At 69.5% G+C, this 56,754-nt stretch carries 50 protein-coding genes and 1 other RNA gene (1 of these 51 cut by a window edge); 28 read left to right on the plus strand and 23 right to left on the minus strand.

All coding sequences use genetic code 11. The annotated features are described in order from the left end of the window. The 3 genes in view from FHT36_RS15315 to FHT36_RS15325 are tightly spaced (at most 54 nt apart) and all read left to right on the plus strand, a layout consistent with a single transcriptional unit that may run on beyond the window. Positions 1–45, plus strand: the 3' portion of a protein-coding gene (locus FHT36_RS15315) for a DUF3280 domain-containing protein (RefSeq protein ID WP_169123359.1). Its footprint begins 447 nt before the window's first position; only the last 45 of its 492 coding nucleotides appear in the window; its start codon lies off the left edge, out of view; the stop codon is at positions 43–45. A gap of 54 nt (positions 46–99) precedes the next feature. Beyond that, the gene (locus tag FHT36_RS15320) at positions 100–636 is read left to right on the plus strand and encodes an SRPBCC family protein (protein ID WP_169123360.1); all 537 of its coding nucleotides are present in this window, start codon (positions 100–102) and stop codon (positions 634–636) included. Continuing rightward, positions 636–1,616: a cytochrome D1 domain-containing protein gene (locus tag FHT36_RS15325; RefSeq protein WP_169123361.1), complete on the plus strand. Its 981-nt coding sequence runs from the start codon at positions 636–638 to the stop codon at positions 1,614–1,616. The genes FHT36_RS15320 and FHT36_RS15325 overlap by 1 nt, the downstream gene beginning before the upstream one ends. 206 nt (positions 1,617–1,822) lie before the next feature. Here FHT36_RS15325 and fae read toward each other — a convergent pair whose 3' ends face one another. Then, complete coding sequence (fae, locus tag FHT36_RS15330) at positions 1,823–2,329, minus strand: formaldehyde-activating enzyme (protein WP_169123362.1); 507 nt, start codon at positions 2,327–2,329, stop codon at positions 1,823–1,825. A gap of 533 nt (positions 2,330–2,862) precedes the next feature. On the opposite strand from fae, the gene FHT36_RS15335 reads away from it, so the two are divergent. Together FHT36_RS15335 and htpX are read left to right on the plus strand one after the other, a co-directional pair. After that, complete coding sequence (locus FHT36_RS15335; RefSeq protein WP_024276641.1) at positions 2,863–3,069, plus strand: hypothetical protein; 207 nt, start codon at positions 2,863–2,865, stop codon at positions 3,067–3,069. 119 nt (positions 3,070–3,188) lie between these two features. Next, positions 3,189–4,100: a zinc metalloprotease HtpX gene (htpX, locus tag FHT36_RS15340; protein ID WP_169123363.1), complete on the plus strand. Its 912-nt coding sequence runs from the start codon at positions 3,189–3,191 to the stop codon at positions 4,098–4,100. 24 nt (positions 4,101–4,124) lie between these two features. Here htpX and FHT36_RS15345 read toward each other — a convergent pair whose 3' ends face one another. Further along, a complete protein-coding gene (locus tag FHT36_RS15345; RefSeq protein WP_169123364.1) occupies positions 4,125–5,963 on the minus strand; it encodes a heparinase II/III family protein in 1,839 nt (612 codons plus the stop codon). Between the two features lie 49 nt (positions 5,964–6,012). Beyond that, positions 6,013–7,383 (minus strand): transcription antitermination factor NusB, encoded by a 1,371-nt coding sequence (locus FHT36_RS15350; RefSeq protein WP_169123365.1) that lies wholly within the window; start codon positions 7,381–7,383, stop codon positions 6,013–6,015. 246 nt (positions 7,384–7,629) lie between these two features. Here FHT36_RS15350 and FHT36_RS15355 point away from each other — a divergent pair, with 246 nt between their 5' ends. Continuing rightward, on the plus strand, positions 7,630–8,925 hold the full coding sequence (locus FHT36_RS15355) for an adenylosuccinate synthase (RefSeq protein ID WP_169123366.1): 1,296 nt from the start codon (positions 7,630–7,632) through the stop codon (positions 8,923–8,925). Positions 8,926–8,963: 38 nt separating this feature from the next. Further along, positions 8,964–10,334, plus strand: a complete 1,371-nt coding sequence (locus FHT36_RS15360; RefSeq protein WP_169123367.1) for a hypothetical protein — start codon at positions 8,964–8,966, stop codon at positions 10,332–10,334. Positions 10,335–10,370: 36 nt separating this feature from the next. Here the strand turns inward: FHT36_RS15360 and mutS are convergent, their stop codons facing one another. Continuing rightward, positions 10,371–13,157, minus strand: coding sequence for a DNA mismatch repair protein MutS (gene mutS, locus FHT36_RS15365; RefSeq protein WP_169123368.1), 2,787 nt, complete (start codon positions 13,155–13,157; stop codon positions 10,371–10,373). Positions 13,158–13,353: 196 nt separating this feature from the next. On the opposite strand from mutS, the gene purH reads away from it, so the two are divergent. The 3 genes from purH to FHT36_RS15380 all read left to right on the plus strand — a co-directional run bounded on the left by purH (position 13,354) and on the right by FHT36_RS15380 (position 16,010). Then, positions 13,354–14,943 carry a bifunctional phosphoribosylaminoimidazolecarboxamide formyltransferase/IMP cyclohydrolase gene (purH, locus tag FHT36_RS15370; RefSeq protein ID WP_169123369.1) on the plus strand — a complete coding sequence of 530 codons (1,590 nt, stop codon included), beginning with the start codon at positions 13,354–13,356 and terminating at the stop codon, positions 14,941–14,943. Positions 14,944–15,115: 172 nt separating this feature from the next. Continuing rightward, positions 15,116–15,568, plus strand: coding sequence for a MarR family winged helix-turn-helix transcriptional regulator (locus tag FHT36_RS15375; protein ID WP_169123370.1), 453 nt, complete (start codon positions 15,116–15,118; stop codon positions 15,566–15,568). A gap of 40 nt (positions 15,569–15,608) precedes the next feature. Then, positions 15,609–16,010 (plus strand): DUF1398 family protein, encoded by a 402-nt coding sequence (locus tag FHT36_RS15380; protein ID WP_169123371.1) that lies wholly within the window; start codon positions 15,609–15,611, stop codon positions 16,008–16,010. Between the two features lie 24 nt (positions 16,011–16,034). On the opposite strand, the gene FHT36_RS15385 is transcribed toward FHT36_RS15380, so the two are convergent. From FHT36_RS15385 to tlpA, 5 genes are all read right to left on the minus strand, one after another. Next, the gene (locus tag FHT36_RS15385) at positions 16,035–16,901 is read right to left on the minus strand and encodes a hypothetical protein (RefSeq protein ID WP_169123372.1); all 867 of its coding nucleotides are present in this window, start codon (positions 16,899–16,901) and stop codon (positions 16,035–16,037) included. 88 nt (positions 16,902–16,989) lie between these two features. Next, the gene (locus FHT36_RS15390) at positions 16,990–19,110 is read right to left on the minus strand and encodes a glycosyl transferase family protein (RefSeq protein WP_169123373.1); all 2,121 of its coding nucleotides are present in this window, start codon (positions 19,108–19,110) and stop codon (positions 16,990–16,992) included. 19 nt (positions 19,111–19,129) lie between these two features. Further along, positions 19,130–21,463, minus strand: a complete 2,334-nt coding sequence (locus FHT36_RS24740; RefSeq protein WP_169123374.1) for a cellulose biosynthesis cyclic di-GMP-binding regulatory protein BcsB — start codon at positions 21,461–21,463, stop codon at positions 19,130–19,132. A 1-nt stretch (position 21,464) separates the two neighbouring features. Continuing rightward, positions 21,465–22,667, minus strand: coding sequence for a non-hydrolyzing UDP-N-acetylglucosamine 2-epimerase (gene wecB / locus FHT36_RS15400; protein WP_169123375.1), 1,203 nt, complete (start codon positions 22,665–22,667; stop codon positions 21,465–21,467). Between the two features lie 278 nt (positions 22,668–22,945). After that, positions 22,946–23,746, minus strand: coding sequence for a thiol:disulfide interchange protein TlpA (gene tlpA, locus FHT36_RS15405; protein WP_169123376.1), 801 nt, complete (start codon positions 23,744–23,746; stop codon positions 22,946–22,948). Between the two features lie 16 nt (positions 23,747–23,762). Between tlpA and argH the strand changes: the two genes are divergently transcribed. From argH to lysA, 3 genes are all read left to right on the plus strand, one after another. Further along, positions 23,763–25,160: an argininosuccinate lyase gene (gene argH / locus FHT36_RS15410; RefSeq protein WP_169123377.1), complete on the plus strand. Its 1,398-nt coding sequence runs from the start codon at positions 23,763–23,765 to the stop codon at positions 25,158–25,160. A gap of 98 nt (positions 25,161–25,258) precedes the next feature. Next, positions 25,259–25,573: an LPS translocon maturation chaperone LptM gene (locus FHT36_RS15415; protein ID WP_169123378.1), complete on the plus strand. Its 315-nt coding sequence runs from the start codon at positions 25,259–25,261 to the stop codon at positions 25,571–25,573. Between the two features lie 125 nt (positions 25,574–25,698). Beyond that, positions 25,699–26,967, plus strand: coding sequence for a diaminopimelate decarboxylase (gene lysA, locus FHT36_RS15420; protein WP_169123379.1), 1,269 nt, complete (start codon positions 25,699–25,701; stop codon positions 26,965–26,967). A 42-nt stretch (positions 26,968–27,009) separates the two neighbouring features. Here the strand turns inward: lysA and FHT36_RS15425 are convergent, their stop codons facing one another. From FHT36_RS15425 to FHT36_RS15440, 4 genes are all read right to left on the minus strand, one after another. Next, positions 27,010–28,023 (minus strand): esterase-like activity of phytase family protein, encoded by a 1,014-nt coding sequence (locus FHT36_RS15425; RefSeq protein WP_169123380.1) that lies wholly within the window; start codon positions 28,021–28,023, stop codon positions 27,010–27,012. Continuing rightward, positions 28,020–29,918: a cobaltochelatase subunit CobT gene (gene cobT, locus FHT36_RS15430; protein ID WP_169123381.1), complete on the minus strand. Its 1,899-nt coding sequence runs from the start codon at positions 29,916–29,918 to the stop codon at positions 28,020–28,022. Before cobT ends, FHT36_RS15425 begins: the two co-directional genes overlap by 4 nt. 106 nt (positions 29,919–30,024) lie before the next feature. Next, positions 30,025–31,008: a cobaltochelatase subunit CobS gene (cobS, locus tag FHT36_RS15435; RefSeq protein ID WP_210257788.1), complete on the minus strand. Its 984-nt coding sequence runs from the start codon at positions 31,006–31,008 to the stop codon at positions 30,025–30,027. 103 nt (positions 31,009–31,111) lie between these two features. Further along, on the minus strand, positions 31,112–31,723 hold the full coding sequence (locus FHT36_RS15440) for a J domain-containing protein (protein WP_169123382.1): 612 nt from the start codon (positions 31,721–31,723) through the stop codon (positions 31,112–31,114). Positions 31,724–31,965: 242 nt separating this feature from the next. On the opposite strand from FHT36_RS15440, the gene FHT36_RS15445 reads away from it, so the two are divergent. The 3 genes from FHT36_RS15445 (at position 31,966) to gyrB (ending at position 35,577) form a co-directional block, all read left to right on the plus strand. Next, positions 31,966–32,265, plus strand: coding sequence for a BolA family transcriptional regulator (locus FHT36_RS15445; RefSeq protein ID WP_169123383.1), 300 nt, complete (start codon positions 31,966–31,968; stop codon positions 32,263–32,265). Positions 32,266–32,313: 48 nt separating this feature from the next. Continuing rightward, on the plus strand, positions 32,314–33,030 hold the full coding sequence (gene queC / locus FHT36_RS15450) for a 7-cyano-7-deazaguanine synthase QueC (protein ID WP_169123384.1): 717 nt from the start codon (positions 32,314–32,316) through the stop codon (positions 33,028–33,030). 120 nt (positions 33,031–33,150) lie between these two features. Next, positions 33,151–35,577, plus strand: coding sequence for a DNA topoisomerase (ATP-hydrolyzing) subunit B (gyrB, locus tag FHT36_RS15455; protein ID WP_169123385.1), 2,427 nt, complete (start codon positions 33,151–33,153; stop codon positions 35,575–35,577). Between the two features lie 44 nt (positions 35,578–35,621). Here gyrB and rnpB read toward each other — a convergent pair. Then, an RNA gene (rnpB, locus tag FHT36_RS15460) (RNase P RNA component class A) lies at positions 35,622–35,992 on the minus strand. 47 nt (positions 35,993–36,039) lie between these two features. Next, positions 36,040–38,178 carry an NAD-dependent DNA ligase LigA gene (gene ligA / locus FHT36_RS15465; RefSeq protein ID WP_169123386.1) on the minus strand — a complete coding sequence of 713 codons (2,139 nt, stop codon included), beginning with the start codon at positions 38,176–38,178 and terminating at the stop codon, positions 36,040–36,042. 159 nt (positions 38,179–38,337) lie between these two features. Between ligA and FHT36_RS15470 the strand changes: the two genes are divergently transcribed. After that, the gene (locus tag FHT36_RS15470; protein ID WP_169123387.1) at positions 38,338–40,338 is read left to right on the plus strand and encodes a cytochrome c; all 2,001 of its coding nucleotides are present in this window, start codon (positions 38,338–38,340) and stop codon (positions 40,336–40,338) included. A gap of 184 nt (positions 40,339–40,522) precedes the next feature. On the opposite strand, the gene FHT36_RS15475 is transcribed toward FHT36_RS15470, so the two are convergent. Further along, positions 40,523–40,825, minus strand: coding sequence for a hypothetical protein (locus tag FHT36_RS15475; RefSeq protein ID WP_169123388.1), 303 nt, complete (start codon positions 40,823–40,825; stop codon positions 40,523–40,525). Between the two features lie 162 nt (positions 40,826–40,987). Further along, positions 40,988–41,617: an arylesterase gene (locus FHT36_RS15480; protein WP_348644476.1), complete on the minus strand. Its 630-nt coding sequence runs from the start codon at positions 41,615–41,617 to the stop codon at positions 40,988–40,990. Positions 41,618–41,711: 94 nt separating this feature from the next. Between FHT36_RS15480 and FHT36_RS15485 the strand changes: the two genes are divergently transcribed. The 11 genes from FHT36_RS15485 (at position 41,712) to FHT36_RS15535 (ending at position 51,839) form a co-directional block, all read left to right on the plus strand. Further along, positions 41,712–42,431, plus strand: a complete 720-nt coding sequence (locus FHT36_RS15485; protein WP_169123390.1) for an ABC transporter ATP-binding protein — start codon at positions 41,712–41,714, stop codon at positions 42,429–42,431. Beyond that, positions 42,428–44,974 carry an ABC transporter permease gene (locus FHT36_RS15490; RefSeq protein ID WP_169123391.1) on the plus strand — a complete coding sequence of 849 codons (2,547 nt, stop codon included), beginning with the start codon at positions 42,428–42,430 and terminating at the stop codon, positions 44,972–44,974. The genes FHT36_RS15485 and FHT36_RS15490 overlap by 4 nt, the downstream gene beginning before the upstream one ends. Positions 44,975–45,165: 191 nt before the next feature. Further along, on the plus strand, positions 45,166–45,666 hold the full coding sequence (locus FHT36_RS15495; protein ID WP_169123392.1) for a Spy/CpxP family protein refolding chaperone: 501 nt from the start codon (positions 45,166–45,168) through the stop codon (positions 45,664–45,666). Next, complete coding sequence (locus FHT36_RS24565) at positions 45,666–45,977, plus strand: GCG_CRPN prefix-to-repeats domain-containing protein (protein ID WP_237355007.1); 312 nt, start codon at positions 45,666–45,668, stop codon at positions 45,975–45,977. Before FHT36_RS15495 ends, FHT36_RS24565 begins: the two co-directional genes overlap by 1 nt. A 111-nt stretch (positions 45,978–46,088) precedes the next feature. After that, positions 46,089–46,346, plus strand: a complete 258-nt coding sequence (locus FHT36_RS15505; RefSeq protein ID WP_169123393.1) for a GCG_CRPN prefix-to-repeats domain-containing protein — start codon at positions 46,089–46,091, stop codon at positions 46,344–46,346. A 130-nt stretch (positions 46,347–46,476) separates the two neighbouring features. Next, positions 46,477–47,820: a DUF3422 family protein gene (locus FHT36_RS15510; RefSeq protein ID WP_169123394.1), complete on the plus strand. Its 1,344-nt coding sequence runs from the start codon at positions 46,477–46,479 to the stop codon at positions 47,818–47,820. A gap of 35 nt (positions 47,821–47,855) precedes the next feature. Next, complete coding sequence (locus FHT36_RS15515; RefSeq protein ID WP_169123395.1) at positions 47,856–48,686, plus strand: alpha/beta hydrolase; 831 nt, start codon at positions 47,856–47,858, stop codon at positions 48,684–48,686. Positions 48,687–48,717: 31 nt separating this feature from the next. Next, on the plus strand, positions 48,718–49,356 hold the full coding sequence (locus FHT36_RS15520) for an MBL fold metallo-hydrolase (RefSeq protein ID WP_169123396.1): 639 nt from the start codon (positions 48,718–48,720) through the stop codon (positions 49,354–49,356). A 33-nt stretch (positions 49,357–49,389) separates the two neighbouring features. Further along, positions 49,390–50,097, plus strand: a complete 708-nt coding sequence (locus FHT36_RS15525; RefSeq protein WP_169123397.1) for a DUF1045 domain-containing protein — start codon at positions 49,390–49,392, stop codon at positions 50,095–50,097. After that, entirely contained in the window at positions 50,094–50,708 is a 615-nt protein-coding gene (locus FHT36_RS15530; protein WP_169123398.1) for a chloramphenicol acetyltransferase, read from the plus strand. The genes FHT36_RS15525 and FHT36_RS15530 overlap by 4 nt, the downstream gene beginning before the upstream one ends. 78 nt (positions 50,709–50,786) lie before the next feature. After that, positions 50,787–51,839, plus strand: a complete 1,053-nt coding sequence (locus FHT36_RS15535) for an SIS domain-containing protein (protein ID WP_246702255.1) — start codon at positions 50,787–50,789, stop codon at positions 51,837–51,839. A 62-nt stretch (positions 51,840–51,901) separates the two neighbouring features. Here the strand turns inward: FHT36_RS15535 and FHT36_RS15540 are convergent, their stop codons facing one another. The 6 genes from FHT36_RS15540 to FHT36_RS15565 form a co-directional block, all read right to left on the minus strand. Next, entirely contained in the window at positions 51,902–52,681 is a 780-nt protein-coding gene (locus FHT36_RS15540) for an N-acetylmuramoyl-L-alanine amidase (protein WP_169123399.1), read from the minus strand. After that, complete coding sequence (locus FHT36_RS15545; RefSeq protein ID WP_169123400.1) at positions 52,681–53,385, minus strand: molecular chaperone DjiA; 705 nt, start codon at positions 53,383–53,385, stop codon at positions 52,681–52,683. The genes FHT36_RS15540 and FHT36_RS15545 overlap by 1 nt, the downstream gene beginning before the upstream one ends. Before the next feature lie 101 nt (positions 53,386–53,486). Next, complete coding sequence (locus FHT36_RS15550; protein WP_169123401.1) at positions 53,487–54,335, minus strand: quinoprotein dehydrogenase-associated SoxYZ-like carrier; 849 nt, start codon at positions 54,333–54,335, stop codon at positions 53,487–53,489. A gap of 142 nt (positions 54,336–54,477) precedes the next feature. Next, on the minus strand, positions 54,478–55,092 hold the full coding sequence (locus FHT36_RS15555) for a PQQ-dependent catabolism-associated CXXCW motif protein (protein ID WP_348644478.1): 615 nt from the start codon (positions 55,090–55,092) through the stop codon (positions 54,478–54,480). After that, positions 55,089–55,982 (minus strand): substrate-binding domain-containing protein, encoded by an 894-nt coding sequence (locus FHT36_RS15560; RefSeq protein ID WP_169123402.1) that lies wholly within the window; start codon positions 55,980–55,982, stop codon positions 55,089–55,091. Before FHT36_RS15560 ends, FHT36_RS15555 begins: the two co-directional genes overlap by 4 nt. Continuing rightward, positions 55,954–56,496, minus strand: a complete 543-nt coding sequence (locus FHT36_RS15565; protein WP_169123403.1) for a c-type cytochrome, methanol metabolism-related — start codon at positions 56,494–56,496, stop codon at positions 55,954–55,956. The genes FHT36_RS15560 and FHT36_RS15565 overlap by 29 nt, the downstream gene beginning before the upstream one ends. Positions 56,497–56,754 lie beyond the last annotated feature (258 nt).

The raw sequence follows: 56,754 nt of genomic DNA on the forward strand, positions 1-56,754 counted from the left end.
AAGAACCGCATTTTTGCCCCGGGCCTGCCCGAGCTTTCCCAATGACGCGGCCGTCCGGCCCGTTCACCATTGACCAAACAGTGTTGGAGGAACGTTTCCATGAGGCAGATGATTGCCGCCGCGGCGGCGCTTGCGGTCGCGATGATCCCGCTCGCCGCTGACGCGCACGGCCCCACCCGCAAGAAGGTGACGGAGAGCGTCGAGATCAACGCGCCGGCTGACAAGGTCTGGGCCGTGATCTCCAATTTCCAGGACATGAGCTGGCATCCCGCCGTCGACAAGCAGGAAGGCAAGGGCGGCAACGCAGTCGATGCCACGCGCCTGCTCACCCTCAAGGGCGGCGGCACCATCGAAGAGGTGCTGGTGAAGTACGAGCCGGAGCAGAAGAGCTATGCCTACCGCATCAATGCGGTGGACGTGAAAGTGCTGCCGGTGACCAACTATTCCTCCACCATCGCAGTCATTCCCGTCGACGCGACCCATACCAAGGTGGAGTGGCGCGGCGCCTTCTATCGCGGCTATCCCAACAACGATCCGCCGCCGGAACTGAGCGACGAGGCCGCCGTCGCCGCCGTGACCGCGGTCTATCGCGGCGGGCTCGACGCCCTGAAGGCCAAGGTCGAAAAGGGCTCCTGATGGCCCGGCTGCGGCGCGCGGCGGTCGTGGCGGGCTTCGCCGCGGCGGCTGCGTTCCTCGTCGCGTCCCGGCCGTCGGGCGCGGCGGAGGCCTTCATCACGAACCAGCCCGGCAATGAGGTGGCGGTGGTGGCGCTCAATGGCGCCGCCGCCCCGCCTAAACTCGTCGCGCGCATTCCCGTGCCCGGCGAGCCGGCCGGCATCGCCGTGAGCCGGGACGGAAGCCGCGCCTTCGTCACCAGCCCCGAGGGCAAGGCCCTGTCGGTGATCGATACGGCCACACGGCAGGTCGAGAAACGCATCCCTGTGGGCGGCGGTCCGCTGGGCGTCGCGGTCGCGCCCTCCGGCAAGCCCGTCTATGTGGCGGACTGGTATTCGTCGCGCCTCGTGGTGGTGGATCCCGACCGGCCCGACGATCTGCGTATCGCCCACACCGGCGCCTCCCCCTCCGGCGTGGCGGTGACGCCAGATGGCGCCCTCGTGCTCAGCGCCGATCGGGACGACGATCAGGTCTCCATCATCGATGCGGCGAAGCTGGAGCGGGTCGCCATCGTCAAGGTCGGCACTCGCCCGTTCGGCATCACGCTCTCCGAAGATGGGCGCACGGCCTACACGGCCAATGTGGGCTCGGACGACGTGAGCGTCATCGATGTCGCCGCGCGCAAGGTGGTCGGCACGGTGAAGGTGGGCAACAGGCCCTATGCGGTGGCGCTGGCCGGCCCGCTCGCCTTCGTGACCAACCAGTATGCGGGGACGGTGAGCGTGTTCGACACCACGACCCTCGCGCCCCGCGCCACCATTTCCGTGGGCGAATATCCCGAGGGCATTGCCGCCTCGGAGGATGGGCGCGCAGTCTATGTGGTGAACTGGTTCGACAATTCCATGAGCGTGATCGACACGCAGACCCTGAAGGTGGTCTCGACCCTCGAAGTGGGCGACGGCCCGCGCGCCTTCGGCCTCTTCCTGCGCCGGACGCCCTGACGCGCGCGTTCCCCGGCAAGCGCCCCTGAAACGAAAACGACTGGCGGGGAACCCGCCGCAAGATCCACCGAAACGAAAACGACCGGCGGGGAACCCGCCGGTCGTCGTTCTTTTGGCCTCTATCGCAGAAAGATTGCGGCCAACCGCTGGAGCAGACCCTTCGGCATGGGCGGAGGGTTGCCGCTCTGTCCAGGGTGGTTTCCGCTCTAGGCCGCGAAGGGGTGCTTGGCTTCGTTGCGCTTGTCGGTCGCTTCCTTGGCGGTGGGGGTACCGGCCACGGCGCGCGCGATCGAGAGCTTGGTCGCCTCGTAGTTGTACTGCTGGATCTTGGCGTCGTCGGCCGCTTCCCAGTGGATGAACACACCCACGCAGATGAAGAGGTCGTCGGCTTCCTCGACCGGGATCACGCCTTCCGCGACCGAGTCCTGCACCGCCTTGGCGACGCCGTACTGGGCGGGGCCGAACATCTGCACGGCCTGCCGGGCGTCCTTGATGGTCACCTTGTTGAACATCACGGTGTTGGGCTTGCAGGGCAGGTTCGGCGCGAGCACCGCGAGGAGGGACGTGAAGCCATCCTTGTTGTTCGTCAGGCTGGTGACGAACGCCGTCTCGGCCGCGCTGCCGCGCGGGCCGATGATGAGGTCGATGTGGGCCACCTCGTTGCCGTCACCGACGAGCGCCTCACCAACCAGAACCTTGCTAATCTTAGCCACCTTCTGTCCTCCCTCGTAGATCGACTAGGGATGACCGCCCCCGAAGACAGTTCCGGACGGCGGTCCTATGCCGCCTACCCTTGTTGTCAGCGCTCGGCGCGGAATGCCGAACCGGTTCACCAGATAGCGCGCGGAGCCTAGCCGCGCGGAGGCTCGCCTGCAAGCCGCCGCGGCCGCGAATCCATGCCGCGGCGCAGCGTGAAAAATTGGCCGGCAAAACGCGTGCGGAACGCCCGGCGGGCGGCGCCCGGGAAGGACCGTGACCTGCCCTTGGGGGCGGCATCGGGCGGGCGCGCGCCGGGCGTGATCGGCAAAATGTGGCCGGAAGTATTGCGGTTGTTTAATACCAATCTTCCCGGACAAGCTTGCCAAACATTCCTGTTGGCACCTGACTTGCTTCTTAATTTTTGCACAGATTGCCCGGGAGAAGGCAGCCTGCCAGGTCAGTACTTCGTAAAAGGCGAGCGAAGGTTTGTCGCAGAGGGACGGAAGCAGGGGAGTGGCACGCAGCGCCGATCTCAGGAACCCTGGTCATGTTCATTGTTCTTTATGCCTGCCTCATCAGTGCTCCGGCCACCTGCCGGGAGGAGAAGCTCAGCTTCTCCATGGAAGCGAGCGCGCCCATGACCTGCATGATGTCCTCCCAGCAGGCCATCGCGCAGTGGAGCGAGAGTCACCCGCAGTGGCAGATCGGCCGCTGGAAGTGCGTGGCCGCCGACCGCCTCATGCGCGACATTTGAACGGCGGGGCGCACAGCGCCGATCTGCCGTTGCGGCATGCCCGCCCTTGAACGGGGCGCCATGCCTTCCCATCCTCTAGTCCAAGGTCCGCGTCCTGTGCGCGGCACCGGGAGGGATGGATGAATCACCTGAAGACGGCGATCCTGCTCGCCGGCATGACCGCCCTGTTCATGGCCGTGGGCTTTGCCCTCGGCGGACGCGGCGGAATGATGATCGCATTCGTGGTGGCGGCAGGCATGAACCTGTTCAGCTACTGGAATGCGGACAAGATGGTCCTGCGCATGTACGGCGCGCGGGAGGTGGATGAGCGCACCGCGCCGGAGTTCGTCGGCATGGTGCGGGAGCTGGCGCGGCGGGCGGATCTGCCCATGCCGCGGGTGTTCATCATGGACAACCCCCAGCCCAACGCCTTCGCCACCGGGCGCAATCCGCAGAACGCCGCGGTCGCCGCCACCACCGGCCTGTTGCAGACGCTGACCCCCGAGGAAGTGGCGGGCGTGATGGCGCACGAGCTGGCGCACATCAAGCACTACGATACCCTCACCATGACGATCACGGCGACCATCGCCGGCGCCATCTCCATGCTGGCGAATTTCGGCATGCTGTTCGGCGGCGGCAATCGGGACAATAACAATCCCTTCGGCTTCATCGGCACCATCCTGATGGTGTTCCTGGCGCCGCTCGCCGCCATGCTGGTGCAGATGGCCATCTCCCGCTCCCGCGAATACGAGGCCGATCGGGGCGGTGCGGAGATACTGGGGCGGCCCATGGCGCTCGCCTCGGCGCTGGCAAAGATCTCCGGCGAGGCGCATCAGGTGCCGAACTATGAGGCAGAAGCGAACCCCGCGACTGCACACATGTTCATCATCAATCCCCTCTCCGGGGCGCGGATGGACAATCTCTTCTCCACCCATCCGGCGGTGGAGAACCGCATCGCGGCCCTGCGCGACCTGTCCCAGCGGATGGGCGGCGGCGGCTTCACCGCCCCCGGCCCGGCCCCGGCGCAGCCGCGCCGAGGGCCGTGGGGGTGATGCTGGGAGGGATCGGTCGGGGCCTCAGCCCCGGCCCGGCCGCACCGGCGGCACGCTCTGGGCTTCCCGGGTGCGCACGAAGGTCCAGATGACGCGCGGCGTGCGGGCGACTTCGCCCGTGAGCACCAGCTGGGAGGTGCGGCGCGGCCCGCCGCTGGCGGCGAGGTCCACGCTCTCTTCCACCACCAGGGGCAGATGCGGCGCGGCAAACGCCCAGGCCTCGCCGTTGGGCAGGCTGAGCAAGGCGGTATGGGGATCGTCCAGCCGCTCCACCGTCACAGACGGGTGCAGGTGGAAGCGAATGGCGAAGGTCTCCGCCGGCAGCGCGCCGCTTTCGTCCACCGGCTTGAAGATGTCCTCTCCGTCGAGCCGGTTGCCCTCCAGCGCCAGCCGCCAGGAGCGCTGGTGCAGGAGGTTGAACGCCTCGGCATAGCCGTCATGGCTGGCGCGCAGCAGCAGCGCGTTGTTCCGCGTGCCGCGCTGCACCTCCACATGCTTGGGGCCGGCGACGATGGGCGCGCCGAAGATGCGCGTCATGGAGCCGCCCTGCAGGAAGCGGCAGGAGGAGGTGTCGGCGATCACCGCCGTGGAATGCGCCGCCGTGGAGCGGGCCACCTGCCGCCACATCTCGCGATGCACTTCCGGCACGCCGCAATTGATAACAATGCGCTGGCGGGCCGAGGAGAATTCAAAGGCGAGGCAGCTCGCATGCGCCTCCCAGCTCGCCACGGCGGGGGGCGGCGGGCCGGTGTCGGCGATCAGCATCAGCGAGCGGGCGTCGAGCCGCTGGTAGCCGGAATAGGGGGCGTTCGCCACCGGCGCGCCGCGCGCATCGTCGAAGGCGAGGATGGTGGCGAGCTGGTCCGCCGCCGTGTGGCCCATGCCGTGGAAATGCGCGAAGGCGCCGTCGCCGTGCCGGAAGAAGCGCAGCATGGGCATCATGCGGTCCACCGCATTCATCAGCGCAGCCGGGGCCTGCTGGTTGCGGGCGGTGAAGGCCTGGCGCAGCGGCAGAAGGTCCAGCAGCAGCTCGATGAGCATGCCGGGATTACGGGTCAGCGGGCCGCCATCCGGCAGAATCTGCCGGTCCAGCTCCTCGGCGAGGCGCTTCTGCGCCGCCTTCAGGAGGCGCGGCTGGTCGGACATGCACAGCCCGGCGAACACCAGCGCCACGACCGCGATAAGGCGGGGATAGCCGTCCGGCGCATCGCTCGCCATGCGGCGCAGCTGGCGCACCTGCTTCGCCAGCGAGCGCATGAAGCGGCGGTAGAAATCGTGATCGGCGTCCTGCAGCAGGAAGGTCGCCTGGGTGAGCCAGGAGATGATGCGCCGCGCCGCCACGTCCGGGCGCGCCGCCACCGCCTTGGCCTTGCCGGGATCGCGGATGAAGTCGCCGACGAGGGCACGGGCATTGGCCCGGGCAATGGTGGTGTTGGCGGCTTTTAGGTGCCGCAGCCAGCCGAAGCCGTGCAGCGCCTCCGCCCATTCCACGGAGGGCGGCACCAGCTCGAATACGGTGCGGCCATCGAGCGCCATCACCTTGCCGGCGAAGGCGAAGCGGCCGGAATAGATTTCGCTGGCGACGGTGGCGTCGCCGGTCCTCAGGTCCTGGGGCGCGATGAGAAGGCGTTCGGGGACCGGTACAGGCACATAGCCGAGCGGCACGGCGCGGCCGCCAATGCGCGCGAGCACCGTCTGCGACCAGAGCTCCACCAGGAGGGTCGCCAGTTGCGTGCGCTCTCGCAGCCCGCCTCGGCTCACGGCGCCTCCCGGCGTGTGGGCGTGGCCCTTTCCGGCCAGCGTGCCGACCAGATTTCTGGCCACGGCCTGCAGCGGGCCCGCCGATCCATTCCAGATACCCATGCGCCTGTCTTCACCAGCCTCTAGCCCTTGCGGGAGGCCGGGGCGCGGGTCAGCCTCCGGGGCTTCCCTTGCGCCGCAGCCGGGCGGCGAAGAAGCCGTCGAGTCCCGACCGCTCCGCCTCCCCCCGCATCCAGTGACTTGGAAGAGTGCGCACATCCCCTTGAGGAGTTATGAACAAATCGAGGCCGTCCACCTCTCCGGCGCGAAGCGGCTCCCGTTCCACGTCCTTTCGGGCGGCCAGAAGCCGCTCCACCTGCGCCTCACCCTCCTCCGGCTCCAGCGAACAGGTGGAATAGACGACGAGGCCGCCGGGCTTCACGAGGTCGATGGCGTGATCGAGCAGCCGCGCCTGCAGCGTGGCGAGGGTCGGGATGTCGGACGGCCGCTTGGACACCGCGATGTCCGGATGCCGGCGCAGGGTGCCGGTGGCCGAGCAGGGCGCGTCGAGCAGCACCGCATCGAACGGACCGCCGGCGAAGGTCGCGGCGTCGCCTTCCACCACGGTCGCGGCGAGGCCGAGCCGCGCCAGATTGTCCCGCAGCCGGGTGAGGCGCGCGCCGGAGCGATCCACCGCCGTCACCTGCGCACCGGCGGCGACCAGCTGCGCCGTCTTGCCGCCGGGGGCGGCGCACAGGTCCGCCACCTTCAGCCCGTCCACTTTGCCGAGCAGCCGGGCCGGAAGGGCGGCGGCGGCGTCCTGCACCCACCATTCGCCCTCCGCGAAACCGGGCAGCGCCCGCACCGGCCCGGCCTGGAGGATGCGCACCGTGCCGGTGGGCAGCACCTCGCCCGAGAGCTTGCCCGCCCAGCCTTCGGGGTCGGTCTTCACGGTGATGTCGAGGGGCGGCTCCACCCGGTGCATGGTGGCCATGGCGCGCGCGGTCTCGGCGCCATAGGCCTTGATCCAGCGCTGGCGCAGCCAGTCGGGCGTGTCGGCGAAATCGGGATCGACCCCGACCATCAGCGCCTCGCCCTCCCGCGCCACCCGGCGCAGCACGGCGTTGACGAGGCCGGCAAAGCCCACGGTGGAGCGGTCGGCGCGGGCGAGGTCCACGCTGAGACCCACCGCCGCATGGCTCGGCACGTCCATGAACAGGATCTGCGTCGCACCGGCGAGCAGGACCGATTCCAGCCGCGGCGCCGACTTGGGAAAGCCGCGCTCCATCAGCTTGCCGAGCACGGTGCGGAGCGTCCCGAGCCGCCGCAAGGCGGTGGCGACGATGCGATAGGCGAGCGCCCGGTCGCGCGGCTCGAGCGCCGGGCCGTCCAGCGCCTCTTCCAGCGCGGCGCCCTGCCGCAGCACGGCTTCCAGAGCGTCGACCGCGACGGCACGCGCGGACAATCCGGGGGGGGCGGCAACGGGCTTGGGGCTGCCGCCGGGGCGGCGGGAGGAGGCGGGAGCGCTGCGGGGAGTCTTCATCGGGGAAGGTAGAGCACGAACCGGGGCCGCCCGCCAACGCCGCCAAAGGGCGGCCCCTCCGGCATCTCCCGCCGATACCGTTGACGGAACGTCGCCCGGCGGCCGCCCCCGCCGCGCAAACCTTGCCTCTCAAGCCCCGATCCCGTAAGACGCTTTGGTAACGCCCCGGACCTGAGCCGGGGCTTTCCTTTGTGCGCGCGGTCGAAGGTCCGAACCACCCGCGCCGGGTTCAGGAGGCACCACCGCGTGGCCAATGTGGTCGTGGTCGGCTCTCAGTGGGGCGACGAAGGCAAGGGCAAGATCGTCGATTGGCTCTCCGAGCAGGCGGACGTCGTCGTCCGCTTCCAGGGGGGCCACAATGCCGGCCATACGCTGGTCGTCGGCGGCGTCACCTATAAACTGTCCCTCCTGCCGTCCGGCGTGGTGCGTCCCGGCAAGCTGTCGGTGATCGGCAACGGTGTCGTGCTCGACCCGCAGGCGCTGGTGGACGAACTGGCGCGTCTTGCCGCCCAGGGCATCGAGATCGGTCCCGACCGGCTCCGCATCGCGGAGACCGTGCCGCTGATCCTGCCGCTGCACCGCGAGCTGGACGCCCTGCGCGAAAGCGCCACGGCGGAAGGCGCCCGCATCGGCACCACCAAGCGCGGCATCGGCCCGGCCTATGAGGACAAGGTTGGCCGTCGCGCCATCCGCCTCGTGGACCTGACCGACCCGGCGACCCTGCCGGCCAAGGTGGATCGCCTCCTCACCCACCACAACCTCATCCGCCGCGGCCTCGGCATGGCGGAGGTGGACGGTGCGTCGCTGGTCGCCGAGCTGATGGCGCTGGCCCCCCGGGTCCTGCCCTTCATGGACCGGGTGTGGGAGCTGCTCGACAAGGCGCGCCGCGACGGCAAGAAGATCCTGTTCGAGGGCGCGCAGGGCGCGCTGCTCGACATCGACCACGGCACGTATCCCTACGTAACCTCGTCCAACACGGTGGCAGGATCGGCGGCGAGCGGCACCGGCATCGGCCCGGGCGCGCTTGACTACGTGCTGGGCATCACCAAGGCCTACACCACCCGCGTGGGCGAAGGCCCCTTCCCCACCGAGCTTCTCGACGAAGTGGGCAAGACGCTGGGCACCAAGGGCCACGAATTCGGCGTCGTCACCGGACGCGCCCGCCGCTGCGGCTGGTTCGATGCGGTGCTGGTGCGCCAGACCGTGCGCACCTGCGGCATCCACGGCATCGCCCTCACCAAGCTCGACGTGCTCGACGGCTTTAACGAGTTGAAAGTCTGCGTCGGCTACAAGGTTGACGGTAAGGAAATCGACTATCTGCCGGCGGAAAGCGGGGCGCAGGCCCGGGCCGAGCCCATCTACGAGACCATGGAAGGCTGGCAGGACTCCACTGCCGGCGCCCGCTCGTGGGCCGACCTGCCGGCCGAGGCCGTGAAGTACGTGCGGCGCGTGGAAGAGCTGATCGGTTGTCCGGTGTCGGTGCTGTCGACCAGCCCGGAGCGCGACGACACGATCCTTGTTCACAACCCGTTTCAGGCATAATGCCGATCTGACGGCTCAAGGGGAACATCACCGCTCCGATGGCTGACTACTATCCCCTCCTGGTCCGCGCGATCTCCAGCCTGCCCCAGAAGACCGGGGAGAGCCGGCGCGCCGTCTATGATCGTGCCCGCACCGCCCTGATGCGTCAGCTGCGGGGGGTGGACCCGCCGCTGCCGGAAGGCGAGATCACCCGTGAGCGGATGGGCCTCGAGGAGGCGATCCGCCGCGTGGAGGCGGAGTACGCCCAGCAGGACAACACGCCCGAGCCCCCGCCCGAAGACGAAGACGAGGTGTTCGAGGACGAGGCGGAGGAGGCAGCTCCCCCGCCGCCCCCGGCCCGGTTCGAACCGCCCAAGTCGCAGGCCGCCCCGGCCGCCCCGGCGGAGGAGCCCGAGTCCCCCGCCGAAGACGAAAGCCGCGCGTCCGCCGAGCCCCCGGCACGGCCCGACCGCCGTCTGCCGCCGCGCCAGCGCAGCGAGGACGAGACCGAGGGCGACCGTCGCCCCCCGCTGCGGCGGGGCGAGGTGAGGAGCCGCGGCGCGGCCGCCAATGGCGGTCGGCGCGGCGCGTCGGAAGGCGGCGCCTCCTGGAAGAAGTTCGTGCTGTTCGCGCTTCTCGCGCTGGTGGTGCTGGGCGGCATCGCCTTCGCGGTGGTCAACCGCGACCGCCTGTTCGGCAGCAGCGAGGGTGAGCAGAACACCGCGGCCCCCGCCGCCTCCAGCGCCAACCCGTCCGATCAGGCAAAGTCCGCCGACCGGATGACCAAGACCTCGGGCGATGCCGCGCGCCGCGCACCGGCCCAGCGCACCGGCGCCGCCTCGGGCAGCGCCCGCGCCGTGCTGATCGAGGAATCCCCCGGCAGCGCCCAGCCGCAGACCTTCGAGGGCACCATCACCTGGCGCACGGAAACCGTGAACGCCGGGCCCGGACTGCCGCCCGACATCGGCCTGCGTGGCGACCTCGTCATTCCCGAGCGCAAGATCGCCATGAGCTTCGTGCTCCGGCGCAACACCGACCAGACGCTGCCGGCGTCCCACACCATCGAGATCGGCTTCAAGCTGCCGGAAGACTTCCCCTTCGGCGGCGTGGCCAACGTGGATGCGGTGCGGGCGAAGCCGAACCAGCAGGCCCTCGGCACGCCGCTCGCCGGCCTCGCCGTGCGCGTGAACCCGACCCTGTTCCTGGTGGGCCTTTCGGAAAAGGCCGCCGACCGCCAGCGCAACGTCGCCCTGCTGCAGGCCTATCCGTGGCTCGACGTGCTCCTGACCTACACCAACAACAAGAAGGCCGTGATCGCCTTCGAGAAGGGTCAGGCCGGCGAACAGGCGTTCAACGATGCCTTCTCCGCCTGGGGCGAACTGCTCCAGCGCCCGCAGGCCCCGGCGCAGTCCGACGGCAACAGCAACTGACGGCAGGGAGGGCGCGCCCTTCCGTCCCGACCATTCTCAGCTATCGCGCCGCAGCCCCTTGAGCCGATAGAGCGCGTCCAGCGCCTCGCGCGGGCTCAGCGCATCCGGATCGAGATCATCGAGCGCGCCGATCACCGCATCGGCGGCGGGATCGGCCTGCGCCGCCTTCTCGGACGGCTTCGGGCGGACGGCGAACAGCGGCAAGTCGTCGATCAGCTTCTGTGCCGGCGAGGCGCGCTCCGCCGCTTCCAGCTCGGCCAGCACGGCCTTGGCGCGCGCGATCACGGCCTCCGGCAGGCCGGCGAGCTTCGCCACCTGGATGCCGTAGGAGCGATCCGCCGCCCCCGGCACCACCTCGTGCAGGAAGATCACGTCGCCATGCCATTCCGTCACCTTCACGGTGGCGTTGGAGAGGCGCCGGCAGCGCTGTGACAGCGCGGTCAGCTCGTGGAAATGGGTAGCGAACAGCGCCCGGCAGCGGTTCACCTCGTGCAGGTGTTCGAGGCTCGCCCAGGCGATGGACATGCCGTCGAAAGTCGCCGTGCCGCGGCCGATCTCGTCGAGGATGACGAGGGAGCGTGGCGTCGCCTGGTTCAGGATGGCCGCCGTCTCCACCATCTCCACCATGAAGGTGGAGCGCCCGCGCGCCAGATCGTCCGCCGCGCCGACGCGGGAGAACAGCCGGTCCACCACGCCGATGCGCGCCGAACGGGCCGGCACGAAGGCGCCCGCCTGCGCCAGCACCGCAATCAGCGCATTCTGCCGCAGGAAGGTGGATTTACCCGCCATGTTTGGGCCGGTGACGAGGACGGTGCGGCCGTCCCTGTCCCCCTCCGGCGGGGAGAGGTCGCAATCGTTGGGCACGAACGGGCCGCCATCCCTGGCAAGGGCCTGCTCCACCACCGGGTGGCGCCCGCCGACGATGGCGAAGGCGACGCCCTCTTCCATGTGCGGGCGCACATGGGCCTCGGTCGCCGCAAGCTCCGCGAGGCCCGAGGCCACATCCAGCTCGGCGAGGGCATCGGCGGCGGCACGGATGGCGTCGGTCTCGGCCACGACCGCGGCGGACAGCCGCTCGAAGATGGCCTGCTCCAGCGCCAGCGCTCGTTCGCCGGCACTGGCGATGCGGCTTTCCAGGTCGCCCAGCTCCACCGACGAGAAGCGCATGGCCCCCGCCATGGTCTGGCGGTGGACGAAGATCGCATCGTGCGGCGGCTCGCGCAGGCGGTCCGCATTCTGCTGCGTCACTTCCACATAATAACCGAGCACCGCATTGTGCCGGATCTTCAGGGAGCGGACGCCCGTCTCCTCCACATAGCGCCGCTCCAGCGCGGCGACGACGCGGCGGCTCTCGTCCCGCAGGGCGCGGGTGGCATCGAGTTCGGGATCGCAGCCTTCGCGCACGAAGCCGCCGTCGCGGCGGTGGACGGGCAGGGTCTCCGCCAAAGCCGAAGCGAGATCGAGCGCCACCGCATGGGGCGCACGGGAGAGGGCGCGGGCGGCACGGGACAGATCGTCGGGCGCATCCGGGCCGATCAGGCCGGCAATGGCCAGCGCCCCGTCGAGGCCGTCGCGGACCGCCGCGAGATCGCGCGGGCCGCCGCGCTGCAAGGCGAGGCGGGTGACGGCGCGGGCCATGTCGGGGGCGCGGGCGAGCGCCTCCCGCAAGGCGCGCCGCAGGGCGCCGTCCTCGCACAGATGCCCGACCGCGTCGTGACGGGCGCGGATGGCGGCAAGGTCGGTCAGGGGCTCGGCGATGCGCCGGGCGAGCAGCCGCGCGCCGGCCGCCGTCACCGTGCGGTCCACCGCCGCCAGCAGCGAGCCGCGCCGATCGCCGGAGGTGGTGCGCACCAGCTCCAGATTGGCGCGGGTGCCGGCATCGATGGCCATGATGCCGCCCTCTGCCTCCCGCACCGGGCGGGCGAGCAGCGGCTTCGCGCCAAGTTGGGTGCGGTCCACATAGGCGACCACGGCGGCTGCCGCGATCAGCTCGGCGCGGGCGAAGGCGCCGAAGGCGTCGAGGGCGGCGACGCCGTAGAAATCCGCGAGCCTCTTCTCCGCCCCCGCCCCGTCGAAGGACTGGCGCGGCAGCGGCGTCACCGCCGGCAGATCGCGCAGCATCGCGCGCAGCTCGGCATCGTCCAGGAGCGCGTCGGAGACCAGTAATTCCGCCGGGTCCACCCGCGCGAGATCGCCCGAAAGCGCGGCGCGCGTCGTGCCGGCCACCCGGAAGGCACCCGTGGACATGTCGGTGAAGGCGATCGCATAGGCGAAATCGTCCGCACCCGAGCCGGCCCGCACCCGGGCGAGCGCCGCCAGCACGTTCTCGCGCCGGGCGTCGAGCAGCGAGTCCTCGGTGATGGTGCCGGGGGTGACGAGGCGGGTGACGTCGCGCCGCACCACGGACTTGCCACCGCGCTTCTTCGCCTCGGCCGGGTCTTCGAGCTGCTCGCACACGGCGACGCGGAAGCCGAGGGCGATGAGCTTGTGCAGATATTCCTCGGCCCGGTCGATGGGCACCCCGCACATGGGGATGTCCTCGCCGAGGTGCTTGCCGCGCTTGGTAAGCACGATGCCCAGTGCCTGCGAGGCCTGCTCCGCATCGGCGAAGAACAGCTCGTAGAAGTCCCCCATGCGGTAGAACAGGAGGCTGTCCGGGTTCGCCGCCTTGATCTCCATGTATTGCGCCATCATGGGCGTCACCCGCGTCTCGTCCGCCTTCGCGGGCGCGGGCTTGGCGGGCGCAGAACTGGCGGGAGCGGGCGCGGGCGCCTCCTCGGGAGGCGTCTCTTCAGCGGCGGTCTTGGTGGCGGTCGGGCGCATGGCCGCACGGTATCGGGCGGGGCCGCGCCTGTCAGCGCGCCGGAGCCGCGCATCGACAGGAAAAGCGGGCCCGAGACGCCTTCTCCCCGCTCATGCCCCCCGCCGATACCGGCCATGCGCGCGCAACGGGCCGCGCGGCTGGCGAGCGGGCGGCTTTCCTGCTAGGCGAGCGGCAATCTTTTCCCGGAGCCAATCGATGACCGCCGACATCCGTCCCGTGACCCGCGCCCTCCTCTCGGTGTCCGACAAGACGGGGCTGGTGCCGTTCGCGACCAAGCTCGTCGCCCATGGCGTGGAGCTGGTCTCCACCGGCGGCACCGCCAAGGCAATCGCCGATGCCGGCCTGCCGGTGAAGGACGTGAGCGAACTCACCGGCTTCCCGGAGATGATGGACGGGCGGGTGAAGACGCTCCACCCCAAGGTCCACGGCGGCATCCTCGCCATCCGCGCCGATGCCGGCCATCAGGCCTCGCTCGCCGAGCATGCCATCGCCCCCATCGATCTCGTGGTGGTGAATCTCTATCCGTTCGAGGCGACCGTCGCCCGCAAGGCGGATTTCGAGGAGACCATCGAGAACATCGATATCGGCGGCCCCTCCATGATCCGCGGTGCGGCCAAGAACCACAACGACGTGGCCGTGGTGGTGGAGGCCGTGGACTATGAGGCCGTGCTCGCCGAGATCGCCGAGCATGGCGGCACCACCCTCGCTTTGCGCCGCAAGCTCGCCCAGAAGGCCTATGCCCGCACCGCCGCCTATGACGCGGCCATCTCCAACTGGTTCGCCCGCGAGCTGAAGGAAGAGGCCCCCGCCTTCCGCGCCTTCGGCGGCAAGCTCATCGAGGCGCTGCGCTACGGCGAGAACCCGCACCAGTCGGCCGCCTTCTACGCCTCGGACGAGATCCGTCCCGGCGTCGCCACCGCCCGTCAGGTGCAGGGCAAGCAGCTCTCCTACAACAACATCAACGACACCGACGCCGCCTTCGAGGCGGTGGCCGAGTTCCACCCGGCCCGCACCGCTGCGGTGGTGATCGTCAAGCACGCCAATCCCTGCGGCGTGGCCGAGGGCGCGGATCTCGCCGCCGCCTACCGCAAGGCGCTGGCCTGCGATCCCGTCTCGGCCTTCGGCGGCATCATCGCCGTGAACCGGACGCTGGATGCCGAGGCCGCCCGCGCCATGGTGGAAATCTTCACCGAGGTGATCGTCGCCCCCGACGCCACCGAGGAGGCCATCGCCGTGGTGGCCGCCAAGAAGAACCTGCGCCTGCTGCTCACCGGCGGCCTGCCCGACCCGCGCGCGCCCGGCCTGACCGTGAAGACCGTGGCCGGCGGCCTGCTCGTGCAAGGCCGCGACAATGCCAGCGCCGACGATCTCGACCTGAAGGTCGTCACCAAGCGCGCGCCCACCGAGCAGGAGCTGGCCGACCTGCGCTTCGCCTTCCGCGTCGCGAAGCACGTGAAGTCCAACACCATCATCTATGCGAAGGACCTCGCCACCGTGGGCATCGGCGCCGGGCAGATGAGCCGGGTGGACAGCGCCCGCATCGCCGCCCGCAAGGCGCTGGATGCGGCCGAAGCAGCCGGCCTTGCGGTGCCGCTCACCAAGGGCTCTGTGGTCGCCTCCGACGCCTTCTTCCCCTTCGCCGACGGCCTGCTGGCAGCGGTGGAGGCGGGCGCCACGGCGGTGATCCAGCCGGGCGGCTCCATGCGCGATGCCGAGGTGATCGCCGCCGCCGACGAGGCCGGCCTCGCCATGGTCTTCACTGGCGTGCGCCACTTCCGGCACTGATGCTATCGGCCCCCGGTGGGGGCCGAGCGGGACATACAGAGGCGCCGCTGACGGGGCGGCGCCGGTCCTCTTTCCAAACCGCTCCCGCCGCGCGCAAGTTCGGTGCATGGAACTTAGTTGACTAGGAAACCTTATCGCGATAGTTTCCTAGTCAACAGAGGAGGCGCGCCGGATGACGTCCGTGTCCGAACTCACCGGCCACACCGGCTTCCGGATGCGCATGGTGTCCAATGCGGTTTCGCAGGCCTTCGCCCGCAAGGTCGAGGCCGAAGGCGTCACCGTGGCGGAATGGGTGTTCCTGCGGGCGCTTTACAATACGGCCCCCATGCCGCCCTCGGTTCTGGCGGGCAGCATGGGCATGACCCGGGGGGCGATCAGCAAGCTTGCCGACAGGCTGCTGGAGAAAGGCCTGATCGAGCGGACTGACAGTCCAAGCGACAAGCGCGCGCACAGCCTCTCCTTGTCGGCGGAGGGAAAAGCCAAAGTGCCCGTCCTCGCCGCGCTTGCCGATGAAAACGACGCCGCATTCTTCGGCGTGCTGACGCCTGCCGAGCATCGCCAGCTCGACCTTCTCCTGACGGCTCTCGCTGAACGGCGCGGGCTCACGGCTGCTCCGGTCGACTGACCTCCGGCCTCGCTTCACATCTCAACGAAGGGGACCCGCCATGGACGCGGAACGGATTTCTGTTGCCCAAGCGTGCCTCGCGGCCGCCCACGACGGCAGCCTCAGCTTCCCGGAAATCGTCAGCACGCTGATCCGCGCCGGTTTCGAGGGCTATACGGTGGATTATCGCCGCAATAGCCAGACCTGCTACCTGCCGGACGGCGAAAGCGTGGCCATGGACTTCGAGCCCTCCCCGACCGGCGTCGCCGCCGCCTTCGACGCGCCCGAAATCGAGCGGCTGGTGCGGTGGGCACAGGCGAACCCGGCCGATTACAGCTATGCGGCCTTCAGCCAGAAGGCGAAGGCCGCCGGCTGCGCGGGATACATCGTGTCGTTTGCCGGCCGCCAGGTCGTCTATTTCGGGCGGACAGCAGAGACCCATGTCGAGCACTTTCCGCAGTGATCGGTCGCGACCGAGGCGGCGGCCCTAGCCCGCCATCAGCTGCTGCACGATGAGGCGGTCCACATAATGCGGGCCGTCGAAGACGAACACCTCGAATCCCTCATAGGCCTTGAGCTGCGGCAGCAGCTCGGCGGCGGTGGCGGCGCGGAATGAGCCGCCGCCGGCCGGCCGGAAGGCCTCGGCGATGATCTTGAAGCGGCGGGCGCCGAGGCGCTGGGAGATCACCTCCGCATAGCGCCGGGCCGCCCCCGGCGCCCGGGTATAGACGCCGCAGCCGTCCTGGAAGAACAGCCCCACGTCCCGGGGCAGCCAAAGCTCGATCCAGTCGGCGAGGGCCTCCGGGCCCACGTTGGAATTGTCATAGCAGCTCACCCAGAGCGGGCGCGGGATGGGCGCGAGCGCCTCGCGCATCCGCGCTACGTCCTTCCAGGTGGGGTCGGCTTCTACCGGGAAATAAAAGCCGGTCGGACGGAACGGCAGCTTCTGCTGCGCCACCTTGGCCGACAGGGCGCCCAGCTCCACCACATTGGCGCGGGCCCTCGGCTCGGAGAAGTCGCCGGCGAGCCCGGCGATGATCTGGCTGGCCCAGGGCTCGCGCGCGATGCGCTTCCAGTTGGGCGCGTCGGGGATGAGCTTGAGGCCGAGCTTGGGCAGCGGCACGAAGGCAGTGCCGTCGGCCACCAGCCACTGCACCAGCAGGCTTCTTGCGCCGATGAAGTCCCAGTCGCCGCGGGGATCGAGCGCGCCGCCATGGACCTGCCAGACGATGCCGTCGATGAGGGCGCCCGCCGGGCGGGACCGGGCGCCGAGGGCGAGATCGAGGCCGATGAGGCCCGTTCCGGCCGCGGCGGCACCGAGGCCGAGCGCGGCGCGCCGGCTCAGCCGCGCCATATCGCGCCTGGAGGGGAAGGCCGGCACGCACATCTCGCTGTTGCGGAGAACGCCCGGCCGGGACTGGCCGGGCCGGACCTGCCGAGGGTCATACCGGCGCGAGCGACGCGGCGACGCGGCGCTCCTGCTCGCGGATGGTGGCGCGCAGGGCGTCCTCGGTCACCACGCCGCAGCGCACGAGATATTCGCCGATGCGGCCGTCCTCGTCCGGACGATAGTTCTCCATGGCGGCCTCGAAGGCCTCGCGCCGCATGAGCCCCTTCTCCAGCAGCAGGTCGCCGAGCAGCGGCGGCGACTTCTGGCCGTCCGCATTGCCGGTGACGCCGCGCAGCAGGCGCAGGCCGTCATTGATCTCGCTCTCGCGGGCAATGCGCTGGAGCGGCTCGTCGCCGACCGCGCGGCGCAGTTCGTCCAGGGCCTTGTCGCCCAGCGGCGAGGGCACCGCGACGATGAGGCGGCCGCCCGGGTCGCGGCCGATGGGCAGCACGCGCCGCCGCACCATCAGGTCGATGGGCAGGAGATCGTTGAACTGCCGCACCATCTGCTCGGTGACGACGGTACGCGGCAGGTTGGACTGGAAGGCCATGGCCTCCGCCAGCGTCTCCTCGTCGAGCCAGCCGCGGGAGACGAGGATGCGCCCGAGCGGCTGCTGCCGCTCCGCCTGAAGCGCCAGCGCCTCCTCCACATGCTCCGGCAGCACCGCCTGCCAGGTGAGCAGGAGTTCGCCCAGGCGCTGGCGCTGCTGGCCAAGCTCCTGCTGGTCGGGGAAGTCGTGGGTGGTCTTGTCCCAGACGATCTTCCGGCCGAAGAAGATGTGGCCCAGGAATAGCTTCCACGCGCGCACGGTGGCGGCGAAGTTGACGAAGTTGGACATGACCACGCGGGGAACGGACATCAGCCCTTGTTCCCAGCCATAGACCTTGGCGACGAAATAATAGCGTTGCACCAGCCGCAGCGCGAAGGCGATGGCGTTGCCGGTCAGGACCGCCAGCAGCCAGGTCTCGGTGGCGAAGATGGAGGGATAGCGGGCCGGCAGCAGGCCGAGCTTCTCCGCACCCATGAAGATGAGGAAGTGCGCGGCGACCACATAAGCCAGCACGGCCACGAGGGAGGTGATGATGCCCTTGCGGTCGCGGAACAGGAAGTACTTGGTCGCCCAGTTGCCGCGCCAGCCCATGTGCCGCCAGCCCTGGAAGGCGATGCCCAGCGACCAGCGCGCCTTCTGGCGGTAGGAGGTGCGGAACGTATCGGGGAAGAACTCGCGCACGCACAGCGGCATGGAGAGGAGGATTTCCTTGTCCGGGCCGAAGCCGAACAGGCTCTCGCGCTTGACGATGTATTCCACCGGCAGGCGGGCGATGATGGACTGCATGCGCGCCGCATAGAGGCGGGCGCTGATGTCGTAGTCCTCGGTCAGGCTCGCGGTGTTGAACACCTCGCCCGTGCCGTCGGACAGAAGGTGCAGCATGGCCTTGCGCGAGAAGCAGGTACCCACACCGGCTGACGGCACCGAGCCGGCGACGCTCTCGCGGACCACAAGGTCCTTGGCGTGCCATTCGGCGAACTCGTCCATGTAGATGCCCGCGACCAGCTCCGACCAGTGGCGCTCCAGCGAGAGCACCGGCACCTGGATCAGGTCCTTGCGCGGCAGGAGATAGCTGAAATAACGCAGCTCCAGCGGATGCAGCACGTCCTCGGCGTCATGCAGCACGAGGCCGGCGAATTCCACGCCGGTCATCTGTTCGTGCTGGAAGATGGCGCGCACCACCGCATTGAGGCAGTCGGCCTTGTTGGTGGGGCCGGGATTGCGTGTCTCCACCCGCACCAGCTGCTTGTAGCGTCGGCGCATGCGCTCGACCTCGGCGATGGTGTCGGGGTCGTTGGGATAGGTGCCGACGAAGATCGTGTAGCGCCGGTAGTCCAGCACGCTCACCATGTTCTCGATCATGGCCGCGATCACGGGGGATTCGAGCCAGGCAGGAATCATGATGGCCAGCGGCTGCTCGTCCTTCTGGTAGAGCATGGCCGGGGTGAGCGGGCGGATGAACGGCTCGATGACGAAGCGGCGGTAGATCCGCCGCCCCCAGTACCACGCATCAACGAACAGATCGTCGAGCGAGGAGATCAGGATGATGACCGCCACCACGGCCGCCACGTATTCGACCACGCGGATGTAGTCGGCCAGGAGGTAGGGCCAATAGAGTTCCATGGCGGCGGTCTCGATCCGGTCAGTTGCCGCGGCGACGCACTTGCGACGCGCGGATCAGCAGCAGGAAGAACAGGGCGGCGGCGCCGATGCCGAGCGGCAGGCCCCAGTCCGACGAATTCTGCCACAGCCGCTGCAGGGTTCCCGCCGGGCCGTCGGTGTCGGCGACGCGCACCGTGCCCGGGGCGGCGCCAGAGGCGGCGAGCTCGGTCAGGGTGCCGTCGACGCCCACGAGAGCGACGTCACCCTTCGACAGGCGCACGGGCTTCGCCGGGGTCATGGCCACCGGCCCGATGCTCTGCCACAGGATGCCGCGGGCGTCGTCGCCGCGCACCGCCTGCACCAGGGCCACGTTCTTGAGGCCGGTGATGTCGAGCATGCGGGCCTTCTCGTCGGTGCCGACGATGAGACGGTCGCCGTCCACCTTGGCCTTCACCGCCACGCCCTGCACCGGCACGTCGAGGGCGAGGAAGCCGCCGGTGGCGCGGAACGGCGTGCCCACGGAGGATACGTCGAAGGTGCTGGTGCCGGCCGGCATTCCGGCGGCGGCGGCAGCGCGCACCACGCGCGGCAGGCTGGCCTTTGCGGTGGCGAGATAGCTGTCGGGAACCAACAGCTTGCCGCCCGAGGCCATGGCCGAGATCACGCCCAGGAAGTCGCCGCTCGGCGCCGCGCCGCCCAGCTCGAAATGGCTGGTGGGCAGGACCGAGACCGGAAAGGCCTGGGGCGTTTCGCGGCAGCGGTCGCTCACCGGCTGGCGCTGGAAGGTCACGCGCAGCACGTTGCGGGCCGCGAGCGCATAGGGCGGCACAGCAGCCGTGACGTGCTCGGGATGGCCGGTGGCGTCGAGGCGCTTGGCGGCCAGCAGCACGTCGTTGAGAAACACCGCCACCACCGGTTCGGAGGTGGAGGCGCCGGGCGCGGCCGCGACATCGAGGTTCAGCCGGCTGGGCAGGCTGCGGCCACCGGTGGCGGCGGCGAGATCGAACGTCACCACCCAGTCGCCGCGGGCGAGCACGTCGAGGTTGCCGTCGGTCGGGCCGAGGCTGGAGAGCGGCACCGTCGAGGGCTTCTCCGGCCCCACGTCCACCGCGCGGATGGTCACCGTGCCGGAGGCCAGCGAGGTACGCCAGAAGCTGTCGAACAGCTGGGTGGCCTTGCCGCCTGCGGCGCTGCCGACCGCGATGATCGGGCGCCCGGCGAGGAACTGCAGGCTCACCTCGTCCGGGGCGATGCTGGAAGAGCCGAGGCTCGCCGCCTTGGCCCGCCATTCGGTGAAGGCGCCGGAGGCGGTGCCCAGGCGCGCGCCGAGGGCGTCGAGCGCGCCGCGGATGCCGGACAGAAGCGAGACGTCCGCCACCGCCACGTCGGCGCCGAGCGGAGAGCCTGGCATCACCAGAAGCGCGCCGATCTCGGACGCGTCGCGGATGCGGTAGCTCTTCACGCCGACGAAGCTCGAGAAGGGGGCGACCGCGCGCAGCGAGGCCGGCACGTCCACGTTGGTCAGGTCCACCTCGTCGCCGATGGAGGGCAGCGTCTTGACGACAAGACGCTTGCCGGCGGTCTCGAGCGCGAGGCCGAGGCGCCAGGCGGTGTCGTAGGTGTCCTTGGAGAGGGTGCCGCCAGGGACCAGCAGCGCGCCCGAACCGGGCATGCCGCTCCAGGCGGTGGCGAGGCTCCACACCTGCCCAGCGTCATAGCTGTAGGTGAAGCGGGTGGACGGGCGCAGCTTCAGCACGTTGCCGATGCCGCGCTCGTCGGCGCACAGCGCCTCGCCGATCACCGAGGACCAGGCGGTGCCGAAGCGGACGAAGCCGGTCTCCCGCGGACGATTGTCCACCGAGATGGTGGCATTGGCGCTGCCGTTGTCGCCTTCGAGGCGCCGCGAGAACACCGGGGTGCTGTCCACCGAGAGCACCATGGTGGTGCGCCCGCCGTCGCCGCGCAGATACTCACCATCGACGGCGATGCTGGCATTCTCCAGCGGCACGCCGGCCGGCACCGGCAGATAGATGTCGCGCCGCGCATCCATGCCCTGCAGCACTACCGGCCCCTCGATGCCGAGATCGCTGAGGGTGAAGGACCGCGTGACGCGGGTGTCCGCCGCCCGCTCCTGGATGGCCGAGAGGATCGGGTCCACCGGCGGAACATAGGCCGGCGGCACATAAGCCGGCTGCGGCGCAACGGGGGCCTGCGCGACCACCGGCGGTGCCGGGCTGCGCGACTGCGCGGCGGCCGGCCAGGCCGCCAGCAGGCTCACCGGCAGGACGAGGGCGGCGGCCAGCGTGGAAAAGCGCCGGGCGGTAAGGCCCCGGGCGGCCCCGCCGCGAGCGGTAGAGGAGGCAACGTGTCGCATGTCAGTCTCTCACGAGCATGGCGTCTAGGCCGGCGGGACGCCGAGGAGCGGACGCGGCAGGCGGGGATTGGAGGGGGGAAAATTCCTGCACCGGCCGCCCGCAGATGCAGTCCACGATCCGGCGGCAGGCCTGCCCGTCGCCGTAGGGGTTGATGCGTCCGGCGTAGGCCGCATAGGCCGCCGGATCGTCGAGAAGGCGGGACACCGCGTTGACGATGGCGGCGCGGCCGGTGCCGACGAGCTGGACCGTGCCGGCATGGACCGCCTCCGGCCGCTCCGTCACCTCGCGCATGACGAGGACGGGCTTGCCCAGCGCGGGCGCCTCTTCCTGCACACCGCCGGAATCGGTGAGCACGAGATGCGAGCGCTGCATCAGCCGCTGGAACGGCAGATAGTCGAGCGGCGGCACGAGATGCACGTTGGGCCGGCCGGCGAGCGCCGCCGTCACCGGTCCCTTGACGTTGGGATTGAGGTGGACCGGATAGACGATCTCCACGTCGCCGCGGTCGGCGATCTCGTCCAGCGCCTCGCAGATGTTGCGGAACCCCTCGCCGAAATTCTCGCGCCGATGCCCCGTCACCAGAAGGATGGGCCGGCGCGGATCGAGGGGCGGGAGTTCGGCGTCGAGGACGGAGCGCAGGTCGGAATCCGCGTCGAGGCTACGCTGGACCGACTGGAGCGCGTCGATCACCGTATTGCCGGTCACGAAGACCTGCCCCTCAAGCTGCTCCGACAGGAGATTGTCGCGCGAGCCGGCGGTGGGGGCGAACAGGAGGTCGCTGCACAGATCGGCGATGCGGCGGTTCATCTCCTCGGGAAAGGGCTGGCCGAGATCGTAGGTCCGCAGGCCCGCCTCCACATGCCCCACCGGAATGCGGCGGTGGAAGGCGGCGAGCGCCGCGGCCATGGCGGTGGTGGTGTCGCCATGGACCAGCACGCGATCCGGCTTCACGTCCGCCAGCACGCTGTCGAGCGCAGAGAGCGCTCCTCCGGCAAGGCGATTCAATCCTTGGTTGTGGGACATCAGGCCGAGATCGAAGTCGGGCGTCAGGTCGAAGAGGCGGAGAACCTGGTCCAGCATCTCCCGGTGCTGGCCGGTGACGCAGACGAGCGACTGGACGGTCGGCTCCCGCGCCAGCGCCTGGACGACCGGCGCCATCTTGATCGCCTCAGGGCGCGTTCCGAAAATCGACAGTATTTTCAATGGTCGCCACCGGTGATTCGACTTCGAAAGAATGCGCGCGGACGTGCTGTCAAGAGCAAGATATACCAACTCTTTTCGCGCAAATGAAAAAGGAGTGAAAGAAAGGTAAACGGCAGCGCCGCGCGACCGTGCCGGCCGCGCCACGTTTCCCCATCCCCCAGGTTGCAGAGAACTCTGCCGCCTGAAGGTTGCAAGAGCTTTAAGCGGGGCGATATTTTTGCAGATTGGGAGGTGGCGACCACTGTTGGGGCAGGTACCGCCTTCCGCCAAGCCTCAGCTCAGCGTGACCCTGCCGCATCCGCCCGGCCGGCACCGATGGCAGCCTTCACCAGCGCTTCCGCGTCGGCACCGCCCCATTCGGCCGGGCCGGCGAGATAGGCCATCTCGCAGCCGTCCCGATCGACGAGGAGGGTGGTGGGCAGGCCGAAGCCGCGCCCCACGCCGCGCAGGGCCTGGAAGGTCTTGGTCGCCGGATCGGAATAGAAGGCGAGGCTGTTCACGCCGATCTCGGAGAGGAAGGCGCGCGGCTTGTCCGGGTCGCGCGTATCGAGATTGACCGCCACCACGGCGAAATCCGGCCCGCCCAGCCGTTTCTCCAGATGGTCGAGGGCCGGCATTTCCTTGCGGCAGGGCACGCACCAGGTGGCCCACAGATTGAGCAACACCACCCGCCCCTTGAAATCAGCCAGGGTCACCGGCTTGCCGGAGGCGTCCGTGAAGGTCAGCGGCGGCAGGCGGCGCGGCTCGCTCGCCAGCGCCAGCGCGGCAAGCTCGCCCTTGGCGAGGGGCGCGAAGGCCCGCACCCGCTCCACCGTACCGGCACAGGCGGGGTCGCCGGCCGCTCCGGAGGGGGCTGCGGCCGGCACGCTCGCCACGCTCTGGCCCTGCGGTGCATTGCCGGGGAGGCGGTTCATCCCGTATAGGGCGAGCGCGCCGGCCACGGCGCCCGCGAGCGTCGCCAGCGCGACCACGCCGATCGTCCTCACCGTGGAAGAGCGCCTCGCCACCGGCGCGCCCGGCGCGGGGCCGGTCGCCGTGTCCTGAGGGTCAGTCGCGCGGTTGTCGTCGGCAGTGGTCATCACCGGAGGGTCCGTCATGAGCAACAAGATGTGGGGCGGGCGCTTCAGCACTGCCCCCGACGCCATCATGGAGGAGATCAACGCCTCCATCGGCTTCGACCAGCGTCTTTATGCGCAGGATATCGCCGGTTCAAAGGCGCATGCGGCCATGCTGGCCGCCCAGGGCATCGTGGCGGCGAAAGATGCCCAGAAGATCACCAAGGGTCTAGACACGATCCTGTCAGAGATCGAGGCGGGCAAGTTCTCCTTCCGGCGCGAGCTGGAGGACATCCACATGAACGTGGAATCGCGCCTCGCCGAGCTGATCGGCGCCCCGGCCGGGCGGCTGCACACCGCCCGCTCGCGCAACGACCAGGTGGCCACCGACTTCCGCCTCTACGTCCGCGACACGGTGGACGCCCTCGACGCTCAGCTCGCCGATCTCCAGCGGGCGCTGGCGGAGAAGGCGCTGGCCCACGCCGCCACCGTCATGCCCGGCTTCACCCATTTGCAGACCGCCCAGCCGGTGACCTTCGGCCACCACCTGATGGCCTATGTGGAGATGATGGCGCGCGACCGCAGCCGCTTCGCCGACGCGCGGGCGCGCCTCAACGAATGTCCGCTGGGCTCGGCAGCGCTGGCCGGCACCTCCTTCCCCATCGACCGCGAGGCGACGGCGGCGGCGCTCGGCTTCGACCGGCCGACCGCCAATTCGCTCGATGCCGTCTCCGACCGCGATTTCGTGATGGAGACACTCTCGGCCGCCTCCATCTGCGCCATCCACCTCTCGCGCTTCGCCGAAGAGGTGGTGATCTGGACCTCGCCGTCCTTCGCGCTGGTGAAGCTGTCGGATGCCTTCACCACCGGCTCGTCCATCATGCCGCAGAAGCGCAATCCCGACGCCGCCGAGCTGGTGCGCGCCAAGGCCGGGCGCATCATCGGCGCGCTCACCGGCATCCTCGTGGTGATGAAGGGCCTGCCTTTGGCCTATGCCAAGGACATGCAGGAGGACAAGGAAGGCGCGTTCGACGCCTTCTCCGCGCTGTCCCTGGTGATCGCCGCCACCGCCGGCATGGTCCGCGACCTGTCGCCGGACGAGAAGCGCATGGCCGCCGCCGCCGGCCAGGGCTATTCCACCGCCACCGACCTCGCCGACTGGCTGGTCCGGGCGCTGAACATCCCGTTCCGCGAGGCGCACCACATCACCGGCCGCATCGTGGCGCTGGCCTCCGACCGCGGCATTGCGCTGCACAAGGTGTCGCTCGAGGACATGCAGGCGGTGGACAAGCGCATCACCGGCGACGTCTTCTCCGTGCTGTCCGTGGTGCGCTCGGTGCGCAGCCGCACCAGCTACGGCGGCACCGCGCCGCAGCGCGTGCGCGCCCAGGCGCGGCGCTGGCTGAAGCGCCTCGGGGCGGCCCCGGACGCGACCTGATGCCGGCCGGATCCGGCCCCCGGCCAGCCCGGGGGCTCGCCTTTGCCGCAGCGCGGGCTATAGTGGCGCCGACCTTGATGCCAATGGCACGGACGAAGATGCGAACCCTTGCGACCCTGATGGCCCTCTGCGGCACCCTCGCCCTCGCGGCGTGCGGCGTGAAGGGTCCGTTGGAGCCCCCGCCCGGCGCCCACGCGGCGCCCCCGCCGCCGAAGCCCGCCACGGCCACGGCTTCGGCGGATTCCAGCACGTCCTACGCCCCGCCCAAAACGGCGGCGGAATTCAACGAGAGCGCCGTTCCGCACGCCTCCTGGGAGAAGAAGAAGACCTCCGGCTCCACCAGCAGCTCGGACAAGCTGCTTAAGGGCATCGATCGCCCCGACCAGCCGCTCCTCATCGACGGCCTGCTCTGATCCGCAGGCCTGAAGGCTGCGCTGAACGGCCTTCCGCACAGCAACCCCTCCCTCGCTCCCCGGCGCCCGCCTGACGGCGCCACCCCGGCCGGGCGCGCAGAACGAGCCTCCGACAAGCCGCCCCGATGCACCATTTCGACTATCGCAACGGCCGCCTCCACGCCGAGGACGTCGACCTCACCTCCCTCGCCGCCGAGGTGGGTACGCCCTTCTATTGCTACGCCACGGCCACGCTGGAGCGGCATTATCGCGTGTTCATGGAGGCGTTCGCCGGCCGCGACGTGCTTTTGTGCTACGCGCTGAAGGCCAATTCCAACCAGTCGGTCATCTCCACCCTCGCCCGCCTCGGCGCGGGGGCGGACATCGTTTCCGCCGGCGAGCTGATGCGCGCCCGCGCCGCGGGCGTGCCGGGCGAGCGCATCGTCTTCTCAGGCGTCGGCAAGACGCGGGAGGAAATGGCGCAGGCGCTGGACGCCGGCATCCTCTGCTTCAATGTGGAGAGCGAGCCGGAGCTCGACGCCCTGTCCGAGGTCGCGCTCTCGAAGGGCGTGAAGGCGCCGGTCTCCATCCGCGTCAATCCGGACGTGGACGCGAAGACCCACAAGAAGATTTCCACCGGCAAGTCGGCCACCAAGTTCGGCATCCCCATTTCCCGCGCGCGGGACGTGTACGATTTCGCCGCCCGCCTGCCCGGCCTTGCCATCTCCGGCGTGGACATGCACATCGGCAGCCAGATCACCGACATGGCGCCGTTCGAGAATGCGGTGACACTGCTCGCCGAGCTGGCGCGCGACCTCATGGCCGCCGGCCACAGGCTGCACCACATGGACCTCGGCGGCGGCCTCGGCGTGCCTTATGCCGCCTCCGACCCCGTGCCGCCCTCCCCCGCCGCCTATGCCGAGGTGGTGGGCCGGGCGCTGGGCGACATCAAGCTGCCGCTGGTGTTCGAGATGGGACGGATGCTGGTGGCCAATGCCGGCATCCTCGTCACCCGCGTGATTTACGTGAAGAAGGGCGAGGGCAAGACCTTCGTGGTGGTGGATGCCGCCATGAATGACCTCATCCGCCCCACCCTCTACGAGGCGCACCACGACATCGTGCCGGTGGCCGAGCCGGCGGCCGGCGCCGCCATGGTGGTGGCCGACGTGGTCGGCCCGGTGTGCGAGACGGGCGATTTCCTCGCCCTCGACCGGCCGCTGCCCGAGGTGAAGCCCGGCGACCTGTTGGCGGTGATGACGGCGGGCGCCTATGGCGCCGTGCAGTCCGGCACCTACAACACCCGCGCCCTGGTGCCGGAGGTGCTGGTGCGCGGGCCCGAAGTCGCGGTCGTCCGCCCGCGGGTCGATCCCGCGGCGCTCATTGCCCTCGATCGCCCGGCGCCCTGGCTCGATTGAACCGGCTGGATCGCGCTGAATTGGCGCTCGACCTGCCGCGCCTCAGTCCCCCGAAACCGCGAAGCGCAGCAGGATGGTGCGCTGAAGTGGGCTGAAATTGTCGTCCGAGATGAGCGTGAGCAGGATCTCGCCGGCGGCACTGCGGGTGACGCCGAGGCCTTCCATGTTGTCGATCTCGTGGCTCATGTCGAAGCGGCCCAGCACCTCGCCGGTGATGCGCGCGCCGGGCTTCACCTCGCTGGCGGGGAAGCGGCGCAGCTGCATGTTGACGCCTTCGAGCGGCGAATAATGGCGCTCCAGAAGGTAGAAATTCCCGTCCGGCCCTAGCGCGAGGTCGGTGGCGTCGAACGGACCGCTCTTGGTCACGGTGAAGCCGCCGGGCGCTGGACCGCCGATGATGAAGCCGGGCAGATCGTCCGCCTTCTTCGCCCCTTCCTCGCCGATGGCGATGAGCGCGCCCTTGAGCGGGCCTGAGGGCATGAAAGCGAGGCTTTCGAGGCCGGTGTTGCGCCTCAGATTCTTGATGGCCGGCGCCGGCACGAGCGTGCCGCGCTTTCCGAGGGGATCGCGCGGATAGCGCCAGATCTCGTTGATGGTCTCCATCGCCACATAGGCGGCATCCGGCGCGAGGGCGACGGATTCCACGTCCTCGCGGTCATTGTCCGCCTGCACCCGGCCCTCGGCATCGAGCAGCGCTGCCGCCTTCACATCGGCGAGGCCGGTGGGGCGGTCATTCTCCGTGACGAGCCGGCCGGAGAGGAACAGGCCGGCGTCGGTGATGGCGAGGAAGTGCTCGTCCTGCTCCAGCGCGAAGCCGGAAATGCCCCCGAAGCCGGGAAAGGGCGAGGTGAGCACCAGCCCGCCGACAAACCGCAGCGGGCCGAACTGGGTGAGCTCGTCCCCCCGCTTGAAGGTCGCGACGGGCTGCGCCGTGACCGTGATGGCCACCGGCTCGGGCGGCAGCGCGCCCGGCTTGGAGAAGGCAAGATTGAACAGCAGAGCGCCGCCGAGCACCCCGGCGGCGACAATGCCGACAGCGCGCAGGCCCCGCTTCAATGCAGGCGGCCGCCCCGCGACGCCCCCTTGCCGGCTGCGCCGGGTGTTTCCTCGAACAGCTCGGCGAGCTTCTCGGTCATCACCCCACCCAGTTCCTCCGCGTCCACGATGGTGACGGCGCGGCGGTAGTAGCGGGTCACGTCATGGCCGATGCCGATGGCGATCAGCTCCACCGGCGAGCGGGTCTCGATCTCGGTGATGATGTGGCGCAGGTGGCGTTCCAGATAGTTGCCGGCATTCACCGACAGCGTGGAATCGTCCACCGGCGCGCCGTCCGAGATCATCATCAGGATGCGCCGGGCCTCGGTGCGGGCCAGCAGGCGCTTGTGCGCCCAGTCGAGGGCCTCGCCGTCGATATTCTCCTTCAGGAGCCCCTCGCGCATCATCAGGCCGAGGTTGCGGCGTGCCCGACGCCAGGGGGCGTCGGCGGACTTGTAGACGATGTGCCTGAGGTCGTTGAGGCGGCCGGGGGCGGCGGGCTTGCCGGCGGCGAGCCAGGCCTCGCGGGACTGGCCGCCCTTCCAGGCGCGCGTGGTGAAGCCCAGCACCTCCACCTTCACGCCGCAGCGCTCCAGCGTGCGGGCGAGGATGTCGGCGCAGGTGGCGGCCACCGTGATGGGCCGGCCGCGCATGGAGCCGGAATTGTCGATGAGCAGCGTCACCACCGTGTCGCGGAAGTCGGTGTCGCGCTCGCGCTTGAAGGACAGCGCCGCCATGGGGTCCATGATGACGCGCGGCAGGCGCGCGGGATCCAGCACGCCCTCCTCCAGGTCGAATTCCCAGGCGCGGTTCTGCTGCGCCAGCAGCTTGCGCTGCAGACGGTTGGCCAAGCGCGCCACCACGCCCTGCAAATGGGCCAGCTGCTTGTCGAGATAGGAGCGGAGGCGCGTCAGCTCCTCGGGGTCGCAGAGGTCCTCGGCCGAGGTCTCCTCGTCGAACTTGGTGGTGAAGGCGTGGTATTCCGGCCCGCGATTGTCGTGGGTCATCGGCGGACGTGGGGACCACGGCTCAGCCGGCTCCTCGCTGTCGCCCATCTCGGTGCCATCCGGCACGTCGGCGGGGGGCGCGGCCTCGCTCTGGGCTGCGCTGTCGGGCATCTCCTCCTCGGAGAGCTCGGCCTCCATCTCGGTGGCGCCCTGCTGGCTGTCGTCCTCGCGGCTTTCGCCGTTCTCGCCGCCCTGCTCCTCGGCGCCGCCCTCGTTCTCGTTCTCCTCGGGCTCCTGCTCGGTGTCGAGGCCGCTTTCCTCGCCCATGTCGAGGGAGGCGAGGAGGTCGCGGGCGATCTCGCCGAACCTCTTCTGGTTCTCGATGCTGTCGATGAGCCGCGCAAGGTCGCCGGCCGCCCGCTCCTCGATGAAGGGGCGCCACAGGTCCACCACGCGCCGGGCGTCCGGGGGCGGGGCCTCGCCGGTCAGGCGCTCGCGCACCATGAGGGCCACCGCATCGGCGATGGGCGCCTCGGAGCGCTCGGTGATGTCGGCATAATTGGCGCGGTGGTAGCGGTCCTGCAGCATGGCCGCGAGGTTGCGCTTCACGCCGGGCATGCGGTTGCCGCCGATGGCCTCCACGCGCGCCTGCTCCACCGCCTCGAACACGCCGCGGGCGACTTCGCCCTGGGGCAGCATCTTGCGATGGACGCCGGGATCATGGCAGGCGCGGCGCAAGGCGAGGGAATCCGCATGGCCGCGCACGATGGCGGCGTCCTGCAGCGTGAAGCGGCGCGGCGGCTCGGGCAGACGCACCCGGTCCGGGCCGAGCGCCGGACGCTCGGAGGCGAAGGACACCTCGAACTCGGAGACGCCGGCAATGGCCTTGAAGCAGCCCGTGACGGCGCGCTTGAACGGCTCGGACGGAGCTTCCTTGGGGGCCTTGCCGGTGGTGCGGTTGGTGGCCATGGCGCGTGCTTCTTCGGCTCTTGCGCCGTTAGGAGGCGCTTCTTGCGGGGCGACAGGCCGCGCCGTGGCGCAGCCTGTTCAATGGGCACGGCTAAGCCGCACCCGTTCAGGACAGAGCGACGTTCACCGTGCTCTCGGCCAGCTCCTGGCCGAAGCAGCGCTGGAAGAACTCCGCCACCAGCGGGCGCTCCAGCTCGTCGCACTTGTTGAGGAACGTCACGCGCAGCGAGAAGGCGATGTCGCGGAAGATGTCCGCATTCTCGGCCCAGGTGATGACCGTGCGCGGGCTCATGACGGTGGAGAGATCGCCGTTCATGAACGCCTGCCGGGTGAGGTCGGCGAGGCGGACCATGCGGTTCACCGTGTCGCGGCCTTCCACGTTCTGGAAGTGCTTCGCCTTGGCGAGGACGATGTCCACTTCCTTGTCGTGGGCGAGATAGTTCAGCGTGGTCACGATGGACCAGCGGTCCATCTGCGCCTGGTTGATCTGCTGGGTGCCGTGATAGAGGCCGGTGGTATCGCCGAGGCCGATGGTGTTGGCGGTGGCGAACAGCCGGAAGGCACCGTGGGGGCGGATCACCCGGCTCTGGTCGAGCAGGGTCAGGCGGCCGGACGATTCCAGCACGCGCTGGATCACGAACATCACGTCCGGGCGGCCGGCGTCATATTCGTCGAACACGAGGGCCACGTTGTTCTGGTAGGCCCAGGGCAGGATGCCGTCGCGGAATTCGGTGACCTGCAGGCCGTCCTTCACCACGATCGCATCCTTGCCGATGAGATCGATGCGCGAGATGTGGCTGTCGAGGTTGATGCGCACGCACGGCCAGTTCAGCCGCGCCGCCACCTGCTCGATGTGCGTGGACTTGCCGGTGCCGTGGAAGCCCGTGACCATCACGCGGCGGTTGCGGGCGAAGCCGGCGAGGATGGCGAGGGTGGTCGGCCGATCGAACAGATAGTCCGGGTCCAGCTCGGGCACATGCGAGTCGGCTTCGGAGTAGGCCGGGACCTCCATGTCGATATCGATGCCGAACGTCTGGCGAACCGACACCTTCATGTCCGGCATCGGGGCAGTGGTCTCCAAACCGCTCATAACTCCTCCGTCGGCGCGCCCCGCGCGCCCCTTTTCGTGTCCCAGTCCATCACGGCGCGGTCTTGTGGGCCGCCTCCGCGTCGCCGGCGATCCTGAGGACCGCTCAGCAGAAACCTGCCTGCTTGAGGCTGTTGTAGGCCTGGATGACGCTGCGCAGGCGATCCTCCGAGGAACGGTCGCCGCCGTTCGCGTCAGGGTGGTGCAGCTTCACCAGTTCCTTGTAGCGGGCCTTGATCTCGACCGGGCTGGCCGACATCTCGAGGCCCATCACCTCCAGCGCCCGCCGCTCCGCGGTGCGCACGATCTTGCCGTTGGGCTCCGGCCGGTCGGCTTGGAAGGTGGCGCCCATCTCGGCCGTGAATCCGAAGGGGTCGCGCATGCCATCGGTGGCGTCCGCGCCCGCGCGACGCCCGCCAGCGCCCTTCATCCCCATCTTCCAAGTGGGGCGATGGCCGGTCAGCGCATCCTTCTGGTAGGCATACACCGCATCGTCGGTCATGCCCGAGAAATAGTTGTAGGACTGGTTGTACGCGCGCACATGGTCCAGGCAGTAGGACCAGTACTGGCCCTCCTTGTGCCGACCCTTGGGCGCCTTGTGCGTGCCCTCCGCCGTGCAGCCCGGCCACTGGCAGCCCGTCAGCGACATCCGGCTGCGGGGCCGGTCGTCGGCGGGCTTGACCCGGATACGGTCGAAGAGGGGGGAGTCGAGTTTCATGGCCGATCGATTATGTCCGCCGTTCCGCGGCGCGGCAAGGAATTGCGGTGCAGCGCGCAGAGAAAGCGCCGGGCCACAGGGGTAGCGGGGGGATGTGACGTCGGGGTCGGAACCGGCTGAGCCGGCCTCATCGTGACCGAGGGTGGCAGGCCGCGACAAGCCCCATATAATGCCGCCCACGCGGGAGCGCCATAACCGGCCGCTCCCTTTGGTCCCTGCCATTGCACAGAAGCCTTTTCATCATGTCCCAATCTTCCCTTTCCGCCATCCGCCAGACGCTGGAAGCCGGCCTCAGCCCGCTCGCCCTCGAACTGGAGGACGAGAGCCACAAGCATGCCGGCCATGCCGGTGTGATGCACGACCACAAGGGCGCCAACCGCGGCGACGGCGGCATCACCCACCTTCGGGTGCGGGTGGTCTCCCCCAGCTTTACCGGCAAGAGCCGGGTGGAGCGGCACCGCATCGTCAACGGCCTGCTGGAAGGCGAGATCGCGCGCGGCCTGCACGCCCTCGCCATCGAGGCCAAGGCTCCGGGCGAATGAACCACGCCCGGCGAATGAACCGCATTCGGGGCATGGAGCCGTCCGCGCATGGCTGAGGCCGCGTTGCACCGGGAGGAGGGCGCGCTCGTCCTCTTTTCCGGCGGGCAGGATTCCGCCACCTGCCTCGCTTATGCGCTGGAGCGCTTCGGCCGGGTGGAGACACTGGGCTTCGACTATGGCCAGCGCCACGCCGTGGAGCTGGAGCGCCGCCCGGGGCTGCGCGCCGCCTTCCGCGCCCTCAACCCGCGATGGGACGCGCGGCTCGGCGCCGACCACGTGCTGGACCTGCCCGTGCTCGGCCAGATCTCGGACACGGCGCTCACCCGGGACGTCGCCGTCCATATGGAGGCGAGCGGCCTGCCGAACACCTTCGTGCCCGGCCGCAACCTCGTCTTCCTCACCTTTGCCGCCGCCCTCGCCTATCGCCGGGGGCTCCGGCACATCGTCGGCGGCATGTGCGAGACGGACTTCTCCGGCTATCCCGACTGCCGGGACGACACCATCAAGGCCATGCAGGTGGCGCTGAACCTCGGCATGGAGAAGCGCTTCGTCCTCCACACGCCGCTCATGTGGATCGACAAGGCCGAGACCTGGCGCCTCGCCGAGCATCTGGGCGGCCGGCCGCTGGTGGATCTCATCGTGGAAGAGACCCACACCTGCTACCTTGGCGACCGTGGCCACCGTCACGCCTGGGGCTATGGCTGCGGCGAATGCCCCGCCTGCAGGTTGCGAGCGGATGGGTTTGCACGCTACAGCGCCGGCTGAATGGCCCCTAAATGGCCGCCGAGCCTTGGAAAACGCAGGAAAACAAGCGCGACCGCCACCAAATAGCCGCCGCTTTGCGTTAGATTTGCAACACGTACCAGAACCGAATCGGAAGTCCCCATGGTCGAACCCGTGCCTGCCCCGTCCCCCGACGACTACGGCGCCCAGTCCATCCAGGTGCTCAAGGGCCTCGATGCGGTCCGCAAGCGTCCCGGCATGTACATCGGTGACACGGACGATGGCTCGGGCCTCCATCACATGGTCTACGAGGTGGTGGACAACGCCATCGACGAGGCCTTGGCCGGCTGGGCAAAGGAAGTCACCGTCACGCTGGAGGCCAACGGCTCGGTGACCGTGACCGACGACGGCCGCGGCATCCCCACCGACCTGCACCCCGAGGAAGGGGTTTCCGCCGCCGAGGTCATCATGACCCAGCTGCATGCGGGCGGTAAGTTCAACCAGAATTCCTACAAGGTCTCCGGCGGCCTCCACGGCGTGGGCGTCTCGGTGGTGAACGCTTTGTCGACCACGCTCGATCTCACCATCTGGCGCGACGGCAAGGAGCACTATATGCGCTTCCGCCATGGCGACGCCGAAGCCCCGCTCAAGGTGGTGGGCACGGCGCCGGCGGGCAAGCGCGGCACCAAGGTGACCTTCCTGCCGAGCCCCGAGACCTTCACCCGCATCGAGTTCGACTACGCCACGCTGGAGCATCGCCTGCGCGAGCTGGCCTTCCTCAATTCCGGCGTGCTCATCGTGCTCACCGACGCGCGCGGCCCCGAGCCGAAGCGCGAGGAGCTGCACTATGAGGGCGGCGTCGAGGCCTTCGTGAAGTATCTCGACCGCAACAAGACCGCGCTCATCGCCAAGCCCGTGGTGATCCGTGCCGAGAAGGACGGCATCACGGTGGAGGCCGCGCTCTCGTGGAATGACGGCTACCACGAGAACGTGCTGTGCTTCACCAACAACATCCCCCAGCGTGACCGCGGCACCCACTTCACCGGCTTCGCCGCCGCGCTGACCCGGCAGGTGCTGGGCTATGCCAACACCTCCGGCATCTCCAAGAAGGAGAAGGTGGACCCCACCGGCGAGGATTGCCGCGAGGGCCTCACCGCCGTGCTCTCGGTGAAGGTGCCGGACCCGAAATTCTCGTCCCAGACCAAGGACAAGCTCGTCTCCTCCGAGGTGCGCCCGGTGGTGGAGAACCTGGTCGGCGAGGCGCTCGCCAACTGGTTCGAGGAGAACCCGGTCGAGGCGAAGAACGTGATCGGCAAGGTGGTGGAGGCCGCCGCCGCCCGCGAAGCCGCCCGCAAGGCGCGCGACCTCACCCGCCGCAAGAGCCCGCTGGACGTGGCTTCGCTCCCCGGCAAGCTTGCCGACTGCCAGGAGAAGGACCCGGCCAAGTCCGAGATCTTCATCGTCGAGGGTGATTCGGCCGGTGGCTCCGCCAAGCAGGGCCGCGACCGCGCCTTTCAGGCCGTGCTGCCGCTGCGCGGCAAGATCCTGAACGTGGAGCGCGCCCGCTTCGACAAGATGCTCTCCTCGGAGCAGATCGGCACGCTCATCACCGCGCTCGGCACCGGCATCGGCCGGGACGATTTCGACATCGCCAAGCTGCGCTACCACAAGATCATCATCATGACGGACGCCGACGTGGACGGCGCCCATATTCGCACCCTGCTGCTCACCTTCTTCTTCCGGCAGATGCCGGAGATCGTGGACGCAGGCCACCTCTTCATCGCCCAGCCGCCGCTCTACAAGGTCGCGCGTGGCAAGTCCGAGACCTACCTCAAGGACGAGAAGGCGCTGGAGGACTACCTCATCACCACCGGGCTGGAAGAGGCCTCCCTCCATCTCGCCACTGGCGAGGTGCGCACCGGCGCCGACCTCGCCCATGTGGTGGACGTGTCGCGCCAGCTGCGCAGCGCCCTTTCCGCGCTCCATCCCCGCTACAACCGCGCGGTGGCCGAACAGGCGGCGCTGGCCGGCGCCTTCGCCCCCGCTGCGCTGGAAGACGCGGCCACCGGCTCCGCCGCCGCGGCCGAGGTGGCCCGCCGCCTCGATGCGCTGGCCGACGAGACCGAGCGCGGCTGGACCGGCATCTGCGACGAGACCGGCTATGTCTTCTCCCGCACCGTGCGCGGCGTCGCCGAGGTCGCGCGGCTCGACCACGCCTTCATCGCCTCCCCCGAGGCACGTCGGCTCGACACCCTCGCCCGCGACCTCGACGGCGTGTTCGCCGCCGCCGCGACCCTCAAGCGGCGGAGCGACGAGCAGGTGCTGTTCGGCGCGGTGGACCTGTTCGACGCCGTCACCGATTCCGGCCGCAAGGGCCTCTCGCTCCAGCGCTACAAAGGCCTCGGCGAGATGAACCCCGAGCAGCTGTGGGAGACGACGCTGGACATCAACGCCCGCTCCCTCCTCCAGGTGCGCGTGAAGGAAGTCGACGCCGCCGACGACCTCTTCAGCCGCCTGATGGGCGATACGGTGGAACCCCGCCGCGAGTTCATCCAGGAGAACGCGCTGCGCGCCAGCGTGGACGTGTGAGGGGGCGCGGCCGTGCGCCGCGTCTCTCATCAGGTCTTAGAGGAAACACCAGCCGGCCTGTAAGCCGGGTTCTGTACGGCGGGCGTTTCCGCCCGCGTGGCGACCATTCCTCTGGGACGCCGGTTGCCCGGCGCCTCTAGCAGTCAACCCGGACGGCGCCCCGTAGACAGGGGTGGTTTCCCGTGCCGTCCCTATTCGACTTTGCTCCCGGTGGGGTTTGCCGTGCCGCTCCCGTTGCCGGTCGCGCGGTGGGCTCTTACCCCACCGTTTCACCCTGGCCCATGCACGCATGGGTGGTTTGATTTCTGTGGCACTTTCCCTAGGGTCGCCCCCGCCGGACGTTATCCGGCACCGTGTCTGCGTGGAGCCCGGACTTTCCTCGACACCGAAATGCCGCGGCCGCCCGGCCGGCTGGTCGGGGAGGAATGGGGGTTCAGGGGCGGGGCGTCAAGAACTTCCTCCCTACCCCACCAGCTCGAACCACTCATCCTCGGTGATGACCTTCACCCCCAGCGCCTGCGCCTTCTCGAGCTTCGAGCCCGCGCCCGGCCCGGCCACCACGAGATCCGTCTTGGCGGAGACCGAGCCCGCCACCTTCGCCCCCAGCCGCTCGGCCATGGCCTTGGCTTCGTCGCGGGTCATCTTCTCCAGTGAGCCGGTGAAGACCACCGTATTGCCCGCCACCGGGCTCTCGGCGGCCACGCGCTCCATGGGGGCCGGCGTCACTTCCGCGAGCAGGGCCGCGACCACCTCGCGGTTGCGCGGCTCGTGGAAGAATTCGATGACGGCTTCCGCCACCACGTCGCCCACGCCGTCGATGGCCAGCATCTCCTGCCAGGCGTCATTGCCCTTGGGGTGCTCCTCGCCCGGGATGGCCGCGGCCAGCGCGCCGGCCTCCAGCGCTTCCACCGTTCCGTAATGGCGCATGAGGCGCTTGGCGTTGGTCTCGCCCACATGGCGGATACCAAGGGCGAAGACGAAACGGTCCACCGACACGTTGCGGCGGGACTGGATGGCCACGAACAAGTTGGCCGCCGAGGTCTTGCCCCAGCCCTCGCGGTTTTCCAGACGCTGGAGGCCCTCCTTGTTCCGTGCCTCCAGGGTGAAGATGTCGGCGGGGGACTTGATCAGGTCCCAGTCGTAGAAGGCGCGCACCTGCTTCTCGCCCAGCCCCTCGATGTCGAAGGCGTTGCGCGACACGAAGTGGCGCAGCCGCTCCACCATCTGCGCCGGGCAGATCAGGCCCCCGGTGCAGCGGCGCACCGCGTCCACCTTGCCGGTCTTGGTGTCCACCTCGCGCACCGCATGGGAGCCGCAGGCGGGGCAAACGTGGGGAAACCCATACGGCTTCGAACCCGCCGGCCGCTTCTCGGTGATGACGCGGACCACCTGCGGGATCACGTCGCCGGCGCGCTGCACCACCACCGTGTCGCCGACGCGGATGTCCTTGCGGGCGATCTCGTCCTCGTTGTGCAGGGTGGCGTTGGCCACCACCACGCCGCCCACCGTCACCGGCAGCAGCTTCGCCACCGGGGTGAGGGCGCCGGTGCGGCCCACCTGGATGTCGATGGCCTCCAGCACGGTTGTGGCCTGCTCGGCCGGGAATTTGTGGGCGATGGCCCAGCGCGGCGAGCGGGAGACGAAGCCGAGCCGGCGCTGCAGATCAAGCCGGTCCACCTTGTAGACCACGCCGTCGATGTCATAGGGCAGGCTCGCCCGCTGCGCCTCGATGGAGCGGTAATGGGCGATCAGCTCCGCAGCGCTGGTCACGCGCACCATGAGCGGGTTGGTGGAAAAACCCCAGCGGGCGAAGGCTTCCACCATGCCATGCTGGGTCTCGGCCGGCAGCGGCGTCGCCTCGCCCCAGGCATAGGCGAAGAATTTCAGCGGCCGTGACGCGGTGATGGCGGGATCGAGCTGGCGCAGCGAGCCGGCCGCCGCATTGCGCGGATTGGCGAACACCTTCTCTTCGGCCGCCGCCTGCCGGGCGTTCAGCGCCTCGAAGTCGGCCTTCGCCATGTAGATCTCACCGCGCACGTCGATGACATCAGGCACGCCCCGGCCATGCAGCCGATCGGGGATATCGGCGATGGTGCGCACATTGGCGGTGACATCCTCGCCCTCGGCGCCGTCGCCGCGGGTGGCGGCGACTTCGAGGCGACCCGCCACGTAGCGCAGCGAGCAGGAGAGGCCGTCGATCTTCGGCTCGGAGGTGAAGGCCACCTCCTCCTCCGCGCCGAGACCGAGGAAGCGCTTCACCCGCGCCACGAACTCCTCGACCTCATCGTCGGAAAAGGCGTTCTGCAGCGACAGCATGGGCACGCCATGCACCACCTTGCCGAACTTCTCGGACGGCGCGGCACCCACTTTGGCGGAAAGGCTGTCCTCGCCCACGAGGCCGGGAAAGCGCGCCTCGATGGCCTCGTAGCGGCGGCGCAGGGCGTCGTATTCGGCATCGGAGACGACCGGCGCGTCTTCTCGATAATAGGCCGCGTCGTGGCCCTTGATCTCCTCGGCGAGCGCCGCGTGCTCGGCGGCGGCGTCGGAGGGCGAGAGGTCCTCCACGGTCAGGGAGCGCAGGGGCAAAGCGGGCTTGGTCATCGTCGGCGGTTCCCGGCAGGCGTCCGCCGTCGCGGGCGGGGGCAGCGCCTATATCCACTCCACGGGATTTTCGTTCAATCTCGCCGGGTGATTTTCGATCAATGTCGCCTTCCTGAAAAATGTCTAAGGTACGCCGACGCGAATCTCATGGGGGATGAAATGGTCAGGGTGTCCCGATACACGCGCCGGCTTGCGGCGCTTGCCGCCGCCACTTTTCTCGGCGCCGCAATGCCAGCCCTGGCGCAGTTCGCCCCGGACCCGTCAGCCGATCCGGCCCTCGTGGCGCGGGGCGAGTACATCGCCAAGGCGGCGGACTGCATGCCCTGCCACACCGGGGACAAGTCCAAGCCCTTCGCCGGCGGCCTCGCGCTGAACACGCCCTTCGGCGCCATCTACTCGCCCAACATCACGTCCGACCGCACCACCGGCATCGGCCAGTGGACCTACGACCAGTTCGTGAACGCGGTGCGCAACGGCATCCGCAAGGACGGTGCCTATCTCTACCCGGCCATGCCGTTCGACGCCTATACCGAGATTTCCGACGACGACATGAAGGCCCTGTGGGCCTATGCGCGCGCCATTCCGCCGATCCCCAACACGCCGCCGGCCAACCAGCTGGAATTCCCCTTCAACATCCGCCTCGGCATGCTGGCGTGGCGTGAGCTGTTCTTCGACCAGGGCCGCTTCCACCCGACCGCGGGCAAGAGCGATGCGTGGAACCGGGGCGCCTACCTCGTCAACGCCCTCGGCCATTGCGGCGACTGCCACACCCCGCGCAACCTGATGGGCGCGACCAAGGCCAAGGCCGCCTTCCTCGGCGCCGACATCGACGGCTTCTGGGCGCCGGACATCGACACCGCCTCGCTCAAGAAGACCTGGACGCCCGAGACCCTGGCCAACTTCTTCGCCACCGGCTCGGCACCGGGCAAGACCTCGGTGTTCGGCCCCATGGCCGAGGTGATCCACGATTCCCTGAGCAAGCTCACCGCGGACGACCGCGCCGCGCTCGTCACCTATCTGTTCGATGCGCCGCCCCCGGCGGACAAGCCGGCGGTGCAGAAGGCGTCCCCGCTTTCTGCCGACGTCTATGCGCGGGCCTCCAAGCTCTACATCGACAATTGCGCCGTCTGCCACATGGACAAGGGCGCCGGCCGCACCGACACCATTCCCGCGCTCGCCGGCAACCCGGCCGTGATCGCGGCCGAGCCCTACAACGTCATCATGGCGGTGCTCGGCGGCCTGCCCGCGGGCGGCACCTATGGCGCCATGCCATCCTTCGCCGGGCGGCTCGACGACCAGCAGATCGCCGATCTCGCCAATTATGTCCGGACCTCCTGGGGCAACACCGCCGCGCCGAACGTGACCTCCTCCATGGTCGCCGCATGGCGCGCCACGGCGCACGTCCCGGACTACGGCACGCAGGCGGCGTCCGCCTTCACCTGCCCGGACGTGGGCGGCGCGCCCGGCTCCGATGGTCCGGATGCGAAGGCCGTGGCCGCGCTCTCGTCCATGATGGCCGGCGGCCAGCGGTCCATCCCCATGATGGTGGATGCCTACAAGGCCGCCTCCGGCTCGGCCGGCTCCGGCACGATCGTGGACGCGCTCACCGCCGCCTATTGCCCGGTGGTGGCCAAGAGCAATGCGCCGGACTGGCAGAAGACCGCCGAACTGCGCCGCTTCACGCTGCAGGCGGCCATGGAGGTCTCGCGCCGCACGATCTCCGGTCCGGTGGACAGCCAGCCCATCGCCTGGGCGCTGCCGGTGGGTCCTGGCCTCGTACTGAAGGAGCCTGCCAGCCTCGCCGACAAGCTCGCCTGCCCCGCCGATGACGGCAAGGCGGTGCCCACCGACCTCTCGGCGGGGGCGGCCAAGCTGCTCACCGGCGTGAAGCCCCCCATGCAGGGCGCGGCCATCGCCTCGGCGGCGACCACGCTCTACCAGCAGAACCCGAAGGCCCGGCCGTCGGACGTCGCCAACGCCCTCATCGCCTCCTATTGCCGGATCGTGACGGGAGTGAAGACCTCGGTGGCGGAGCAGAACGCGCTGCTCAACCAGTTCGCCGGCCAGGCGGTGCAGACGCTCCAGCTGCTGCCCCCGCGCAAGACGGTGGTGGAGGCTGCCCCGGCCGCGACGCCGGCTGCGCCTGCCAAGAAGAAGTGAGGCGAGGCCCCGGCGTGTCCGGGGCCTTACTCGCCCGCCGTCTCCGGCGTGCTGCCGGACTGAAGCGCAGGGCGATGCTTCAGGGTCCGTTAACCCTGTTTCATGTGAAACGGCCGCTCCGGAAATCGGGGCGGCCGTTTGCTTTTGTGCCGGAAAATCGCTGAGGGCGGCGCCCTCGGGGGCGTCAGTCGTGGCTCTGAAGGCCGTCGTGGACCTCGAACACCACGTTGCCCTGCCGCCAGGCGAACGGGGCGCCGGGGTCCTGCACCTTGATCTCGCTCTGGGGAATGAGCTTGTCGCAGAGCATCACCAGGATGTCCTCGATCGGGGCGGTGGTGTCGTTCTCCTCGGTCATGCGATCGATGGAGATCTCGCCGCCTTCCACGCCGTCGTCCTCGATGTGGACGATGAAGATCTCTTCGTGGCCGTGGATGCCGTGGGCGGTGACGCGGAACGTTTCTCCCTGATACTCAAATTCCCGGACCATTGTTCATTCTCACTGCTGTCATTGAAAAATACGCTGGGACGCAACGGTACTGGCGGGGAGACCCCAAAAAACGGCGAAATCTAGAATCGTGACTATGGATTGGTCAAGGCCTGATCGGCCTAGGTCAAACTGATCAAATATTGAGCAACAGACCGGTGCCCGTTATCGCGCCGCCGTTTCGCGGGCACGCACCACCAGTTGCTCCGCCATGGGCAGGATGCCGGAGACGATGCGGTCCACGCCTTCCGGCGTGGGATGGAGCCCGTCCGGCAGGTTCAGGGCCCGGTCGCCCGCTATGCCTTCTAGAAAGAAGGGATAGAGCAGCACGCCCTCGGCTTCGGCGATGTCCGGGAAGATCTTGTCGAACGCCTCGCGGTAGGGCCGGCCCATGTTGGGCGCCGCCTTCATCCCGGCGAGGAGCACGGTGATGCCGCGCTTGCGCAGCCGCTGGACGATCTCGGTGAGCGCCTTGCGCGTTACGGCGGGATCGAGCCCGCGCAGCATGTCGTTGGCGCCCAGCTCCACGATCACCGCGTCCGTGCCCTGCGGCACCGACCAGTCGAGGCGGGCGAGGCCCTGGCTCGCCGTCTCGCCGGAGACGCCGGCATTCTCCACCTTCACGTCCAGCCCCTTCGCCCTGAGCGCGGCTTCCAGCCGGGCCGGGAAGGCGGCGGTGCGCGGAATGCCGTAGCCGGCGGTCAGGCTGTCGCCGAAGGCGACGATGCGCAGCGTCGCCGCCTCGGCCCCTGACGCGAACGTGAAGACGAGGAAAGCGGCGATCAGCCCCGTCACCGCCTTAAATGATAGGTCCCATGGGGCAACCGGCAGGTCCCTCTTTCGTCCCTGCCCAATCCAACGCAGCACCGGACGCACGGCAAACCCTGGCATGGACGATATTTCCTCTCCGCTTCGCACCATCGAGCTGAAGCATGTGGACCTTTCCCTCGGCACGGGGGCGGCCCGGGTTCATGTCCTGAAGGACATCTCTGTCGAGATCGGGGCAGGCGAGGCCGTGGGCCTCGTCGGTCCATCGGGGTCCGGCAAATCGACGCTGCTCATGGTCATGGCGGGGCTGGAGCGGGTGGATTCGGGGCAGGTGAACGTCGCCGGCACGGATATCACCCGCCTCGGCGAGGATCGGCTGGCGCGCTTCCGTGGCCGGCATGTGGGCATCGTCTTCCAGTCCTTCCACCTCATCCCGACCATGACGGCGCTGGAGAACGTCGCGGTGCCGCTGGAACTCGCCGGCCGCACCGACGCCTTCGACCGCGCCCGGCAGGAACTCGCCAATGTGGGTCTTGCCGAGCGCGCGCAGCATTATCCTGGCCAGCTTTCCGGCGGCGAGCAGCAGCGCGTGGCCCTGGCCCGTGCCCTCGCCCCCGAACCGCCCATCCTTGTCGCCGACGAGCCCACCGGCAATCTGGACGAAGCCACCGGCCGGCAGGTCATGGACCTCATCTTCTCCGTCCACCGGGCGCGCGGCACGACGCTGGTGCTCGTCACCCACGATGCGGCACTCGCCCGCCGGTGCAGCCGGGTGCTGCGCCTGCGCTCGGGGGTGATCGAGGAGGACAGCAAGTCCGGCCTCGAGGTGGCCGCCCGATGAGCCTCGCCACCTCGCGGCTTCCCGTGCCGCTGCGCCTCGCCCTGCGTGAACTGCGCGGCGCGCGGCGGGGCTTCGGCATCTTCCTCGGCTGCCTCGTGCTGGGCGTCGCCGCCATCGCCGGCATCGGCTCCTTCGCCGGGGCGCTCACCCAGGGTCTGGAGCGGGAAGGGCGCGCCATTCTCGGCGGCGACGCCGGCTTCAGCGTCGTGCAGCGGGAGATGACCGCCGAAGAGCGCGCCAGCCTCGACCGCTACGGCACGCTCGGTTCCGTCGCCCTGCTGCGGGCCATGGCCCGGACCGAAGCGGGCGACGCCTCCCTCGCCGAGCTGAAGGCAGTGGACGGCACCTATCCCCTCGTCGGCTCGGTCGGCCTCGATCCGCCCATGCCCGTCGCCGATGCGCTGAAGGAGAAGAACGGCGTGTTCGGCGCCGCCGCCGATCCTGTGCTGCTCGGCCGGCTCGGCGTGAAGACCGGGGACCGCATCCGGGTGGGCGATGCCACGCTTGAGATCCGCGCCGCGCTCGCGAGCGAGCCGGACAAGCTGTCCTCCGGCGTCGGCCTCGGCGCCCGTCTCCTCATCTCCCAGGCGGCGCTCCCGGCCACCGGCCTCATCCAGCCCGGCAGTCTCGTGCGCTGGAGCTACCGGCTGCTGCTGGACAATGCCGCCCCGGAAAACCTGAAGGCGGTGATGGAGGAAGTGCGCGAGCCCATGGGCCGCGCCGGTTTTGAGGTGCGCACCCGCGACGGCGCGACGCCCCAGCTTGCGCGCAATGTGGGGCGCATCAGCCAGTTCCTCACCCTTGTGGCCCTCACCGCACTGCTGGTGGGCGGCGTGGGCGTCGCCAATGCGGTGTCGAGCCATCTCGCCGGCAAGCTGGAGGTGATCGCCACCCTGAAGGCCGTGGGCGCCACCCGCCGCGACGTGTTCCTCACCTATGGCGCGGAAATCGGCCTCATCGCCGCCTTCGGCATCGTGCTCGGCCTGATGCTGGGCGCGGCGCTCCCCTTCGCCGCCACCGCCGCCATCGGGGCGCTGGTGCCCTTCCCGCTCGATCCGAAGATCGACGGAGCGGCGCTGGCGCGTGCGGCGCTCTATGGGCTGGTGGTTGCCGCCGTGTTCTCGGTGATCCCGCTGGCGCGGGCGCAGGAGGCGCGGGTTTCGGCTCTGTTCCGGGACGGCATCGGCGAGATGCGGCGGCGCATTTCGCTGCCCTATCTGCTGCTTGTCGGCGGCCTCGGGACGGCGCTGGTGGTGCTCGCCCTTTTCACCTCCGACGACAAGCGGGCCGCCGCCATCTTCCTCGCCGCGGCCGCCGCCGTGTTCGTGCTGCTGCGGCTGGTCGCCTCCGGCCTCATGGCCCTCGCTCGGCGGGCGCCCCGCCCGCGCGGCGCGGCGGCGCGGCTCGCGCTCGGCAACATCCACCGGCCCGGTGCGCTCACGCCGTCGGTCGTGCTCTCGCTGGGGCTGGGCCTGTCCCTGCTGGTGGGCATCTCGCTGGTGGACGCGAGCCTCAATCGCGAGCTGAACGGACCCGTGCGCGAGAGTGCGCCGAGCTTCTTCTTCGTGGACGTGCCGAACAGCGAGGAGGCCGAATTCCGCACCTTCCTCGCGGAGCAGGCGCCGGGGGCGGTGGTGAAGTCCGTGCCCATGCTGCGCGGGCGGATCACCCATGTGAAGGACATTCCCGCCGAGGAGGTGAAGCCCCGCCCCGACGCCGCCTGGGTGTTGCAGAGCGACCGCGGCATCTCCTCCTCCGCCACCGTGCCCGAGGGCTCCACCGTGGTCGCCGGGACATGGTGGACGGGAGACGAGACCGAGCCTCTCGTTTCCTTCGACAGCGAACTGGCCGCCGGCCTCGGCCTCAAGCTCGGCGACACGGTGACGGTGAGCGTACTGGGCCGCAGCGTCACCGCCCGCATCGCCAATCTCCGGCAGGTGAAGTGGGAGCGGCTCGGCATCAATTTCGTCATGGTGTTCTCGCCCGCGACCTTCGCCGGCGCGCCCTATACGGTGCTCGCAACCCTTGCCTTCCCGGATGGCGGCGACACTGCACGGGAGATCGCGCTGCTGAAAGCCATGGCGGCGCGCTTCCCCGCCATCACCACGGTGCGGGTGAAGGAGACGCTGGAGGAGGCGCAGCGCATGCTGGACAACCTCTCCCTCGGCATTCGCGCGGCTAGCCTCGTCACCCTCATCACCTCAGTCCTGGTGCTGGCGGGGGCGCTTGCCGCCGGCCGCGAGCGGCGCATCTACGACGCGGTGATCCTGAAGACATTGGGCGCCACCCGTGGCCGCCTCACCCTTGCCTATGGTCTCGAATATGCGGGCCTTGGTCTCGCCACTGCCATCGTCGCTACGGCGGCGGGCACGGTGGCGGCGTGGGGGGTGGTGACGCAGGTGATGGACATCCCCTTCACCTTCGCACCGCTTCCCGCCTTTGGCGCGGTGGCGGCGGCGCTCGCCGTGACGCTGGTGGTCGGGCTCCTCGGCACGTTGCGGGCCCTCTCTGCTCCGCCGGCCCGGGTGCTGAGGCACCTCTAGGGAAGTATTTGACCTAACGTATTCTTCGCCGGCTCCACGAAAACTTTACCAGCGCCGGGGCAGGAATGATACGAAACTGCACCGCGCCGACGCCTTCCGCGAATCGGCGCGGCCCCGGATGCGCGCCGCTCCGGCGCGATCCCGGACAGACCGGCCGGCACTTCGCCGGACCGTACAGGGAGCAAAAGAACATGCGCTCTTTCCGTCAGTTCGCCCTCGCCTCGGCGATGGCCGTGGCCCTCGGCACGGTCTTCGCGGGCGGCATCGCTTCCGCCCAGCCGGCACCCGCCGCTCCCACCGACGCCGCGCCCTACACCGCCGAGGATGCTGCGGCCGTGCTAGATGCCCGCCTCGCCGCGCTGAAGACCGTGCTGCGCCTGACCCCCGACCAGGAAAAGCTCTGGCCGCCGGTGGAAGCCTCCATCCGCGACGCGGTGAAGGGCGCCATCGAGCGCCGCGAGAAGCGCCTCTCCGCCCCGCCCCCGGCCACCGTGCTGGACGTGCTCGGCAACGTGGCGGCCGCCGAGCAGGCGCGCGGCAAGGCGCTGGCCAATTTCGTCGAGGCGGCCAAGCCCTTCGTCGCTTCGCTGACCCCGGCCCAGCGCAACCGCATCCCCACCTTCCTCGGGGTGCATGACAACGGCCAGCAGCCCAACACGTCCGAGCTGTGGATCTTCGAGGAGGAAGAGTGATGCGCGCGCTGACCCTTCTCGCCCTCGCTGTGCCCGCGCTCGGCGCCCTCGCCGCTCCGGCCGCCGCCTTCCCTCTGCCGCAGGCGCCTCAGGTCGCGACCGTCCAGACCGTGGCCGGTGGCTGCGGCGTCGGCTTCCATCGCGGCCCATGGGGCGGCTGTCGCGGAAATGGCGCGGTCTATGTGGCCCCGCACGCGGTCGTCGTGGCGCCCCGTCCGGTCGTGGTCGCGCCCGGCCCGGTGGTGGTGGCGCCCGTGCGTCACTGCTGGTGGCGTGCCGGCCCCTACGGCTCGGTCCGCGTCTGCAACTGAGGCGCCGCTGAAGCGTTACCCCAGGGCGGCGGCTGGACCGCCGCCCTGTTCATCGCGTCGTAAAACGGCGGCGGGCACGCCGCCTTGCTCTCGGCAACAGGAGAGACATCCATGCGCAAACAGATCCTGATCGCCGCTGCCGCTGCGGGCCTTTTCGGGCTCGGCACCGGCATCGCCGCCGCCTTCCCGGCGCCCCAGCCGCTCGACCGGCTCGCGACGGTGCAGACAGTCGCCGGCGGCTGCGGCATCGGCTGGCACCGTGGCCCCTGGGGCGGCTGTCGTCCCAACTACTGGCGGCCCTATTGGGGGCCGGCGCGCTATTGCTGGTGGCGTCCCGGCCCGTGGGGCCCCGTGCGCGTCTGCCGCTGAGGCAGACCAGCTCCTCACCTTGGTGCAGGCGCACCTCTTACCGCCCGGTGCGACCACAGGGCGGCTGCCGAACGCTTGATCGGACGGCGCCGCCGTGCAAGCACGGAAAAAACGGCAGGGGAGCGCCATCATGACCAGGGGCGAGGCGGATCTCGTCATCGGCGAAGGGCGGGCGCTCGCCGCCCACCCGCTCAGGGCGGCTGTCCTGAGAGAACTGCACGCGCGGCCGTTCGTGCCGGTCTCGGCGCCGCGCCGCATGCTTCACGCCGCATTCCTGCTGGATGCCGCGGGCGCCCAGGCCGACCGTGCGGCGCTTGCCGCCCTGTGCAATGCCCGTGGCCTGCCGGCCCCGGCGCCGGGGGCGAAGTATCACCACGTCTCCTTCGGCGGCGCCGAGCTGCGCTGGGAAAGCCACGCGGAATTCTGCACCTACACCTGGGACCTGCCCTCCCTGGACCTCGCGGCGGGCGGCCTGCCGTTCCAGCCGCCGGCAACGACCCTCGCCAGCCCCTTCGGCGAGGTGCCGCAGCCCGGGCCGCTGCTGGTGGCGGTGGACCTCCACCTGTTGCGCGACACCGCCGAGGACTTCTTCCTGGAGAAGGTGTTCGACCGCTCCAGCCTCGCTCGCTCCGACGTGAGCGACGGCTTCGCGGAGATCGCCACCGACTTCATGGCCGACCCTTCCGGCTTCGTGCGCATCCTGGTGCGCGACCGCGGCCTCGGCGCCGATGCGTGCGGCGCGCTGGTGCAGCGGGTGCTGGAGATCGAGACCTACCGCACCCTCGCCCTTCTGGGACTGCCGGAGGCGCAGCGCCTCGCCCCCCAGGTGGCGCGCATCGAGCAGCGGCTGGCCGGCTCGGCCACCGAGATGATGACGGCCAAGGGCCTCACCGACAACAACCGCCTGCTGGACGAACTGGTGGCGCTCGCCGCCGAGCTTGAGGCGGGGGCCACCGCCTCGCTGTTCCGGTTCGGGGCCAGCCGGGCCTACATGGATATCGTGCGGCTGCGCCTCGCCACCATCCGCGAGATGTCGGTGCCGGGCTTTCCCACCTGGCAGCAATTCCTCGACCGCCGCATGGCACCGGCCATGCGCACCTGCTTCACGCTGGAGGAGCGGCAGGAGAAGATCGCCCAGAAGCTCGCCAACGCCGCCGACCTGCTGCGGACCCGCGTGGACGTGGAGCTGGAGCAGCAGAACCGCGACCTGCTCACCTCCATGAACGACCGCACCCGCCTGCAGCTGCGCCTGCAGCGGACCGTCGAAGGCCTGTCCGTCGCGGCGATTTCCTATTATGTCGTCAGCCTTGTGCATCACCTCGCCCAGGGCATCCACGAGAGCGGCATCGACGTGACGACGCTCGGCATCCATCTCGACGTCGGGCTGGTGACCGCCGCCGCCGTGCCGCTCGCGCTGCTGGGTGTCTGGTCCGTGGTGCGGCGCATCCGCAGCGCCCACGGCGACGGGGAGTGAGCGGTAAAATCGAGAAAGGGTTAGGGGGAGGGCCGATGGACCACGAGGTCGAATACAACAACCGCGCCCGCGTGCCGGACCACCCCGCCATTTTCGAGCGCTGGGCCCACAGCTCCGCCACCATGCGCGGCGCGGCGGTGGCGGCCGATCTCGGCGTGCCCTACGGCTCCGGCCCGCGGCAGATTCTCGACATCATCTGGCCGGGCACCGACCGGCAGGCGCCAGTGGTGCTGTTCATCCACGGCGGCTACTTCCAGTCCCTGCATCCGCGCGACTTCACCTTCGCCGCCGCTGGCTGTCTCGCCCATGGGGTGGCGATGGCGTTCGCCGGCTACGACCTCGCGCCGCTGGTGCCGGTGGGCACCATCCTCGCCCAGACGCGTGCGGCGGCCATTACGCTCTACCGCCTGGTCGGCCGGCCGCTGGTGGTGTGCGGCCATTCCGCCGGTGGTCATCTCGCCGCTGCTCTCGCCGCCACCTCCTGGCGGGAGATCGACGTGGACACGCCGGACAATCTTATCCCCTCCGGGCTCGGCATCTCCGGCGTCTATGAGCTCGAGCCGCTGATCCCCACCTCCATGAACAAGGCGCTCCGCCTTGACCAGGAAGAAGCGCGGCGCCTGTCCCCGGCCTTCTGGCCGGTGCCGGCGGGACGTAGCTTCGATGCCTTCGTCGGCGGCGCCGAGAGCGCGGAATTCCTGCGGCAGGCCCATGACCTCGCCGCCAGCTGGCGCGCCAAGGGCGTGGCCGCGCAGGCCTTCGACGTGCCCGGTGCCAACCATTTCTCCGTGGTCGATACGCTCGCCGATCCCTCCTCGCACATGGTGCGCCGGCTGGTGGAGATGGCCCGCGCCATCTCCCAGTGACCGGCACACGACACGCCAGAACGGACCCTTCATGCAGCCCATCCAGATCGCCATCGTGCCGGTCACGCCGTTCGAGCAGAACTGCTCCATCCTGTGGTGCACCAAGACCATGAAGGGCGCGGTGATCGACCCCGGCGGTGATCTCGACCGCATCCGCGCCGCCATCGCCGAGACCGGCGTGACCATCGAGAAGATCCTGCTCACCCACGGGCATGTGGACCACGCCGCCGGTGCGGCGGAACTGGCGGAGAGCCTCGGCGTGAAGGTGGAAGGCCCGGCCGCAGCGGACCAGTTCATCATCGACGACATCCCCCACATGGCCGCGAAATACGGCATCGAGGGCGCCCGCCCGGTGACGCCGGACCTCTATCTGAACGAGGGGGACACGGTGAGCGTGGGCGACGTCTCCCTCGACGTGCTGCATGTGCCCGGGCACACGCCGGGGCATCTCGTGTTCGTCCATCGCCCGGTGGGCCTCGCCATCGTCGGCGATACGCTGTTCCGGGGCTCGGTGGGGCGCACGGACTTCCCCTATGGCGACCCCGACCTCCTCATCCAGGGCATCAAGGAAAAGCTGCTGCCGCTCGGCGACAACATGGTCTGCCTGCCCGGTCATGGTCCTGTCACGAGCATCGGCGACGAGAAGGCGCACAATCCCTTCCTGCGCTGACCATCCCAGCGCCCACCCTTCAGGAGACCGCCCGTGACTGCCGCCCGGCGCTACGCCGTCTACCTCGCCCCGCCCGCCGACGGCGCCCTCTGGCGCTTCGGCTCCGCGGTGCTCGGCTATGACGCGGAGACGGGCGATGCGCCGGCCGCCCCGGACATCGCCGGATTCGACGCCGAGGCCTGGCATGCGGCGACCGCCGAGCCCCGTCGTTACGGTTTCCACGGCACGTTGAAGGCACCCTTCCGGCTCGCCGATGGGGCGAGCGAGGACGATCTGGCGCAGCTCATGGCCCTGAGCGCCGCCGGCCATCATGCCTTCGAGATGCCGCCGCTGGAGGTCCGCGCCATCGGGTCGTTCGTGGCGCTGGTGCCCGCCGTTCCCTCGCCCAAGCTCGAAGACCTCGCGCGCTCGGCGGTGCTGGAGCTGGACGGCCTGCGCGCGCCCCTCTCGGAATCAGAGATCGCGCGACGCAAGCCCGAGCGGCTCTCAGCCCGCCAGCTCGGCTATCTGGAAGCCTACGGCTATCCTTACGTCCTCGACGAATTCCGCTTCCACATGACGCTGACCGGTCCGCTGCCGGAGGCCGAGCGGGTTCAGGCGCTGAATGCGCTCACCTCCGCCTTCGCGGCCAGCGGCGCGGACGTCCCGGCCACCGTCACCGACATGGCGCTCTATGTCGAGGAGCCGGGCACGCCCCAGTTCCGGCTGGCGCGGCGGTTTCCGATGGGAGCCGCCCAGTGAAGCAGCTCGGCGAAACGCCGCTCATCGATCCCACGGCGCAGGTGCGGGCCTCCACCCTCGGCCGCTACACCGAGGTTGGTCCGCGCACCAAGCTGCTCGAAGTGGAGATGGGCGACTATTCCTACGTGGTGAACGATTCCGACATCGCCTATGCGCGCATCGGCAAGTTCTGCTCCATCGCCGCCATGACCCGCCTCAATCCCGGCAACCACCCGACGTGGCGGGCCTCCCAATCCCATTTCCTCTATCGCGCCTCCGCCTATTTCCCCAGCGAGGAAGACGAGGTGGATTTCTTCCAGTGGCGGCGCGACCAGCAGCTCACCATGGGCCATGACGTTTGGATCGGCCACGGCGCGGTGGTGCTGGCCGGCCGCAGCATCGGCACCGGGGCCGTGGTGGCGGCGGGCGCCGTGGTATCGAAGGACGTGCCGGCCTACGCCATCGTCGCCGGCGTGCCCGCGCGCATCGTGAAGTGGCGGTTTCCCGAGGACATCGCGGCCCGTCTCCAGGCGCTCGGCTGGTGGGACTGGACCCACGCGCAGTTGCGCGCTGCCCTACCGGATTTCCGCAGCCTCCCCATCGAGGCGTTCCTGGAAAAGTACGAGGGCTGAGGGCGGCGTCTTCGGGCGTCCGGATACCGCCTGCACCCGCCGCTCCCCTTCGGCGCGGAACGGTGCTAATCATCGCCGATGATGCGTTCTCCGGTGAACAAGGCTCCCACCGACGGTGATCCCGAGGGTCCCGGCGGGACCGGCCTGCCGTCCGTCCCCCATGTCCATCCCGCGTCCGTGGTTTCGGCGCTGGCAACGCTCGATGCCGAAAAGGCCGGGCTTGAAGCGCTGGCCAAGGCGATGGCCGGTCCGCTCGGCGCTGCCTTCGACGTGGCGGTGGCGACCATCCAGAATTCCCACGGCCGGGTCATCATCACCGGCATGGGCAAGAGCGGGCACGTGGCGCGCAAGATCGCCGCGACGCTCGCTTCCACCGGCACGCCGGCCCACTATGTCCACCCGGCCGAGGCCAGCCACGGCGACCTCGGCATGATCACCACCGACGACGTGATCGTCGCTTTGTCGTGGTCCGGCGAGACGGTGGAACTGCGCGACCTGGTGGAATATTCGCGCCGCTTCGATGTGCCGCTCATCGCCTTCACGTCCAATCCCACCAGCGCCCTCGCCTCTTCGGCGAGCGTGGTGCTGAACCTGCCGGTGGCGCAGGAGGCCTGCCCCCACGGGCTCGCGCCCACCACCTCTACCCTCATGCAGCTGGCGCTGGGCGATGCGCTTGCGGTGGCGCTGCTGCAGAGCCGCGGATTCACCGCGCTGGATTTCCGCCAACTCCATCCGGGCGGCAAGCTGGGCGCCAGCCTGAAGTTCGTGCGCGACGTGATGCGCGCGGGCGATGCCGTGCCGCTGGTGCAGAGCGGGACCAAGATGGGCGCGGCACTGGTGGAGATGAGTGCCAAGGGCCTCGGCTGCGTCGGCGTGTTGAGCGAGGACGGCTCACTCGCCGGTATCGTCACCGATGGCGACCTGCGCCGTCACATGGCCAACGATCTCGCCGCCCGCACGGTGGACGAGATCATGACCGCCGCCCCGCGCACGGTGCGTCCGGATCAGCTCGCCTCCGAGGCGCTGAACATCCTGAACGCCCGCAAGATCACCGCGCTTCTGGTGGTGGAGGACAGGGCGCCCGTAGGCGTGCTGCACATCCACGATCTGCTGCTCACCGGCATCGCCTGACCAACGGGCGCGCGCCCGTTCAAGCCCGCGCGGCGCTTGAGCGAAGCAATATGCCACCTCGCTCAGGCCACCGGGATCGCTCGGTCTGGTCGGGTGGCGATCAGGTTGCGAAGGGTGAGCAGGGTGGAGGCATCCGCCACCCCGTCCACCTGCGAGGGACGGAAATGACGCTGGAAGGCGGCCACCACCTCGGCGGTCGCGGCGTCATAGGCGTCGTCGAGGGCGATGCCGTAGCCGTACCAGGCCAGCATGGCCTTCAGCGCCGCCACCGGCTCCCCGTAATCGCCCGGCATAAAGAACCGCCCCCCGGTGATGTGCGCTTCCGGCACCAGATGGCCGACACCGGCCGCGTGCAAGGCCTGCCACGGAAACCGCTCGCCGGGATCACGCTTGCGCGCCGGGGCGATGTCGGAATGGGCGAGGACCCGGTCGGCGCGGATGGCGTGGCGGGCGATGATATCCTGCGACAGGGCGATCACCCGCGCGATCTGCACGTCCGGGAATGGCGGCAGGCCGAAATCGTGGCCGCCATTGACGATCTCGATGCCGATGGAGCGGGAATTGGTATCCGCGATGCCCTCCCACGAGGACAATCCCGCGTGCCACGCCCGCGCGCCTTCCGCCACCATCTGCACGACGCTGCCGTCCTCCCGGATGACATAATGGCAGGAGACCTCGGCTGCCGGCGTGCGCAGCAGCTCGATGGCGGCGTCAGCGCTCCCCATGCCCGTGTAGTGCAGTACCAGCATGTCGACGCTTGAGCGGCGCTCGCCGAAATTGGGCGAAGGCACAAGCGTGTCCACCAGCGCCGAATCGGGGGCGGAAAGGGCGGGCGCGTCCATCACAGGCCCCTCTGTCGGGCGATGGTCGAATAAGCGGCATTGAGCGCCGCGACCCGATCATTGGCGAGCTTGATGGCGGCGGGCGGCAGGCCACGGCCGGCGAGCCGGTCGGGATGGTGGGTCGAGACCAGCGCGCGCCAGTGCGCCTTCACGTCATCGTCGCTGGCGCCGGGATCGAGATCGAGGACGGCATAGGGATCGCCCGGCCGGCGCACGTGCCGCGCCTCGATGCGCTCATAGGCCAGCCCCTCGAAGCCGAGGATGCGGCCAACCTCGGAGAGGAAGACGAGCTCCTTCTCGTGCAAAGCATGGTCCGCCTTGGCCACGTGGAACAGGGCGTCCATGAGGTCTTCCCGCGTGTCCGGCGCATCGGCGAACATGTCCGCAACCTGGCGGGCGTAGGCCTCGAAGCCGGCGGTGTCCTGCTTGGCGAGATTGTAGAGCCGTGCCACCGCATCGAGATCCTCGGGCGGGATGTCGAATACCTCGCGGAAGGCCTCCACCTCCGCCGGTACCACCACGCCGTCGGCCTTGGCCATCTTGGCGGACAGGGCGATGAGGGCGATGGAGAAGGCGGCGGGCTTGGGCGCGGGGGCGAGCAGAACGCGGTCGATCACATGACCCGCCAATGCCCCGAGCAGGGCGCCGAGCGGCCCCCCCAGCGCAAATCCCACACCCGCCCCGCCGATGAGACCGTAAGCCACCTGATCCTCCGCATCCGTTGCGGCGGAGCTAGAGCAGGGATGCGGCGCCGGCAAGGCGCGGGAGGGAATGAGGAGGCGATGGAGGCCCTAAAACGTGGGGCTCAGCTCCCGTTGCCCGGGAAGGTCCGCGCGAAGATCTTGCCCTCGGTATCCTCGGCACGAACCGAGACCGGATCGGCGGAGGGGGTGAAGCTGAAGCGGAAGGTGGGGTCCTCGCTGATGGAGATGCCGCCCTCCATGGCGAAGATGAGCTTGGCGCCCTGCTTCACCTGAACCTCGCGCACGAACCAGGCCGGCGTGTAGCCGCGCGTCGCCTCGTCCATCTGCAGGCCGGAGAAATTGGGGTGGCGGATCTGCACCTGCGCCTCCGGCCGGCCGGAATCGGCAAAGGAGCGGAAGCGGATTTCGCCGAGCTTGGCGATGCTCTCCGCCGTGTCCTTGGTGGCCGGGGCGGAGCAGCCGCCCGCCGCCTTCACATAGGCCTTCGTCATGATGAGGGCGCCGTCGCTGGTCTCGGCGACCGCCCGCACCCAGCTGTAGGAATTCACCCGCACCCGCACGGAGAGGGAGAAATTGCGGATGCCGTCGCCGAAAGCGAATCGGCCGGCCACGGGGGCCGGATTTTCGTCGATGATGAGCGTCACCGCCTTCAGCGTGCGCGGATCGTCCTTGGGCAGCTCGAGGGCGAGGGTGAGCGGCACGAGGGCGGCGTCCTCCGCCCGGCCCGGCGCGTCGATCCGCACCGCATTGCCGGCGTCGGTGATCTTGGCCGAGGGGAAGATGTCGCCGCGAATGGACGACCAGGTCGCTTCCGGCTTGTCGGGGTCGGCCTGCGCGGACTGGGCGGCGGCCGGGCTGGCCAGCATCCCGGCGAGCGGCGTTGCCGCGAGCAGGGCTGCGAGCACGGCGCCCGCGGTGCCGGCGGAAGAGCGCAGGTATGAGCGCTTCATGGCGTTGCCTCCCAAAAGTCCTTCATGGCCGTTTCGGCCTTCTCGTCCACGCCGCGCCTGTCGGTGGCACGGGTTCATCGGTTCCGCCCTGGAGCGCATCTTCGTCATGCGAACCGGCATCCGTTTCGCTCGAAACTGCCCCCTAGGGGCGCGGCTCCACCGCTTCCAGTGGCAGCCCGGCCTCGCCCCAGCCGTCCACGCCGGTCGGAAACCAGGACACGTTCGTGTAGCCATAGGCGAGCGCGCGCTTGGCGGCATTCCACGACATCCAGCAATCACGCTGGCAGAAAATCACGAGCGGCGCATTCACATCGCCGCGCGTGACGGCGGAAAGGCCGGCGCGGAAATAGCCCTCGGTTTCCGCATTGAGCGCGCCGAAGCCCACATTGGGCAGCCAGACGGCGCCGGGAATGGTGGAATGGGGCTGGTCGCGCCACACGGTTCCCGCCGGGAGGCCTGCGGGTTTGGGCGGGCGTGGCAGCACATCCACGAAGGCGACTCCGCCCTTGCGCCAAAGCTCCGCCGCCGCCGCGGCATCAAGCACGCGGGCGCCGCTGAGCGTCGCCGGCACCGGAGCACGATAGGCTTCGAGCCGGTAGCCCTCGGGTTCGGTGGGTGAAGCCGCGGCCGCGGCAGGAGAGGTGGCAGGAGACGCAGCCGGCTGGGCGAGGGCGGGCGGCGCGAGCAGCGCGAACGCGCCGAGGATGGCCAGCGCGAAACGGCGCCTCCCGCCCGCGCGCTGCGCGCTCCGGCTCACTGGCCTGGCGTCCCGGAGGTCGGCACGATGGGCTGGCCGTCCTCGTCCAGAAGCGGGACGTGATAGGCGACGAGCACCTTCTCGATGTCATCGGCGCGCTTGCGCAGGACGGTGTTCAGCGTCTGCTTCCAGATGTGGTCGGTGGGACGGACGCCCATGGTGATTCGGTAGGCCAGCGCCGGGCGCGGAGCTTCCTTCACCAGCGGGATCACCTTGAGCGGCGTCGCTGACTGCGCCGCGAAATAGCCGGCCGAGGGCCCCCAGAGCAGGCCTCCGTCGATCTCGCCGGCATTGAGGCTCGCGAGCATCTCCTCGGCCGGGGAGGCATAGCGCCGGTCCACCAGCAGCGAATAGGTGTGGGCGTTGCCGATGAGCCCGAGTTCAAGGAGGTGGTCGGCGGGCGGAGTCGCGGCGATGACGCCGAGCTTCGCGGTCTTCAGCTTCGGATCGGAGAGCTGGGTCACGCCGTCGAGCGGACCGCCGGCCTTCACCACCAGCACAAACACCGATTCGTAATAGGGGTTGGTGTGCAGCACGAGGTCGGCACCGGCCACATAGCCAATGATGACGTCGCACAGGCGGCGGCCCAGCGAGTTGCGCACGAAGCCGGGTCCCTGCGGCATCAGGTAATAGCGCAGGGGCAGCTTGAGCTCGTCGGCAACGATGGCCGCGATCTTGTTCTCGAACCCTTCACCGGCGGCGTTCGAGAACGGCATATTGGCGGGATCGGCGCACACCCTGAGGGCATCCGCCGAGACCTGGTCTGGAATCTGCTGCCCACCCGCCCCCGAGGGGCTGAGCAGCAGGATGGCGGCGAGGGCTGCAGTCGCGATCGACGCCAGCAGGGGCGCGAACCGTTCCCTACTCGCCGAGGCAGGCCTTCTCGGCATCGGTGATTTCCTTCGACTTGTCGTCACGCTTGGCGGGGCGGACGCGGCCGAGCGCGTCGTCGGAGCGGGCGCGCAGATAGACGTAGAGGTCGTCCAGGTAGCACATGACGTTCTTGTTCAGGCCGAACGAGGGCATCACCCGGTCATTGCCGCCGCCGAGATTCTGGCGGCCGCCGACGACGACCTCGCTGAACTGGTCGAAATTCATGGTCTTGAGCGATTCCGCCAGCGCCGGCGCGTAGGTGGAGCCCATGCCGTCGGGGCCGTGGCAGACGTGGCACTCGGCGTGATAGCGGCGGTAGCCGGAATAGGTCAGCCAATCCACCTGGCCATCGGGCTTGATGTTGTAGGTGGGCGCGCCGTCGACGTCGTAATAGCGGCCGCCCTCCTCCTTCACCGGCTTCGGATCTGCCGGCTTGGTGGTCTCGGCGCGCGACGCGGTGCTGCCGAGGGCGAGCGAGAATGCGGCGAGGAAGAATGCGCCGGCACGGGTCAGGGGGACTGATGAAACCACACGATCTCTCCAAAACGACAGACGAAGGGCGAAGACGGCGCTCGAGGGGTTAAGCGGGTCCGTCTCCGGTTTCGCGGGAAGAGCCTTGGGGCCGTGCTCCGGGCCTCGGCCAATGGCCTTGGCGGCAGGCGACGGCGATGGGCTGCGGGCACAGGGAGCCGTTCCGGCGTTCACCGGCAAAGCGCCCTGCCCCTGGAAAAGGATCGGGCCGGCGGGGGTCTCCCCAGGCCGGCCCGAATGCGCATGCTGGATGCGCCT

The sequence above is a fragment of the Xanthobacter sp. SG618 genome (genome assembly GCF_012932745.1).
Lineage (GTDB): Bacteria > Pseudomonadota > Alphaproteobacteria > Rhizobiales > Xanthobacteraceae > Xanthobacter > Xanthobacter flavus.

Coding starts and splice junctions, on each gene's coding strand:
- FHT36_RS15415 (WP_169123378.1), top strand. CDS start 25,259: ATGCGAACCCTTGCGACCCTGATGGCCCTCTGCGGCACCCTCGCCCTC.
- FHT36_RS15520 (WP_169123396.1), top strand. CDS start 48,718: ATGCAGCCCATCCAGATCGCCATCGTGCCGGTCACGCCGTTCGAGCAG.
- FHT36_RS15360 (WP_169123367.1), top strand. CDS start 8,964: ATGGCTGACTACTATCCCCTCCTGGTCCGCGCGATCTCCAGCCTGCCC.
- FHT36_RS15475 (WP_169123388.1), bottom strand. CDS start 40,825: ATGGTCCGGGAATTTGAGTATCAGGGAGAAACGTTCCGCGTCACCGCC.
- FHT36_RS15510 (WP_169123394.1), top strand. CDS start 46,477: ATGACCAGGGGCGAGGCGGATCTCGTCATCGGCGAAGGGCGGGCGCTC.
- FHT36_RS15345 (WP_169123364.1), bottom strand. CDS start 5,963: ATGGGTATCTGGAATGGATCGGCGGGCCCGCTGCAGGCCGTGGCCAGA.
- FHT36_RS15490 (WP_169123391.1), top strand. CDS start 42,428: ATGAGCCTCGCCACCTCGCGGCTTCCCGTGCCGCTGCGCCTCGCCCTG.
- ligA (WP_169123386.1), bottom strand. CDS start 38,178: ATGACCAAGCCCGCTTTGCCCCTGCGCTCCCTGACCGTGGAGGACCTC.
- gyrB (WP_169123385.1), top strand. CDS start 33,151: ATGGTCGAACCCGTGCCTGCCCCGTCCCCCGACGACTACGGCGCCCAG.
- FHT36_RS15440 (WP_169123382.1), bottom strand. CDS start 31,723: ATGAAACTCGACTCCCCCCTCTTCGACCGTATCCGGGTCAAGCCCGCC.
- FHT36_RS15350 (WP_169123365.1), bottom strand. CDS start 7,383: ATGAAGACTCCCCGCAGCGCTCCCGCCTCCTCCCGCCGCCCCGGCGGC.
- FHT36_RS15380 (WP_169123371.1), top strand. CDS start 15,609: ATGGACGCGGAACGGATTTCTGTTGCCCAAGCGTGCCTCGCGGCCGCC.
- FHT36_RS15535 (WP_246702255.1), top strand. CDS start 50,787: ATGATGCGTTCTCCGGTGAACAAGGCTCCCACCGACGGTGATCCCGAG.
- cobS (WP_210257788.1), bottom strand. CDS start 31,008: ATGAGCGGTTTGGAGACCACTGCCCCGATGCCGGACATGAAGGTGTCG.
- queC (WP_169123384.1), top strand. CDS start 32,314: ATGGCTGAGGCCGCGTTGCACCGGGAGGAGGGCGCGCTCGTCCTCTTT.
- FHT36_RS15335 (WP_024276641.1), top strand. CDS start 2,863: ATGTTCATTGTTCTTTATGCCTGCCTCATCAGTGCTCCGGCCACCTGC.
- FHT36_RS24565 (WP_237355007.1), top strand. CDS start 45,666: ATGCGCGCGCTGACCCTTCTCGCCCTCGCTGTGCCCGCGCTCGGCGCC.
- FHT36_RS15390 (WP_169123373.1), bottom strand. CDS start 19,110: ATGGAACTCTATTGGCCCTACCTCCTGGCCGACTACATCCGCGTGGTC.
- FHT36_RS15385 (WP_169123372.1), bottom strand. CDS start 16,901: ATGGCGCGGCTGAGCCGGCGCGCCGCGCTCGGCCTCGGTGCCGCCGCG.
- tlpA (WP_169123376.1), bottom strand. CDS start 23,746: ATGACCACTGCCGACGACAACCGCGCGACTGACCCTCAGGACACGGCG.
- FHT36_RS15325 (WP_169123361.1), top strand. CDS start 636: ATGGCCCGGCTGCGGCGCGCGGCGGTCGTGGCGGGCTTCGCCGCGGCG.
- FHT36_RS15560 (WP_169123402.1), bottom strand. CDS start 55,982: ATGCCGAGAAGGCCTGCCTCGGCGAGTAGGGAACGGTTCGCGCCCCTG.
- FHT36_RS15485 (WP_169123390.1), top strand. CDS start 41,712: ATGGACGATATTTCCTCTCCGCTTCGCACCATCGAGCTGAAGCATGTG.
- FHT36_RS24740 (WP_169123374.1), bottom strand. CDS start 21,463: ATGCGACACGTTGCCTCCTCTACCGCTCGCGGCGGGGCCGCCCGGGGC.
- FHT36_RS15495 (WP_169123392.1), top strand. CDS start 45,166: ATGCGCTCTTTCCGTCAGTTCGCCCTCGCCTCGGCGATGGCCGTGGCC.
- cobT (WP_169123381.1), bottom strand. CDS start 29,918: ATGGCCACCAACCGCACCACCGGCAAGGCCCCCAAGGAAGCTCCGTCC.
- FHT36_RS15375 (WP_169123370.1), top strand. CDS start 15,116: ATGACGTCCGTGTCCGAACTCACCGGCCACACCGGCTTCCGGATGCGC.
- FHT36_RS15320 (WP_169123360.1), top strand. CDS start 100: ATGAGGCAGATGATTGCCGCCGCGGCGGCGCTTGCGGTCGCGATGATC.
- FHT36_RS15540 (WP_169123399.1), bottom strand. CDS start 52,681: ATGGACGCGCCCGCCCTTTCCGCCCCCGATTCGGCGCTGGTGGACACG.
- purH (WP_169123369.1), top strand. CDS start 13,354: ATGACCGCCGACATCCGTCCCGTGACCCGCGCCCTCCTCTCGGTGTCC.
- FHT36_RS15470 (WP_169123387.1), top strand. CDS start 38,338: ATGGTCAGGGTGTCCCGATACACGCGCCGGCTTGCGGCGCTTGCCGCC.
- argH (WP_169123377.1), top strand. CDS start 23,763: ATGAGCAACAAGATGTGGGGCGGGCGCTTCAGCACTGCCCCCGACGCC.
- FHT36_RS15505 (WP_169123393.1), top strand. CDS start 46,089: ATGCGCAAACAGATCCTGATCGCCGCTGCCGCTGCGGGCCTTTTCGGG.
- mutS (WP_169123368.1), bottom strand. CDS start 13,157: ATGCGCCCGACCGCCACCAAGACCGCCGCTGAAGAGACGCCTCCCGAG.
- FHT36_RS15515 (WP_169123395.1), top strand. CDS start 47,856: ATGGACCACGAGGTCGAATACAACAACCGCGCCCGCGTGCCGGACCAC.
- FHT36_RS15445 (WP_169123383.1), top strand. CDS start 31,966: ATGTCCCAATCTTCCCTTTCCGCCATCCGCCAGACGCTGGAAGCCGGC.
- lysA (WP_169123379.1), top strand. CDS start 25,699: ATGCACCATTTCGACTATCGCAACGGCCGCCTCCACGCCGAGGACGTC.
- htpX (WP_169123363.1), top strand. CDS start 3,189: ATGAATCACCTGAAGACGGCGATCCTGCTCGCCGGCATGACCGCCCTG.
- FHT36_RS15550 (WP_169123401.1), bottom strand. CDS start 54,335: ATGAAGCGCTCATACCTGCGCTCTTCCGCCGGCACCGCGGGCGCCGTG.